The organism is Pseudomonas sp. RV120224-01b, assembly GCF_003208145.1.
GTDB classification, from domain to species: Bacteria; Pseudomonadota; Gammaproteobacteria; order Pseudomonadales; family Pseudomonadaceae; genus Aquipseudomonas; species Aquipseudomonas monteilii.
The window spans coordinates 1-55184 of record NZ_QKMQ01000025.1 but is presented as its reverse complement, the minus strand read 5'-3'; the positions used below and the strand labels follow the sequence as shown (position 1 = coordinate 55184).

Below are 55184 nucleotides of genomic sequence, written 5' to 3'. Positions count from 1 at the left end.
CCCTGAACAGATTGCCGTACTCAAGCGCGAAGGCTTTACCCCCACCGATGAAGGCTGGGCCTACGACCTGTCCGGCAAAGTGCTGTTCGGCAGCGACCTGGACAGCCTTAACGGCCAGAGCCAGGCGATTGTCGAGCGCATCGGCAAGGCGCTGCTGGGCGTTGGCATCCAGGGCGTGCGGGTGGACGGGCATGCCGACTCGTCGGGCAAGGCGGCGTATAACCAGCAACTGTCCGAGCGCCGTGCCCAAAGCGTGGCCAAAGCGCTGGTCGGGGTGGGCATGCAGGCCCAGAACATTCAGCGCCGTGGCCTGGGCAGCACCCAGCCAGTGGCAGACAACCGCACCAGCGCCGGGCGTACCGAGAACCGGCGGGTGTCTATCGTGGTCGCGTCTTACTAACCCTGGCTCACAGGCTGTCACATTTTCCCTGTGGGAGCGGGCGCGCCCGCGAAACAGGCAGCGCGGTGTCTGGCACCGGCTTCGCCGGTGTTCGCGGGCACGCCCGCTCCCACAGGATTTGTGCTGCCCTTGGGAATGCGCAATCCCGTCATTCCTGAGCAAACCGCATCTCCCGCGTTTCCCCCATCAGCAACGGTGCATTCGCCTCCGTCACCCCCCGGATGTAATCCCACAACAGGGTAATCCGCTTCAATTTGCGCAAATCCTCCCGGCAGTACATCCAGAACGACAAAGAGGGAAAGGGTTAATCCAATAGATTCAAGGGGTTAACCATCATGAGCGTCAACCTACAGAGCCACCCTGTTACAAGTGTTGTCACAACCCGCACGTTGCCCTTGAGGCCACATTGCCGACTAGCCAGCCCCTACCACTACCGGCGACACGGGGTGTACTACCTGCGTCTTCGTATGACAGGTAGCGTGAGCAGGATGGTGTCTGTCTCTCTGAAGACCACTGATCGGAGACGGGCAATGGACACCTCCGCTAATCTCATAGCATCACTCCAAACCTTCCACATTGAGCGGCCTGAAGCCTTGTGGAACGATCTACGAGAGTATCTGCTGACATTGGTGAGTCGCACCGTGGTGTCTGCTGATGACAGTCATCCCTTTCATCATTGGGGGGAGTTGTACCGGAGCGTCACCGTTCCCCCAAGCCCAGTGGAAACACCGAACAGAGAAGTGATGATCACAGTGCCAGCAGAGTCACCGATGACCTTTGATGCACTCGCTCAGTTGTACATGGCTGATCGTGCTGGAGAGCAGAAACCTTCGACCCTGAAGGAAACGACTTTGTGTCACAAGGTGATCAGTGAGCATCTGGAGGGATTGGACTTCAGGAACCACTCAAGAGAAGACCTTGTAGCGTTCAGGGGGCGACTAGCCCAAGGACGGATGCCCTCAACGGTAAACAAGTTGATTGTGAAGATGTCGGCTGTGCTCGCATGGGCTGTGGAGAATGGGCACCTGAGCAGGACATACGACAAAAAGCTGAAGCTTACAAAGGGGGTTGAATCGACCCGTAAGGCGTTCTCCCAACCGCAGGTGCGCAAGCTAATGGACTATGCGAACTGCCTTCCAGAAGCATCATGGAAACGATGGCTGCTCAGCTTGGGAATCATCACTGGCGGGCGGCTGAAGGAGATATGCCAGTTGACTCCGGGTGACGTTGTAGCCATGAAATCTGGCCTTGTTGCCATTCACATCAATGAGGCAGGTGAGGGGAAGTCAATCAAGAACAAGCAGAGCGAGCGACTGGTGCCGCTTACTGACGGTGCCTATGGCTTCGAGTTAGCAGCGTTCCTAAGGTACGTCGATGTTATCCGCCGCAGTGGGAGCGAATCGCTAGCCCAGATTGGTTACAGGCCGTCGGGTGAGTGGGTCAACCAGCACGCTATCCCTGCCGCTTTGGGAGAAGCTTACGAACGCGGCTTAGTATTTCACTCACTGCGCCATTCTCTGGCTTCGTTGATGCAAGCGAAGGGGGTTCCTGTTACTCACGCTCAGGCTGTAATGGGTCACGCTTCAGGAACGATCACCTTTGATACCTATGGAGCTGGGGTTCCTGTGGAAGTGATTGAGAAGATGTTGAAGGCTGTGTTTACCCAAGCTGATCTGGAGTATGTGTCGAAAAAATAGTTGACTAAAAGTGCAGATGACGCATGTAACGTATTGACAAATGATAATCATTCGTGTCATAATGTGTGTATGTTAAGAGATTAAAGCTTAGTGCTTTTCAGGGTTGCACAACCTCCCTCTTAATATTCTCTTACACCGCTCACCGGTGTTGCTGAACAACTGTATTTCATGGCCTTTCCTTTCTGATCTACGGTTGTTCCTGCCACTGTGGTTCTCACCATGGTGGCACACATTTCTCCTTTTTCCTCTCGTTCACTTCACTGTGGCGAAAGGTTTTATATGTCTTCAATAATTCAATTCGTCGTAAAACTACTATCCAATCACATGGAGGATATCTTATGTCTGAAGAGCGTACATGTTTAAATTGCAATACACCACTAATCAATCGCCGTAGTCACGCTAAGGTGTGCTCAGACGAATGTCGAGTAAAAAGGTGGCGAGCACTTAAGGAACAATCAGTGCTGATCCCCTTTCGTATGTCTATTGTTAACCATACTGATTTGTTCTTGAAGGCGTATGCTGCCAATCTGAGCTTGGATGTTTACCTTAATAAACTGGTGAGCAATCACCTTATTTGCAATCCATAAAAAGGAACCGACAATGACCAATCAAGAAATTCACCAGAAACTGAAATACTTTAAATCACTTCGTGCAGCAGCAGCCTGTACAGGTAACCGTGCAGAAGGCCAACGTTGTTCAGACATAATTGAACTGTTGTCTGGATACATCGTAGCAGGTGCATACAAACAATGAATGTGGATGCATTCATCAAAGGACTTCAGCGAGCTAACGCTAGTCGTAAGCAGCGACAAGCCAAGCAGCAAGATGCAAACGCTATGAGCAACAAACCAGTTCTAACTAAAAATACACCAGCACTTGCAGATGCTCCAGTGCTTGACCTAGAGCATTACAGGGTCGAGCTTATTGCCAAGGCAATTGCACACATTAAAAACAAACAACAAAGGAAATGAACAAATGACAGAGAAAATTAAAATCAGTGGTACACCGCCGCAGTGGAGTCAATCAGAATACGAGCGACGGGTAGAGGGATGGGTCAATGCATACCGTGGTACTGAGCGAAGTATGCAATTAGTAAGAGCCAGTCTTGAGCATGAGTTCCTTCAGGCTGTGATTGACAAAGCGAGTCAGGGTTATACGATCACGCCGATCAAGCGCGTGATGCACGCACCTTTAGATCATAGTGTCTATATGGTTAAACCGCTGGTAGTACAACAGGCTGACATTGAGGAAATCAAAGCCGAAGTGAAGGCTGAGTATATTGAATGGTTGGAGAAGGAATATACTAGGTATCAGGACCTGCTCCGCCAACAACTGATCCAGAGTCAGCAGGAAAAAGAGGCTAAGGCCGCAGAACAAGCAGCAGCAAAGAAATTGGCTGAGATCGAAAAGCAAGTCCAAGCTTGCTACAAGCCGCTAGAGATTCCAGCGTAACCATCAACGCGACATAGGGATCAGTAACAGTGAAGTTATCAGGACGCTCCACATTAGCTAATGCTGGTGTGGAGCTTTTTTGTACCCTCGGGGAAGTGGTTTTGATCCGATGAACATTGGTGATTACCAATCAAATGCTCGACCCATGTCCTGTTCGCACTGAAACATCGTCATTTTTAAACGGATAGGACGTTTGTTCTTATTTATTGAGGGAGAATATTGGTAATGCGGCAGGAAGGCGTCAACCGATTAATTCTGAGCATTTTAACTGGCCGGGCATGAAAGGGGCGGGTAGAGGCTATCGTTGCTCAAATCGAAGCAGGAAAGCTTAAAGAGGCTTGATGTGTAGTAGATGAGAATTGATTTTATCTAAATAAGAATGGCTTGCATTTGCGTCCGCTTTCATGTAGAATCTCACCCCTTAAAAGTCAGCATGCCAACCTCCACGCGACCACTTCATTTCAGAAATGGTGCCTCGCAGGAGGTGTTGTCGTGCCTGAGCTTTGAGAAGTTACACCACACTAAATCGGCACAACCCGAGAGGAATGCCTATGAATTGAACGAAAAAAGGAGAATAAGGAATGAAGATGTTGAAACCCCGTCATTTGAAACAAAGTAATGCGCGTGAATATGCTGAGTGGGTCGAACGAATCAAGAGCGACGAGGCCGAGTTGGTGCGTGCTGCTAATGCTGTATCGAATGCTCTGGCGCAAAAAACTTCCAGTAACAACGTTGTAGCGTTAAATCCTATTGCTGAAAAGGGTGCTAAAAAAGGCGTTGGTGGTCGCCCTGAAAGCATTGTTGTCAATGATCTTGCACCGTTAATCAAATCGGTGTTTGATGGAATGAATGAAGACAAAATTTCAAGCTTGGACGGTATCAGAATTAACCGCTTCGGTTGGTTCTATGATGTTTGCTATGGTGCGATGCACATTGATGGCGTTGGGAGGAGTAATAGTGGTGAGTTTAAGATTCGATTCAGTCACCTGAACAAGGCTCTGGTACTACCTACACTGTCAACAAGGATTGTCGAAGCACAATGCAAGGTTAAAGAACGTACTGCACAATGGGTGATGAAAGCTGCCCGGACTGCATTGGGTGGTATCCGACTGCACTTGGAACGTCATCCTGATACAGTGGACACCTTGAAAGAAATTGCAAGCTACACCAAGCCGGCACCAGTGCTTAACACTGTTGAAGTCGAACCAATCTACACTGACGAACAACTTGATCTGAAACGTCAGGGTCGATATGTCGAGTATGGTGAAAGCGTGAGGGCCATGCGGAAAGCTCAAATGGCTGAAGCTGAGCATCAAGTCATGCCTTTGGCTGCATGAGACAACAAGGACGATACCCCCGGAATCATTGGGTAAGGCCAGTTAACGAAATGTATATAAGGGAACCTTTCCAATTGGAAAGGAGACCGTTTGTTCTGTGGAGATTGTCCACAGGGTAGGCTTTCTTCAAGGTGAAGCCTTGGTTAGGTCACTAGAGAAGTTGAAAGGAGAAGGGACAAGCTCCCTTCAAAACCCAAGAGCGTGTAATGCTCTGTGCCATGCACAGAATAGTAATGATATCTTGAATAAGCATTCCTGAGCTTGGCTCAGAATACAATGCTCAAGATAATCAAGATCAAAAGCTGGTTGGACTATGGTCCATCCTTCTAAAAGCATTCGCCTTGCGGCTCACCTGCGGACACTGAATGTATGAGAGTGATAATGTTCTGATTGACAATCAGTGATCGCCAAGGAAACCGTAGGTTGACGTTCTTGAGGATTCATCCTTGATAATCATTCTTCAGCGTCTACGCTGAATAGGGTAATCCTAGATCATCCGAAAATGAGGGAGAGGAACGAACCCACAAACACCATGCCATCATCCTCACCCTCGAACGGTGTGAACTACCACTCCTTGCACGTGCAAGGAATTCGTCAGTAAGACGATGGGCGAATGTCCAACATTGGTTGGAATGCAATCCTGAATGTTTGGCTTTCACCAATTTGCACCCAAGTAGCAACCTCCCGCTTGTACCCACTGTTGCCTGAGCAGTTTCCAGCACCTTGAGGGTCTGAACCAACGCCAATCAGATGCCTACCCGGTTTGAGGTAGAAACTGGCCTTTTCGTTGTTGTCGAGCCTTGCAGCAAGCACGCCATCCACATATACGGCGAAAAAGCACTGGGCTGAAGGAATCGCGCTTTCTCTGAGTACTGTGACACTCGCGTCCTTACCGTGATCTTCAGCCTTGAAGGCCAGCAGTCGATTGCTAGCAACTGGTGTCGCCTCTCCTAAGGTAGGCGGTGCGGCACAACCACCCAGCATGACAGTAACGGCGGCGGCAATCAGTGTGCGCATGAATCCTTTCCTTGCTTGAGTAAAGGCACAAAGCTATCACTGCGATATCCCAATGCCAACCACTCGCATTCCACTATCAAAGAACTCTACTCAAATGGGAATGGCGGTCCTATCTGATAGTAACTATCAAAATACCTCTTGATGATAGCTATATGATTTATTATCATAGGTCCATAAAATAGATAGCTAAAGGATAGTGATCATGAAAGCCCATCTGTATCTCCGTGCTTCCACCAAGGATCAGGACGCCAACCGTGCACGCCAGATGCTTGAAGCTTTCGCCAGTGACCACAACCTCACCATCGCAGGCGTATACGCTGAGAACATCTCAGGAACCAAGCTGGAGCGTCCAGAGCTTTCCCGTCTACTTGATGCTGCTCAAGCTGGCGACTCCATCGTATGCGAATCGGTTGACCGCCTGTCTCGCTTGTCCAGTGCTGAATGGGACGTACTGAAATCGACAATCAAGGCTAAGGGCTTACGTCTGGTAGTGGTTGACCTGCCCACCTCTCACCAGTTGGTCAGCGATACAGGTATCACTGGTGCAATCATGGAAGTCATCAACAACATGCTCCTTGATCTGATGGCAACCATGGCTCGCTTGGATCAAGAGAAGCGTGTGGAGCGGATCAGACAAGGTATCGAAAACAAGAAGGCCGCTGATCCCGCTTGGAAACCAGCGGGCAAAGGTAAGAACACTGCCATGTGGGAGAAGGTGACCACCATCATGACCAAGCACCCAACCATGACAGCCGACGATGTAGCCAAGTTGGCAGAGTGTGGAGTTGCCACGGTCTACAGGATCAAGAAGGAAATGAAAGCAGCTATTTAAAGCTCGCCTCATACAGCTGTTTACAGCCTTACTCTGTAGGGTCGGGTAGACATGCACTCAATTGCCTTGCTATGAGCCTCCTGTGAGCTTGTGGCAAGGCTTTCTTGTTTATGTCTGTAGGGATTTTGAAAACATAAAGCTTTTCGACCCTTTCTGTGATCTGGCCGTACTGAGCATGGGTGCTGTCTCTACGGATTTCCCCTCAGAAACCTGCCGGACAGGTAGCGAAATCCCATTTCTGATCTGGGGGGGATGGATTAGCGGCAGAGGGGTACGCTGTATGCAAACCATCCCACTGAGCACTACACATGGAAAAAACACCATCACCGCAGACCAGACGCATTTGAATTGCTCCATCTCAACCAGATAGCCATACGGGCGGCGATAGAAGAGCTAAGTACATGGGTTCGCCAACGCGGCTCGATCACCGTTCACGACAACGTGATGACGGCCTTGCAAGCTCTGGATGCCAATGCCAATGCCAATGCCATCGGCTCAGCGATTGAGCAGTTGCGAGAATTAATACTCGTTGATGGTTAGCCGATTAAATCTTTAATGCCTCCTTAATCTTGTCCCACTCCTTGGAAAGCGGTGGGTTAAGTCTGTCAAATATCTTGGAGGACAAAGTCACTGCAGCGTTAGCCTTGGCTGTTTCATACATTGAAAGTGAGGCTAAGGTCATCGCATTAAACTCCGCGTCTGCTGGCTTGGACTGGAATAGTGCAAAGACATCATCAAACACCTTTTCAGAACGCATGCGTAACCATTCAAGCCGAAACCATTTTGCTAAAACCTGCTCGCTGAACACTGCTTGCGATGCAACAAGTATAACTCCTAGGTCGTTTTTCCTGAACATCAAGCAAGTCACCCATAAAACAGCATAAATGGATATTCTTAGACGCTCTGTTTTCGCCATTTCTAGAGCAATGGATTTAGTGAAGTGACTGTTTTCCAGTACTTGTGCTGCGATCCTTTTTGTTGGTTCGGCAAAGTTGTTATTGTAGTATCCATCGGTTTTTTGGTGAGTCAGATTTATACCGCAGGAGCTGCTGAAAAAATCCTGCCGTCGCTTGTCCTCTGCTCGCGGTATCAAGTAAAGTCGCAATACCAATCCAATGATGCAAAGTGCCAGAACCGATAAGCCTAGGCCAATCGAAATAATAGGATAGAGGTCAGGATATTTCTGTTGGTCTAATAGCAGTGCAACAAAGGATAGGGCCGCACTCACATAAAATAATCGATCTGAGGCTTTGTCGGCTGACTCAACTGAGTCGTAGTAATTTTTGCGGATTGGATCATAGCGAGACATTGTTATCAGCCATAGTTTGGAAAAGAATTTCCGAAAATTTGTTGCCACGCTTCGATGGCACCCTTGTGGTTGTTGTTATCTCCGTACGTATTATGCCAAGCGGTTAGACTTTTTGCTATTGCTTTATCGAATCGCTTGAGCACTTCTTGACGGTCAGTCCAAGATAGATAGTCATCTGCATACCCTTTATCGTACCAGAGCGACTGCTGAAGCAGCTTACGTGCGTCATCAAAAAATTTGTGAACGTGCCATGATGTGTCGTCTAAATTCCCATTGAAAACTTTTAAAGCCAGAACTTCAATATGGTAGCTGCGAAGAAAATCACCATGAATACGATTCCAGTGCTTGATCATTTTTATGATGCGTCTAAAGTTTTTTCCGCACTCGCTAGATTTGGCCTCTATTTGTGATGCGAAGAATTTTGGTCGTGACTCGATCCATGTATCTGTGTTGGAGTCTGGCACATTGTAATGTGATACCGTGCCGTCTGAGTTAGTTGTTCTGCTTACAGGAACAATGTCAACGTTCGGCCAAGTTTTGTAGTGTAGGGTTACAGCTTGCCCATTGCGTCGCGCACCGGTTCTCCATTCGGCCAAGGCGTTGCGAATTTCCTGTAGCACTTGGGTCGGGGTTTTGTCCTTTATGTGCTTTCCATAATGTAGAGCAACCATTACGTCTAAGTCTGCATGGTCTTTCAGTGCAGTGAATTTTGGAATCGAGCCCGTACTGAAGCTTTCGATAATTTCGAATGATTTGCTCAGCGTCTTAACAATATCGTCCCGCCGCCGATTTGCAGTGTCGCGGTGATCACCTGCCAGATTTATTTTTTCGTAGAACTGATCGAAGGAAACAGCAACTGTGTATGGCATTCATGCCTCGATTTTTCTCGGTCATCAAAGATGTAATCTCTTGCTGGACTCCTGCATAAACCAGCAATTTCCAACTGTCCCAGAGAGCTCGCTTACCATGCACCATCTGTCTCATCGGCACCTAGGCAGTACAAACTGCATGCAAGGTGGCTTTAAGGAGATACGAGGGGTAAAAAGCTAAAAAGTGGCAAAAGGGCATCACCTAGAAGATAGCAAACCTAAGCTGCTTTTGGCATGGATTGCCGCCTTGTCACAACCACTGTCACAAGTCGTTGCCACAGGGTCCTTGCGATGGGTACGATGAAGCACCCTTACTCCTTGTCGATCTACCCCTGAGCAAACCGCATCTCCCGCGTTTCGCCCATCAACAACGGCGCATTCGCCTCGGTCACCCCGCGAATGTAATCCCACAACAGGGTAATCCGCTTCAATTTGCGCAAATCCTCCCGGCAGTACATCCAGAACTGCCGCGTCACCTCGATCTCCTCCGGCAACACCGTCACCAAGCGCGGGTCCTGGGCAGCCAGGAAACACGGCAATATCGCCAACCCACGCCCCTGCAACGCCGCCGTGTACTGCGCAATCACACTGGTGCTGCGTAGGTGCGCAGTGGCACCGGGAATCAGGTTGGCCAGGTACAAAAGCTCCGAACTGAACGCCAAATCATCCACGTAACTGATAAAGGGATGTTTGGCCAAGTCTGCCACCTGACGAATCGGCGCGTGGCTGTCCAGGTAATCCTGCGTCGCATACAGCCGCAAGCGGTAATCACACAGCTTGCAGCACACATAAGGCCCATGCTCCGGCCGCTCCAGCGCGATGACGATGTCCGCCTCGCGCTTGGACAGGCTGATGAAGTGTGGCAGCGGCAGGATATCCACCGAAATCGCCGGGTAGGCATCAACGAAGTGGCTCAGCTGCGGGGTAATGAAGAAGCTGCCGAAGCCCTCCGTGCAACCCATGCGTACATGCCCCGACAGCGCCACGCCCGACCCGGACACCTGCTCGCAGGCCATGTGCAGCGTGCTTTCGATCGACTCGGCATAGCCCAGCAGGCGCTGACCTTCGGCGGTTAGCACAAAGCCGTTGGTCCGCGATTTTTCGAACAGCAACGTACCCAGCGCCCCCTCCAGCGAGCTGATGCGCCGCGACACCGTGGTGTAGTCCACGCTCAGCCGTTTGGCGGCACTGCTGGCCTTGCGGGTGCGGGCCACTTCAAGGAAAAACTTCAGGTCGTCCCAGTTGAGGGCACTCAGGGATGTGAGGTCTTTTTGCATGATGATCCGGTTTTTTTGTGCGTTCTTGTTGGATGTTTGCACATCTATACTCGAAACAAGCCTCAGGACGCCACCTTGCGTTTGCTTGGCGCTGGCGATCTCGTCCCGACAATAATTCCAAGGAGAACGCAGATGAACGCACCGCAATCCCCGAACCCGACCAAGGTCGAGCAGGTCAAGCTGCTGATCGACGGCCAATGGGTCGAGTCGAAGACCACCGAATGGCGCGACATCGTCAACCCTGCCACCCAGGAAGTACTGGCGCACGTGCCGTTTGCCACTGTCGAAGAAGTCGACGCTGCCGTGGCTGCTGCCCATCGCGCTTTCCAGACCTGGCGCGACACCCCGATTGGCGCACGCATGCGCATCATGCTCAAGCTGCAGGCGCTGATCCGCGAACACACCAAACGCATTGCCCAGGTGCTCAGCGCCGAGCAGGGCAAAACCCTGGCTGATGCCGAAGGCGATATCTTCCGTGGGCTGGAAGTGGTCGAGCACGCGGCGTCCATTGGCACCCTGCAGATGGGCGAATTCGCCGAGAACGTCGCAGGCGGTGTCGATACCTACACCCTGCGCCAGCCGATTGGTGTATGCGCCGGCATCACCCCGTTCAACTTCCCGGCGATGATCCCGCTGTGGATGTTCCCCATGGCCATCGTCTGCGGCAACACGTTCGTGCTCAAGCCGTCCGAACAGGACCCTCTCTCGACCATGCTGCTGGTCGAGCTGGCGCTGGAAGCCGGCGTACCGGCCGGTGTGCTTAACGTGGTGCACGGTGGCAAGCAAGTGGTGGATGCCATTTGCACCCATCAAGACATCAAAGCCATTTCCTTCGTTGGCTCTACCGAAGTCGGCACCCACGTGTACAACCTGGGCAGCCAGCACGGCAAGCGCGTGCAGTCGATGATGGGCGCCAAGAACCACGCCGTTGTGCTGCCCGATGCCAACCGCACGCAAACCATCAACGCCCTGGTCGGTGCTGCTTTCGGCGCGGCGGGCCAGCGTTGCATGGCCACCTCGGTGGCGGTGCTGGTGGGCAAGGCTCGCGAATGGCTGCCGGATATCAAGGAAGCGGCCAGCAAGCTCAAGGTCAATGCCGGCTGTGAGCCTGGCACCGATGTCGGCCCGGTAGTGTCCAAGCGCGCCAAGGAGCGTGTGCTGGGCCTGATCGAAAGTGGCATCAAGGAAGGCGCCAAGCTGGAGCTCGACGGCCGTGACGTCAAGGTGCCGGGCTACGAGCAAGGCAACTTCGTCGGCCCAACCCTGTTCTCGGGCGTGAAGACCGACATGCAGGTGTACACCCAGGAAATCTTCGGCCCGGTGCTGGTGACCCTGGAGGTCGATACCCTCGACGAAGCCATCGCCCTGGTCAACGCCAACCCGTTCGGCAACGGCACCGGCCTGTTCACCCAAAGCGGCGCGGCAGCGCGCAAGTTCCAGAGCGAAATCGACATCGGCCAGGTCGGCATCAACATCCCGATCCCGGTACCGGTACCGTTCTTCAGCTTCACCGGTTCGCGTGGTTCCAAGCTCGGTGACCTCGGCCCGTACGGCAAGCAGGTGGTGCAGTTCTACACTCAGACCAAGACCGTCACCGCCCGCTGGTTCGATGACGACAGTGTCAATGACGGTGTGAACACCACCATCAGCCTGCGCTAAGGAGACGTCATGCGTATTGCATTCATTGGCCTCGGCAACATGGGCGCGCCCATGGCCCGTAACCTGATCAAGGCCGGGCATCAGCTGAACCTGTTTGACCTGAACAAAACCGTGCTGGCCGAGCTGGCAGAACTGGGCGGGCAGATCAGCCCGTCGCCCAAGGACGCGGCGGCCAACAGCGAGCTGGTCATCACCATGCTGCCCGCGGCGGCCCATGTGCGCAGCGTATACCTGAACGACGACGGCGTGCTGGCCGGCATTCGCCCCGGCACACCAACCGTGGACTGCAGCACCATCGACCCGCAGACCGCACGCGATGTGTCCAAGGCCGCAGCGGCCAAGGGTGTGGACATGGGCGACGCGCCAGTGTCCGGTGGCACCGGCGGCGCGGCAGCGGGCACCCTGACCTTCATGGTCGGTGCCAGCGCCGAGCTGTTCGCCAGCCTCAAGCCGGTGCTGGAGCAGATGGGCCGTAACATCGTGCACTGCGGTGAAGTCGGCACCGGGCAGATCGCCAAGATCTGCAACAACCTGCTGTTGGGCATCTCCATGATCGGTGTGTCCGAGGCCATGGCCCTGGGTAACGCACTGGGCATCGACACCAAGGTGCTGGCCGGCATCATCAACAGCTCGACCGGGCGTTGCTGGAGTTCGGACACCTACAACCCGTGGCCGGGCATCATCGAAACGGCGCCGGCATCGCGTGGCTATACCGGTGGCTTTGGCGCCGAACTGATGCTCAAGGACCTGGGGCTGGCCACCGAAGCGGCACGCCAGGCACACCAGCCGGTGATCCTCGGGGCCGTGGCCCAGCAGCTGTATCAGGCCATGAGCCTGCGCGGCGAAGGGGGCAAGGACTTCTCGGCCATCGTCGAGGGGTATCGCAAGAAGGATTGACGAGCGAGGTGGACTTCTTCGCGGGCCAGGTGGCCTTCCCTCTGTAACTGCGCACCAGAGGGAAGGGCGCCTGCCCCGCGATTTTTTTATCAGGCGAAAACGAAATACTTGCGCACGGTTTCGACCACTTCCCAGGTGCCTTTCATCCCTGGTTCGATCACGAACACATCACCCGCCTTCAGGTGCTTCGGTTCTTCGCCTTCCGGGGTGATGATGCAGTAGCCATCGAGGAAGTGGCAGAACTCCCACTTCTCGTAGTTGACCTCGAACTTGCCCGGGGTGCAGATCCAGGTGCCCATGATCTTGCTGCCGTCGGCCGACAGGTAGGCATTGAGGTTGACGGTGTGCGGATCGCCGCCGATGCGCTTCCACTTGGTGGCGTCCACGACCGGCGTCGGGCAGGTTTCGCGCAGGACGGTGATGAAATCGGACATGGCACAACTCCTGGTGACTGGCTGAATGACTCGTCACCATAGGGCTATCGACCGAGCCGCAGTTGCCTGGGCTCGACGTCCAGCTGTCTGGTCGCGCTATGCCAGGCGGTTTACCTCGACGGTGATGTGCGCCAGTTCTTCATGCACAGCCAAGGCCTGGCGCACGCTGTCGGCGCTGAGGGAACCTTGAGTGGCCAAGCCGAGAATGCAGGCGTACTGGTCCTTGCCCACCCGCCATACATGCAGGTCGGTGATGCTGGCCGGTACTGGCAGTTGCGCCACCACTTCGCGGATCTCTGCCACCACCGGCGCGTCCATCTCCGCATCCAGCAGCACCCGCCCGGTATCACGCAGCAGGCCACGGGCCCACAGCGCCACCAGCAGCGCACCCACCAGGCCCATGACCGGGTCGAGCCAGCTGGCGCCCCAGAACTTGCCGGCCAGCAGGGCAACGATGGCCAGCACCGAAGTGGCGGCATCGGCGACCACATGCAAGTAGGCCGAGCGCAGATTCAGGTCGTGGTGGTGATGGCCGTGGTCATGGTGATGGTCGTGCCCATGATGATCATGATGGTGATGGTCATCGCGCAGTAGCCAGGCACAAATCAGGTTGACGGCAAGGCCTATCACGGCGATGAAGATGGCCTCGTCATAATGGATCGGCCCCGGTGCCAGCAGCCGCTCCACCGACTGGAACACCATCAGTCCGGCCACGCCCAGCAACAGCAGCGCGCTGGAATAACCACCGAGAATCTCGATTTTCCAGGTACCGAAGGCAAAGCGTCGATCAGCGGCATAGCGCCGTGCGGCGGCGTAGGCCAGTAGCGACAGGCCAAGGGCCAGCGCGTGGGAGCTCATGTGCCAGCCGTCGGCCAGCAGTGCCATGGAGTTGAAGAACCAGCCACCGGCAATCTCCGCCACCATCATCACGGCGGTCAGCCACACCGCCAGGCGGGTCTTGCGCTCGGCGCCCAGGTTGCTGGTGTGGAACTGATGGCTGTGCTGCCAACGGTCTGAGGTTTGTGTCGCCATGGTTTATCATGCTCCCGGAAGATCGAGAAATATACTATACCCCAGTATACCTAGCATGGTGTGGAATCCAATGGCACATACCCTGAAGAGCAAGAAGCAACTGCTGACCCGGGTGCGCAAGATCAAGGGCCAGGCCGCTGCGCTTGAGACGGCGCTGGAGCAGGACAAGGACTGCCTGGCGATCCTGCAGCAGATCGCCGCCGTGCGCGGCGCGGTGAACGGGCTGATGGCTGAAGTGATGGAAGGGCACATCCGCGAACATCTGGTGGCGGACGGGCTGAGCGCCGAGGAGCGGCAGGATGAGGCGGACAAGGTGGCGGCGTTGTTGCGGTCTTACCTCAAGTAGCCTGTTGTCATGATCGTGGATACCCCAGGGGGGTATCGGTTTTCGGGTGAGGGGGCATATTTCCTACATTTCGGCAGGTACTCCCTTACATAGCGGTCCAAATCGTCCGCTAGTCTGGTCAGGTGTGGATAGTGTGTAGTGTGCTTCGTTTTGGTTCACGAGTGACAACGGAGGTAATCAATGAAATTTCCGGTCGTATTGCACAAAGACGCCGGTTCGGATTACGGCGTGACCGTTCCCGATGTTCCCGGTTGTTTCTCCGCCGGTGCCACTGTCGCACTGGCGTTGGAGAACGTGCTGGAGGCGTTGGCGCTGCATTTCGAAGGGTTGGTAGCCGATAACGAGGCGTTGCCGCAAGCACAGGAAATCGATGTCCATGTGGCGAATCCTGATTTTGAAGGCGGGGTCTGGGCCGTGGTGGATTTTGATGTCACCCCCTACCTGGGTAAGGCGGTTCGCTTCAATGCAACGCTGCCAGAAAACCTGCTTCAGCGGATCGATGAAAAAGTGAAGCGTGACCACCGTTATGCATCCCGCTCCGGTTTTCTGGCCACGGCTGCTTTACGAGAGTTGGCGCTTTCACACTGATCATCGTTGTGCACGCATGCGTTACGCCCACCAATACCGCACAAAGTGGAAGAACACCGGCGCCGCAAAGCACACCGAGTCCATACGGTCGAGCATGCCGCCATGGCCTTCGATCATGTGTCCCCAGTCCTTCACCCCTCGGTCGCGCTTGATTGCCGACATTACCAGCCCGCCGAAAAAGCCCATGGTGTTCACGGTCAGGGCCATCAGTGCGGCCTGCCAGAAGGTGAACGGGGTGATCCAGCACAGCAGGGCGCCGATCAGGGTAGCCAGTGCCACGCCGCCGGCCAGGCCTTCGACGGTTTTGGACGGCGACAGGTTGGGTGCCACCTTGTGTTTGCCGAACAGCTTGCCGCATACGTACTGCAGCACGTCGCTGATCTGCACCACCAGGATCAGCCAGGCGATCAGCAACAGGTTGCGGCCCTCGTAACCCGGGATGTCCAGTGTCATCAAGGCCGGCACCGATGACACGCAGTACACCGCGATCATCAACCCCCACTGTACCTTTGACGCACGTTCAAGGAAGCGTGTGGTATCGCCGCCGAAGCTGGCCAGGATTGGCAGCAGCAGGAACAGGTACACCGGGATGAAGATGCTGAACAGGCCGTACCAGTCCATGGCGATGAGCACGTACTGCACCGGCAGCGCCACATAGAACGCCGCCACCAGCGCCGGGTAGTCGCTGCGCCGGGTCGGGGTAAGGGTCATGAACTCGCGCAGGGCGTAGAACGACACGCCGTAGAACAGCACGATCACACCGTACTTGCCGAACAGGAAAGCGATGCCGATGACCAGCACCATCACCCACCAGGCGTTGATGCGGGCGTTGAGGTTGTCGATTACCGCGTGTGGCGCTGGGCCTGCGCGCCACTTGAGCAGGCGGCCGATCATGCTGGCGAGCAGCAGCAGGGCGCCGATGCCGGCGAACAGGGAAAGGGTATTGTCGTCCATGTCAGGCATCCTTCGGGGCCAGGGTCAGCAGGGCCTGGCTGGCCCGCTCGAGAAAGGCCTGCTTGCTTTCATCAGCGTGCAGGTGCAACGGTTCGCCAAAGCTCAGTGTGCAAAGTAGGGGCAACGGAAGGGCACGGCCCTTGGGCATCACCCGGTTGAGGTTGGCGATCCAGACCGGTACCAGCTCGACGTCGGGGTTGGCTGCCGCCAGGTGGTACAAGCCGCTTCTGAACGGCATCAGCGGCTCGTCACCCAGGTTGCGCGTACCTTCCGGGAAGAAGATCAGCGAGTCGCCCTGGGCCACGGCTTCGAGGATCGGTTGCAGCGGGCTGCCCTGGCCTTCACTGCGTTGCCGATCAATCAGCACGCCGTTGAACACCTTGCGAATGAGAAAGTCGCGAATGCCCGGTTTGGCCCAGTAGTCCGCGCCAGCGACCGGGCGGGTGCGCTTGCGCAGAGGTTGCGGCAGTGAGGCCCACAGCAGTACGAAGTCACCGTGGCTGCTGTGGTTGGCGAAGTACAGGCGCTGTACCGGCAGCGGCGTGCAACCCAGCCAAAGGGCGCGGGCGCCTGTGATCAGGCGGGCGGCGGAGGTGATGACATAGGCGGTCAGGTTGGCGAGCATGGGGCGTTCGTTATCCCTTCAAAGGCAGTGTCAGCAGGGTAGCCAAGGCTAGCGAGAGCTGCAGGCCCAGGCATACGGCCTGACGGCGCAACAGGCCTAGTGCGGCCTGGCTGCGGGCAGGCCAGGCGCGACCGTCGGTGGCCTGTGGTTTGAGTTTCAGTTCGAACAGGGCATGGTCCAGGGCCTGGGTGTCTGCCACCAGGTCTTCGCTATTGGCGAGGTGGGCAAACAGTTCGGCATCTAGCGCCACGCGGATGGCCCAGTACTTGTGCAGCATGCCGAGCGCCAGCAGCACGCTGCACAGCACGCTGGCCAGCGGTTGCAGTGGGGCTCCCAGCAAAGGTGCAAGGCCGTAGGCCAGGGCCAGCAGGGTGAGGCCGTCAGACAGGCGCTCCAGCTGTTTGCCCCGGCCCAGCAGGCTGGCGACCACGCGCAGGTTCATGGTTGTGCTCCAAGCTGTTGCAGGGCCTGGCGATGCGCGCTGTGCAGGACGATGCCGGGGCGGGCTTTGCGGATAAGCGATTCTGCCTGTTGGGCATCGTTGCAGCGGCCGGTAACGATCAGCCAGGCGGCCACGGCGGTGGCGCTGCGTGAGTAGCCCAGGGCACAACAGACCAACACGGGGCTTTGGGTGCGCAGGTGTTCGATAGCGCTGGCGGCTTGTTGTAGCAGCGTAACGTCTGGCGCTATCAGATCCAGGGTTGGGAAACACTTATAGCCAACAGCTGACACGACCGTTGTGGGAGCGGCCTTGTGTCGCGAAAGGGGCGCGAAGCGGCCCCGGGTTTTCAGCTTCGCAGCTGAAACTGTCGGGGCTGCTCCGCAGCCCTTTCGCGACACAAGGCCGCTCCCACAACGGTTTGCGATACACGGTAGCTCGGCGCACAAATCAATAATCGCAGCGAACTGTGTGCCCCGCATCGGGATTCTCCCTAGATACACTCCGTCGCATACTTCATCCGCTTGCGGATGGCGCCGGGTCCACAGTCTCGAATTGAGCCACGCGCCCGCCAGATAGGGGGCCAACAGCCACTGGGTCGCAATCGACAAGCGCCCGTCGACACCCTTCTGAAAACCACCCGCCCCGAACACGGCATAGTTCAGTGCCACCAGCCCCAGCGACACGGCCGGCCAACTTAACCACAACCAAGCCCCGCCCATCGTAGCGGCAGGAAGTGCACACAGCAGCGCACCCACGGCATAACAACCGGCGACCTTCCAACGCTTGGCATCCTGAGCAAGGTGGGCGGCTTGAAAAGGCAGGCGCCCCTGACATGGCCACAGCCACAGGCAGGCAAACCCGGCCAGCGCCCCCGTGGGTACATCGATGAAATGATGCTGCCAGGTGGTCAGCACCGACACCCCGATCAGCGCCATCCAGCCATGCATCAGCCAACGCCAGGGCTGGCGTTGCACATGCCGGGCGAACATCGTCCAGATGACCACCAGCAAAGCGATGTGCAGCGAAGGCGCCTGGTTGAAGGGTTTGTCGAAGCCCATCAACACATCGAACAGCCAGCCGAACAGCCCGTCCAGGTCCGGTCGCTCGAAGGTGAAACGCAGCGGCCACAGCAGGAAGCAACTGACGCTGATCACCTGTGCGGTAAGCAGCGCCAGCGCGTGGCGGTCCATTTCCTGGCGTGTGCGCGGCAGCAGGAAGGACAGCCCGTAGAGCAGGTCGATCGACCAGTACGGGATGATCGTCCAGGGCCACAGCGGCATGCCGTGCTCCCAGCCGAACACCAGGCTGCCGACATCACTGCGCCCGGCCGTGTAATGGTTCGCCAGCCCATAGCTGAGGAAAAACAACGGCCCCAGCAGCAGAAGCCAGAACACGCCCCGGCGAATCAGCCCAGGCTCGCGTGGCGGGCTCACTCAGCGTACCCGCTGTGCCAGGCTGACGCTGAAAATGCCCCATTCATCGATACGTTGGGCCAGCTTGCGGAAGCCCGCTGCCTCGACCAGCTGGTCCATCTCGGCCTGGCTGCGGCGGCGCATCACCCAGGCCTCGCCACCCCGATGGCTGGTGAGGGCGCGGGCAATCATCTCCAGTTGCGGGTGCCACGGCTGGCCGGTGTAGACCAGGTAGCCGCCATCCTCTACGGCGTCGGCCAGCCCCGCCAACGAGTTGCCCACCAGTTGGTTACTGGGGAAGAGTTCGTACAGCCCTGAAACCACGGCCAGCGTTGGGGGTTGTTCAAGTGTGGCCAGGCTCTGGCGATCGAAAGCATCGCCCTGGACGAAGCGGGCAATGTCGGCCAGGCCCTTTTCGCTGATCAGCGCGCTGCCTTGCTGAACATTCAGTTCGCTGTAGTCGCGCAGCAGGATCGAATCCGGCAGCTGCTCAAGGTCTTGCAGGGCTTCGAGGATGTAGCGGCCATGGCCGGCGGCAATATCGACAACGTGCACGGGCCGTTGTTGTTCACGCAGGCGGGCGATGGCCAGGCGCAGCAATTCTTCGACGTGCAGCTTGCGCTGGCGAATGCCACGCCAGCCGATGGCGTCGAGGTAGTTCTGGTCGATCAGGCGGCCCAGTTTGCCCTTGCCGGTCGGCTGGTTGCGGTACACGTAGTCGAGGGTGCTGCCCGAGTCGAAGCCGGTGTCGAAGCCCAGCTTCACGCCTTCGGACAGCCCCTTGCCCAGCTGCAGGCCCGCGCGGGTGGCGCGCCAGTAAAGGTCGCGGGGCGAATTGCGTGGCAAGGGTGCGGCCAGGCTCTCGGCCTCGGCGCAGCTGGCGCCGGTCTTGTCGGCATCCAGCAATGACGGCTGTGCGGCGGGGTGGGTGAAGCAGTGTTCGACAAACCGTTCGATACGCCTCAGCGCATGGGCCCGATCACGTTCACCCAAGGTGTCGTGGAAGAACCCGGGCAGTATGTGCATTTCCTTGCGGGCACTGCCCAGCCGTTCGAAAAAGCGCTCCTGTGGCTGGCGCTCGACCACGAAGTCGGCCCCCGAGACCAGCAATTGGGTCGGTACCTGAATGGCCTGGGCGTCTGCCACTACCCGGTCGGCGGCTTCGTACAGGCCTAGCAGCATGGTCACTGAAATCGGCCGGCTGATCAGCGGGTCGGCCACGTACGACATCACCCGCTCTGGGTCATGGGTAAGCAGGCGCGGCTTGACGTAGCTGTTGACGAAGAAGTTGCCGCGCAAGGCCTTGAGCAGTTTCAGGCCGGGGCGGGCGAACGGCACGTACAGCTTGACCTTGAATGCCGGCGAGGCCAGCACCAGGCAGCGCACCTTGGGCGCGTAGTCGTGGGCCCAGGTGGCAATCAGCACGGCGCCGACGCTTTGCGCCAGCACCACCACGTCCTGCTCGGCGATACCGTGGTGGGCCTGGATATGTTCGATGAAGGTTTGCACGTCGCGCACGCTGGTGGCGAACCCTGGGCTGTCGCCGCGCGCACCTGGCGACTGGCCGTGGCCGCGTGCATCCCAGGCGAAGAAGTCGTAGCCCGGCATGTCCAGTTCATCGGCCAGGTGGGCCATACGCCCGCCGTGTTCATGGCCTCGGTGGAACATCACCACCGCCCGGCGTGGCTGGTGTTCGTTGCGGGTGGCAGGCCAATGACGGTAGTGCAGCTCGACACCGTCATGGGTGGAGAAGTGCAGCGCTTGCGCTTGGCGCATGGTCAACGTCCTTTTGCGACGATTTTAGGCTCTGCGGGTTTCGGCCAGCCCCTGGCGAACCCGGTTGTAGAGGGTATAGAGCGAGAGCACGAGGATGACCAGCAGCAAACCATTGATCCAGCTGCCGTTCAGCAGGCCAAAGGCGACGCCGGTGCCCAGCACGCCGAAGGCAAAGGCGCGGTCGCTTTTGCCCATGGGGCCGTCATAACGCCGCGATGCGCCGGCCAGCGGGCCCATGACCCCGGCGTACTCGCTGAAGGTGGCGCACAGCACCACCAGCACCACCAGCGTAGGTGACACGCCAGCCAGCAGGGCGAAGGGCAGGTACAGGGCGGCGTCGGCGATCACGTCGCAGAGTTCGTTGAGGTAGGCGCCGAGTGTGGATTGCTGGCCGAACTCCCGGGCCAGCATGCCGTCGACGGCATTCAGCGCCATGCGCAGCAGCATCCACACTGGCACCAGGATGAACAGCCAAGTGGCATGGGGCAGGGCGGCCAGCAGCAGGCCCAGCAGGATCGATACCACGGCGGCGGTGACGGTGACCTGGTTGGCGGTGACGCCCCGGTCATGCAGGCGCTGGACGGTTGGGCGCAGCAGGGCCTGGAAGCGTGGTTTGAGCTGGTAGATCGATGCCACTGGAAAGTCCTTTTTAGTGGGGCGTCATGGCGCCATTGTGTGTGAGCCTTCTTCGCGGGTAAACCCGCGAATGCGGCATCACAGGCACCGTCACAATCTCAGGCTTCCACCAACCGATCCACCAAGCCCGACGCATACCCTGGCAACGCCGCAAAGTCCCGTGTACACACCAGCAACCGGCGGTTCGCCCAGGGCTCTGCCAAGGCCGCCCAGTGCAGTGGCAGCATCCCTTGCCAGCGTTTCACCGCTGCCAGTGGCACCACTCCGACCCCAGCCCCGCCTGCAACCATGCGGATCACGCCATCAAACCCTTCGGCCCGCACTCTCACCTGCATCCGCCGCCCCTCGCGCAGCGCCTGTTCCTCCAGGTACAACGCCAATGCACTACCTGCTCCAAGCCCGACATAGCCATACACCAGGCTGTCGATGAAGCAGGGGGCAGTCTCGTTGGCTAGCGGATGGTTTTGCGGCGTTACCAGCACCAGTGGGTCGTCACGAAATGGCCGGGTTTGCAGGTGCTCGCTGGGCGCAGCAGTAGAAACGATGCCCAAGTCCGCCATGCCCTGGGTAATCGCCTGCACGATGCGCAGGCTTGGCAGCTCCTGCACATCAACGCTGACCCCAGGGTTTTCAGCCAGGTAATGGGCCAGCAACTCAGGCAGGTACTCCGTGAGCGCAGCGGTGTTGCACAGCAGGCGCACTTGACCCTGCTTGCCCTGAGCGTACTGGCCCAGGTCGAATTGCAGGCGTTCCACCTGCTGTGCAATCAGCCTGGCATGCTGCAATAGCGCCTGGCCGGCTGGGGTCGGCTGCACGCCACGGCGGTTGCGTTCGAGCAACGGGATACCCAGCGATGCCTCCATGGCGCGGATGCGCGCACTGGCTGCAGGCAGCGACAGATGGCTACGGCCGGCACCGGCGGTGATGTTGCCGCACTCCAGGGTGTGCTGGAACAGCTTGAGGTCGATCAGGTCGAAATGCATGTGCCTCTGTCTTTGCAAGAGTCTGGCTAATGGTATGGCAGATTTTCACCCTGCCCGCTACCGGCCATTATCGGCCCATGACTACCTTGCTTGCTTTCTACCAGAACATTGGCCCAGCGCTCTCGCTGCTGGTGGTGCTGACCTTCCTGCTGGCCGGCGCAGTGAAGGGCGTGATCGGCCTGGGGCTACCCACCATCGCAATGGGTCTGCTGGGCCTGGCTATGCCACCGGCGCAGGCTGCTGCAATGCTGATCGTGCCTTCGACCCTCACCAACCTTTGGCAATTGGCAAGTGGCGGGCACCTTCAGGCCTTGCTGGTGCGGCTAGGCCCGATGCTGGCATTTATCTTCATTGGCACCTTGCTGGGCAGCGTCTGGTTGGGCATCAACAGCGGCCCATGGGCCGTCCACGCACTGGGTGCGGCCTTGCTGGTGTATGCGGTGTACGGGCTGATTGGCCCAGGTTTGCAAGTGGCGGCGGCGCACGAGCGCTGGCTGGGGCCGGTTTGTGGGCTGGTGACGGGTGTGGTCACGGCGGCAACCGGGGTGTTCGTGATACCGGCTGTGCCCTACCTGCAGAGCCTGGGCCTGGGCCGCGAGCAACTGATCCAGGCCTTGGGCCTGTCGTTCACGGTTTCGACCCTGGCCCTGGCCGTTGGCCTGGCCGGGCAGGATGCCCTCGGTGGCCAGGCGTTGGGAGCTTCGCTGCTGATGCTGGCGCCAGCCCTGCTCGGCATGCTGGTCGGCCAGTGGTTGCGTCAGCGCATCAGCGCGCGGGTGTTCAAACGTTGCTTTTTCATCGGCCTGGCCGCACTGGGCGGCCATTTGCTGATCAACGGCTAGCGCTTGAGGCGCTGAGCATGTCGACCCGCTGGATATCGAAATCGCGCTCCAGGTAATCCATGCGCTTTTCGAAGAACGCGGCCATGTGCGGCAGGGCCGAATGCACATCCAGCGCGGCCTGGTCGGCCCACACTTCGAAGAACACGAACAGGCTCGGGTCCTGCTGGTCACGCAGCATGTGGTACTCGATGCAGCCCGGCTCCTGGCGGCTTGGCTCGACGTAAGGGCGGAACAGGTTTTCGAAGGCGTCAGCCATTTCCGGGCGGGTCTTGGCTTTGAGGATGAAGGCGAACTGCTCGCTCATGGGGTGCTACTCGGTGATGGGAAGGTGAACCGATTCTACGGCAATAATATGGTGCGCATTCGTGACTTCTGGTCAATTGTATTTTGCCCCGTTACCGCTGTATCCCACCCTCATGAGTCTCTAACCTGCCGGCATGAATTCTGACCCGGCCGGGGAGGCCAGCATGAAAAAGATCCTTCTGCTCAATGGTGGTAAACAGTTCGCTCACTCCGATGGTCGCCTCAACGCGACCTTGCACGAAGCGGCCATCGCTCACCTGGACCGCGCCGGTTTCGATGTGCAGGAGACGTTCATCGACGGCGGCTACGACGTGCAGGCTGAAGTGGAGAAGTTCCTCTGGGCCGATGTCATCATCTATCAAATGCCGGGCTGGTGGATGGGCGCGCCCTGGACCGTGAAGAAGTACATCGATGAAGTCTTCACCGCTGGCCATGGCAGCCTTTACGCCAACGATGGCCGCACCCGTTCGGACCACTCGCAAAAGTACGGCAGCGGTGGTTTGGTGCATGGCAAGCAGTACATGCTGTCGCTGACCTGGAACGCGCCGCAGCAGGCATTCGATGACCCTGCCGACTTCTTCGAAGGCAAGGGTGTGGATGCCGTGTACTTCCCGTTCCACAAGGCCAACCAGTTCCTTGGCATGACCGGCCTGCCGACCTTCCTGGCAGTGGATGTGATGAAACGCCCGGATGTACCGGCGGCACTGGCGGCTTATGAGGCACATCTGGACAAGGTGTTCGGCAAGGCGATCTAATCCAGACAAGTAGCTGCCGCAGGCCAGAATGTGAAAACCCGATCCGAAGAGCTCCAGGTGTTCGTCGCTGTCATCGACTGCGGCTCGATCTCTGCCGCTGCCGAGCAGATGGGCCAGACCCCGTCCGCCGTCAGCCGTACCTTGTCGCGCCTGGAGGGCAAGCTCGGCACTACCTTGGTCAACCGCACCACCCGGCGTATGGACCTGACCGAGGAAGGGCGCTTTTTCCTTGAGCGTTCGCGGCAGGTACTGGAGCAGATGGACGAGATGGAAGAGCGCCTGTCGATGAACCGCCAGACCGCTACCGGGCGCCTGCGCATCAATGCGGCCGCGCCGTTCATGCTGCATGCCATCTTGCCGTGGATCGGCGAGTTTCGCCGCCAGTACCCGGGTATCGAGCTGGAGCTGAACACCGACGACCTGATCATCGACCTGCTGGAGCAGAGCACCGACGTGGCCATCCGCATCGGTGAGCTGGCCGACTCCAGCCTGCACGCACGCAACCTCGGTTGCAGCCCGGTGCAGGTGCTGGCCAGCCCGGCTTACCTTGAGCAGCACGGTACACCGCAGCAGGTCGAGGACCTGGCCAATCATTGCCTGCTGGGTTTCAGCCAGCCCGAATCGCTCAACCAGTGGCCACTGCGCCATGCCCAGGGTGACCGTTGGAGCATTCGCCCGGCGCTGATCGCCTCCAGTGGCGAGACCCTGCGCCAGCTGGCGCTGGCCGGCGAGGGCATCGTCAGTCTGTCGCACTTCATGACCCACGAGGACATTCGCACCGGGCGCCTGCAGGTGCTGCTGAGCGAGGCCAACAATGGCTATCGCCAGCCGATTCACGCGGTGTACTACCGCAACACCCAGCTGGCATTGCGTATCCAGTGCTTCCTTGATTTCATCCAGCGCAAGCTGGCGATGTACGCCTGCTGAGTTGCCTGAACGCGACAGATCCTGTCCGCAGGCGGCGAAACTTCCTACGTGTTATTGCGCAGTCGAACCGCTTCGGCCTTACTGACTGCTCAACAAAAACAACACCAAGGAAGTGTCATGCGTATTGTTCCGTTCCAGTACCTGGCTCTCGCAGCCGCGATCCTGAGCTGTTCCTCGGTTTACGCCGCCACGCTGGAGGGTGGCGCGGTGGCTGCCCCCGATCAATATGGTGCACAGGTGGCTGCCGATATTCTGAAAAAGGGTGGTAACGCGGTGGATGCCGCGGTGGCCACTGCCTTCACCTTGGCGGTGACGTACCCTGAAGCCGGCAACATTGGTGGTGGCGGGTTCATGACCCTGTTCGTCGACGGCAAGCCTTACTTCCTCGATTACCGCGAAGTCGCGCCAAAGGCCGCCACGCGCAACATGTACCTGGATGACAAGGGCGAAGTCATCGAGAACCTCAGCCTGGTCGGGGTGCGTGCAGCAGGTGTGCCCGGCACCGTGATGGGCCTGTGGGAGGCACACAAGAAGTTCGGCAAGCTGCCCTGGAGCGAGCTGCTGACCCCGGCCATCGGCTATGCGAAAAACGGCTTCAAGGTGGCGGAAAAGCAATACCAGTACCGCAACGATGCCCAAGGCATGTTCAAGACGGCGACCAACTTCAACGACTACTTCGGCAACATGAAGGTCGGTGAACTGTTCAAACAGCCAGAAATGGCCCAGACACTGGAGCGCATCGCCGACAAGGGCGTGAGCGAGTTCTACCAAGGCAAGACCGCCGACCTGCTGGTGGCGCAGATGAAGGCCGACAAGGGCCTGATCACCAAAGAAGACCTGAAGGACTACAAGGCCGTATGGCGTGAGCCGATGGCCGTGAGCTGGCGTGGCAACGTAGTCTACACCGCGCCACCGCCAAGCTCTGGCGGTGTGGCCCTGGCCCAGCTGCTGGGCATCAAGGAAGACCGCGCGGCGGACTTCAAAGGGGTAGCGCACAACTCGGCGCAGTACATCCACCTGTTGGCCGAGATCGAGAAGCGCGTGTTCGCCGACCGCGCCGACTACCTCGGTGACCCGGCGTTCACCAAGGTACCTGTGGATAAACTGGTGGCCAAGGACTACCTGGCCAAGCGTGCCGCGCAGGTCAACCCGAAGGCCATTTCCGACACCGACAAGGTCAAGCCTGGCCTTGAGCCGCACCAGACCACGCACTTCTCCATCGTCGACAAGCAGGGCAACGCGGTCAGCAACACCTACACCCTCAATCTCGACTACGGCAGTGGCGTGGTGGTGAAGGGGGCAGGCTTCCTGCTCAACGACGAGATGGATGACTTCAGCGCCAAGCCGGGGGCGGCGAATGCCTTTGGTGTGGTGGGGGGCGATGCCAATGCCATCGAACCGGGCAAGCGCATGCTGTCGTCGATGAGCCCTAGCCTGATGACCCGCGATGGCAAGGTGGCGCTGGTGATCGGCACGCCGGGTGGCTCGCGGATCTTTACCTCGATCTTCCAGGTGATGAACAACCTGTACGACTACGGCATGCCGCTGGACAAGGCGGTGGCGGCGCAGCGCGTGCACCATCAGTTGCTGCCCAAGGACACCATTTACTTTGATGCCTATGCGCCGTTGACCGGACCGGAGGCTGATAAGTTGAAGAAGATGGGTTATGTGCTGGAGGATCAGGGCTGGGAGATGGGGGATATCCAGGCGATCCGGGTGGACGGGACGAAGCTTGAGACCGCCTCCGATCCGCGTGGGCGTGGGGTGGGGATGATCGTCAAGTAAGTCGTTGCCTGTGACGGCCCTATCGCCGGCAAGCCAGCTCCCACAGGTACGCCGCAGCCCTTGAGGCTTGTGCTGTCTCTGTGGGAGCCTGGCTTGCCGGCGATGGGCCGCAAAGCGGCCCCAGGTTCTTGAGGTCAGACGCGGAACTGGCTGACCAGCGTCTGCAACTGCCCACCCAGCCGCGCCAGCTCCACGCTGGACGCCGCCGTCTCGTCACTGGCCGCTGCCGTCTGCTCCGACACATCGCGCACATTCAGAATGCTGCGGCTGATCTCTTCAGCCACCGCGCTCTGCTGCTCTGCCGCCGCCGCAATCTGCTGGTTCATCGACTGGATGCTCGACACCGTGCTGGTGATGCTCTCCAGCGAAGCCCCGGCCTTGCGTGCCAGCTCGACGCTGCTGTCGGTGAGGGTACGGCTGCCCTGCATGGCGTTCGCCACTTGCTGGGTGCCATGTTGCAGGCTGGCAATCAGCTCTTCGATTTCTTCGGTGGACTTCTGCGTGCGCTGCGCCAGGCCGCGCACTTCGTCGGCAACCACGGCAAATCCACGCCCGGCTTCGCCAGCACGCGCCGCTTCGATCGCTGCGTTCAGCGCCAGCAGGTTGGTCTGTTCGGCCACCGACTTGATCACGTCCATCACGCTGCCGATCTTCTGGCTTTCCTGCTGCAGCAGGTTCATGGCTTCGGTGGAGCGGTGCATGTCTTCGGCCAGGCGCTCGATCTGGCCAATCGCCTCGCCCACCACGCGATCGCCGGCACGGGCTTCGTCGTCGGCACCGGTGGCGGCATGCGAGGCCTGCTCGGCGTTGCGTGCCACTTCCTGAACGGTGGCGGCCATTTCGTGCATGGCGGTGGCCACCTGGTCGGTCTCGACCTTCTGGCTGTTGGCGCCCGCGCTGGTCTGTTCGGTGACTGCCGACAGCTCTTCGGCGGCGCTGGCGATCTGGGTGACGCCATCGCGAATGCCGGTGATCAGCTCGCGCAGGGTGGTGCCCATGCGTGCGATGCCTTGCTGCAACACGCCCAACTCATCGCGGCGGGTGACGCGCAGGTGCTGGGTAAGGTCGCCGCTGGCGATCTTTTCCACCGCGCCCAGGGTTTCACGCAGCGGGCCGGTGATCTGGCGGGTGATCAGCACCGCTGCCAGCACGCCAACCAACAGCGCCAGCAACGTGGCGATGGCTTGCAGGCTGCGGGCCTGGGTGCTTTCGATGTCGCGGCGCTCCAGCTGGATCTGGTACAGCGCATCACTGCGCTTGACGATGTCGGCACCCTGTACGGTCATTTCGGCGCGTGAGGTGGTGATGTCGGCGACTGCGTCGCGGAATTGGCGGACGGCGTCGCGGTAGGCCAGCACCGAGCGCTCGAACTGTTGCAGGCGAGCATCTTCGGCGGGTAGCTGGCGCTTGAGGTTGTCGATATCGGCCAGCGCCGCATCCAGCTGGCGCAGGGCGGCCTGCTCGTTGGCGGCAGTGTTGTCGGCAATGTAGCCGCGCACATCGATGCGCACCTGCAGCAGTTGCTGACGGGCTTTGCTGATCAGCTGGTACTGGGCCAGGCGTACGCTGTCGGCCTCGGGGCGTGCCATCACTTCCTGGCTGAGCACATCCATGGCCTGGTCGGCGCGGGTTGCCGAGCTGTCCATCGCCGTGCGCGCGGTACGGGTGGCGTCGTAGCCCTGGCGCATCTTGTTCAGCGACAGCTTGTAGGCGCTGATGGTTTCGCCCAGTTCATTCAGCAGCTTGATGTTTTCCGGGCTCTTGAAGGTGCTGGCCAGGTAGGCCTGTTGCTTGCTGAATGCGTCCAGTTTGGTCTGGGTGTTGGCGGCGGCGGCATCGTCGCCGTTGGCGATCATGTACTGCAGGCGCGCAATGCGCAGGTCGGTGAGATCCTTGTTCAGCTGGCCGATGTCGCCCATCCAGTTGCTGCGGTCGATCAGGCTGCCCAGGCTGGTCCAGCCGGTGAGGGCCAGCAGGCCGGTGAGGACCAGCACCAGGCCGAAGCCCAGGCCGAGTTTGAGGTTGACGCTGATGTTGGCGAACCAGCTGTTCATGCACGCTCTCCAGAAGTAGTTTTCGCTCTCTTGATCTTCGATCGCCAGGCGTTGTTGTTCTGGATGCCCGCTGATTCGTGCAGGGGTTATCGGCAATGATTGCGGAAGCTGAAACGCTTTTTCAGCAGATTTGTAACTGGATAAATTGGGGCTGCAAAGCGGCCCCAATCAGTCTCAAAGGTTACGCGCACTGAAGGTATCGCAGCTGTTCACCTCGCCCTGGGCAAACCCGGCCTTGAACCAGCGCACCCGCTGCGCCGAAGTGCCATGGGTGAACGAGTCCGGCACCACGCGCCCGCGGCCTTGCTGCTGCAACCGGTCATCACCGATGGCGTTGGCAGCATTCAGCGCTTCTTCAACGTCACCCGGCTCCAGCCAGTTCAGGCGCTTCTGCGCCTGGTAGGCCCACACACCGGCCAGGCAGTCGGCTTGCAGTTCCTGGCGCACCAGCAAGCCGTTGTCGCCCTCCATGCGCTGGCCGTTGCGGCGCGCGGCATCCACCTTGGCCGAAACGCCCAGCAGGGTCTGCACATGATGGCCGATTTCGTGAGCGATCACGTAGGCCTGGGCGAAGTCGCCAGCGGCAGCAAAGCGGGTTTCCATTTCGCGGAAGAACGACATGTCCAGGTACACCCGCTGGTCTGCCGGGCAATAGAACGGCCCCACTGCCGCCGAGGCGAAACCACAGGCTGAATTGACCTGGCCACTGAACAGCACCAGCTTGGGGTCGCGGTACTGTTTGCCGGCTTCGGCAAACAAGGCTTTCCAGGTGTCTTCGGTGTCGCCCAGGATCGAGGCAACGAATTCGGCCTGCTGGTCATTGGCCGGTGGCGCCTTGCCACCCGCACCACTCGGTGCAACCTGCGTCTGTTGCTGCTCCATCTGGCCGGCGAGCTGGCCAAGAATCTGCAGCGGGTCCTGCCCGGTGAGCCAGCCGATGCCGACGATCAGCAGGATCGCCCCAAGCCCCAGCCCCTTGCCGCCGCCGAAACGCATGCCGCCGCCACCGCCACCTTCGCCTCGGGCATCGACCACGTTGTCGCTGCGTCGGCCTTTTCGCCATTCCATGAGTGCTCTCCCGAGCGTGAAACAAGAAGACAAAGATTAGTTCACGACAGCGGCAGGTGTCAGGCCAAGGTGTTAATCCATAACCATATGGTTATGTTTAAGGTGCCTGATTTCAATATTCATCGCGCGCGACTTGTCAGAAACTGCAAGTCCGCCTGCCACGCCCAGGCCTTCACATAATTCCAAGAGAGGAAACCGGCATGCCCGCACAGGACAACAGCCGCTTCGTGATCCGTGATCGCAACTGGCACCCCAAAGCCCTTACGCCTGACTACAAGACGTCCATTGCCCGCTCGCCGCGCCAGGCACTGGTCAGCATCCCACAGTCGATCAGCGAAACCACGGGGCCAGACTTTTCCCACCTGGGCTTTGGTGCCCACGACCATGACCTGCTGCTGAACTTCAACAACGGTGGCCTGCCAATCGGCGAGCGCATCATCGTTGCCGGCCGCGTCGTCGACCAGTACGGCAAGCCTGTGCCGAATACTCTGGTGGAGATGTGGCAAGCCAACGCTGGCGGCCGCTACCGCCACAAGAACGACCGTTACCTGGCTCCGCTGGACCCGAACTTCGGTGGTGTCGGCCGTTGCCTGACCGACCGTGACGGCTACTACAGCTTCCGCACCATCAAGCCGGGCCCGTACCCATGGCGCAACGGCCCTAACGACTGGCGCCCGGCGCACATCCACTTCGCCATCAGCGGCCCGTCGATTGCGACCAAGCTGATCACCCAGCTGTACTTCGAGGGTGACCCGCTGATCCCGATGTGCCCGATCGTCAAGTCGATCGCCAACCCGCAAGCCGTGCAGCAGTTGATCGCCAAGCTCGACATGAGCAACGCCAACCCGATGGACTGCCTGGCCTACCGCTTCGACATCGTGCTGCGCGGCCAGCGCAAGACCCACTTCGAAAACTGCTGAGGACCCCGCCATGCCAATCGAACTGCTGCCGGAAACCCCTTCGCAGACCGCCGGCCCCTACGTGCACATCGGCCTGGCCTTGGAAGCGGCCGGCAACCCGACCCGCGACCAGGAAATCTGGAACCGCCTGGCCAAGCCAGACGCGCCGGGCGAGCACATTCTGCTGATCGGCCAGGTGTATGACGGCAACGGCCACCTGGTGCGCGACTCGTTCCTGGAAGTGTGGCAAGCCGACGCCAACGGCGAATACCAGGATGCCTACAACCTGGAAAACGCCTTCAACAGCTTTGGTCGCACCGCCACCACCTTCGATGCCGGCGAGTGGACGCTGCACACGGTCAAGCCGGGCGTGGTGAACAACGCGGCTGGCGTGCCGATGGCGCCGCACATCAACATCAGCCTGTTTGCCCGGGGCATCAACATTCACCTGCACACGCGCCTGTACTTCGATGACGAAGCCCAGGCCAACGCCAAGTGCCCGGTGCTGAACCTGATCGAGCAGCCACAGCGGCGTGAGACGTTGATTGCCAAGCGTTGCGAAGTGGACGGGAAGACGGCGTATCGCTTCGATATCCGTATTCAGGGGGAAGGGGAGACGGTCTTCTTCGACTTCTGATTAAAGCTTGGGGCCGCTTCGCGCCCCATCGCCGGCAAGCCAGCTCCCACACCGTTCGATGTGGGGCGGCTTTCTTGGCTTGCCTGTCGGGCCCCATTGCTGGCAAGACAGTTCTCACAGTTACTGCACAGGCCTTGAGGGCAGCGCGGTCGGTGTGGGAGCTGGCTTGCCTGCGATGGGCTGCAAAGCAGCCCCGGCGATCTGAAGGCTACCGCCGAACCAGCAGAACCCCACTCTCCATATGGTGGGTGTAGGGGAACTGGTCAAACAACGCACACCGCTCGATGCGGTGGGTGTCCTGCAACTGGGCAATGTTCGCCGCCAGCGTTTCCGGGTTGCACGAGATGTACAGAATCCGCTCGAAACGCCGGGTCAGCTCGCAGGTGTCCGGGTCCATCCCCGCGCGCGGCGGGTCGACGAACACGGTGCCGAAGTCGTAGCTTTTCAGGTCGATGCCTTCCAGGCGACGGAACGGCCGCACCTCATTCAGCGCCTGGGTCAGCTCTTCTGCCGACAAACGCACCAAACGCACGTTATCCACAGCGTTCTCGTCGAGGTTGCTCAGCGCGGCATTGACCGAAGTCTTGCTGATTTCGGTCGCCAGCACCTGGCGCACGCGGGTAGCCAGCGGCAGGGTGAAGTTGCCGTTGCCGCAGTACAGCTCCAGCAAATCGTCTTCACGCTCGCCGATGGCGTCGAACGCCCAGCTCAGCATCTTCTGGTTTACCGCGCCGTTAGGCTGGGTGAACGCGCCTTCCGGTTGGCGATAGCTGAACACACGGCCAGCCACGTCGAGCTTTTCCACCGCATAGTCGCGGCCGATCACCAGGCGCTTGCCTTTGGAGCGGCCAATCACGCTAACACCCAGCGCTTCAGCCAGTTGCCGCGCTTCCACTTCCCACGCCTCGTCCAGCGGGCGGTGGTAGCACATGGTGATCATCGCATCGCCGGCCAGGGTGGTCAGGAACTCCACCTGGAACAGGCGGTTGCCCAGTTCTTCACTGGCCTGCCAGGCCGCCCTCAGGCGCGGCATCAGCGCATTGATGCGCTGGCTGGCAATGGGGAAATCCTCGATCAGGATTGCCTTGTGCTTCTCGCCCGGGGCAAACATGGCGTAGTGGCGCTGGCCATCCTCGCGCCACAGACGGAACTCGGCGCGCAGGCGGTAGTGCTCGCGCGGCGAGTCGAAAACAGCCGGCTCCGGCGCGCCGAAGGGCGCCAGCAGCTCGCGCAGCCGGGCCACCTTGGCTTCCAGCTGGGTGGTGTAGGAGGAGGGGTCGAAAGCAGCACTCATGCGTTGAACCAGCCCAGCTTGATGACGAACAGGATGGAGAGGATCACCAGGGCCGGGTTCAGGTCGCGGTGGCGGCCGGAGATCAGCTTGACGGCGGTCCAGGAAATGAAGCCGAAGGCGATACCGTTGGCGATCGAGTAGGTCAGCGGCATGGCCAGGGCGGTCACCACCACCGGTGCGGCTTCGGTGACGTCGTCCCAGTTTATTTCTGCCAGGCCCGAAGCCATCAGCACCGCGACGAACAGCAACGCCGGGGCGGTGGCAAAGGCCGGCACGCTACCGGCCAGCGGGGCGAAGAACAGCGCCAGCAGGAATAACGCGGCAACCACGATGGCGGTCAGGCCAGTGCGGCCACCGGCGCTCACGCCGGCAGCGGACTCGATGTAGCTGGTGGTGGTCGAGGTGCCCAGCAGCGAACCGGCCATGGCGGCGGTGCTGTCGGCGATCAGGGCGCGGCCCATTTTCGGCATGTGGCCGTCCTTGCCCATCAAACCGGCGCGCTTGGCCACGCCGATCAGGGTGCCGGAGTTGTCGAACAGGTCGACGAACAGGAAGGCGAAGATCACGCTGACCAGGCCTACGTCCAGCGCACCGGCAATGTCCAGTTGCAGGAAGGTTGGCGCCAGCGACGGCGGCATGGAGACGATACCGCCGAACGGCGTCACGCCCATCACGATCGAGGCGATGGTCACCGCCAGGATGCCGATCAGCACGGCGCCGCGCACTTTCAGCGACTCCAGGCCCACGATCAGGAAGAAGCCCAGGGTGGCGAGGATCGGAGCCGGCTGCTTGAGGTCGCCCAGGCCCACCAGGGTAGCCGGGTTATCGACGACGATGCCGGCGTTATGCAGCGCGATCAGCGCCAGGAACAGGCCGATACCGGCGGCAATCGCCGAGCGCAGCGGCAGCGGGATGCTGTTCACGATCCATTCGCGGATGCGGAAGATCGACAACAGGAAGAACATCACCGCCGACAGGAACACCGCACCCAGCGCCACTTGCCAGGTGTGGCCCATGTGCAGCACCACGGTGTAGGTGAAGAATGCGTTCAGGCCCATGCCCGGCGCCAGGGCGATCGGGTAGTTGGCGATCAGGCCCATGGTCACCGAGCCGATGGCTGCGGCCAGGCAGGTGGCGACGAAGATCGCGCCTTTGTCCATGCCGGTCTCGCCGAGGATGCTCGGGTTGACGAACAGGATGTAGGCCATGGCCAGGAAGGTGGTGACGCCCGCGAGAATCTCGGTGCGCACATTGGTGTTGTGTGCTTTTAGTTGAAACAGCCTTTCCAGCATGCCCGCTCCCCAAGGCGCCCCCGGCGCCATGAATGTATCGACCCCATCAGCAAAGCACAGACCGTACCGGTTGCCGTGGTTTTGTGTGGGGAGGAAAAAAGCCGCGCATCATACCAGCATGCTTGGCGGGGGCCTATGGCCGTTGGGAATGGGATTTTCTATCGCCTGTACCGGCCCTATCGCCGGCAAGCCAGCTCCCACAGGTACTGCACAGCATTCGGAAACTGTGGTGTACCTGTGGGAGCTGGCTTGCCGGCGATAGGGCCAGTACAGGTCACCGCTCAACCGTTATGCAACCGATCCCGCTTGGCCAGTGTCGGGAACAGTTTTATCCACACCCCGGTCACCACCAACGTGCCCACTCCGCCCATCACTACCGCTGGCACTGTGCCAAACCAGTGCGCCGTCACCCCCGATTCGAACTCACCGAGCTGGTTCGAGGCACCAATGAACAACCCGTTCACCGCGCTCACCCGCCCGCGCATTTCATCCGGCGTTTCCAGTTGCACGAAAGCCCCGCGAATCACCATGCTGATCATGTCCGCCGCGCCCAGCACCACCAGCACCGCCAGTGAGAACCAGAACGAGGTCGACAGGCCGAAGGCGATGGTCGCCACGCCGAACACGCCGACTGCCGTGAACATGGTGCGCCCCACGTTGCGCTCGAACGGGAAGCGCGCCAGCCATACCGACATCAGCAATGCGCCCACTGCCGGCGCCGAACGCAAAAGGCCAAGGCCCAGCGGGCCGGTCAGCAGGATGTCCTTGGCGAACACCGGCAGCAGCGCGGTGGCGCCGCCCAGCAGAACGGCGAACAGGTCCAGCGAGATAGCGCCGAGGATGTCAGGCCGGCTGCGGATGAAGCGAATGCCGGCCAGCAGCGATTCGATGCTGGCCCGCCCGCGCTGCACGACCTGGCCGCGTGCCTGCAGGCTCAGGGTGAGCACGCAGGCGATGGCGTACAGGGCCACGGTGGGGCCATACACCCAGATGCTGCCAAAGGCATACAGGAAGCCGCCCACCGCTGGCGCCACGATAGTCGCCGATTGGGTGGCTGACGCCGACGCCGCCACCGCCCTCGGGAACAGCCCAGGCGGCACCACGTTGGGCAACAGCGCCTGAGTCGCCGGCATTTCGAACGAGCGTGTAGCGCCCAGCAGGAATGCCAGGGCGAAAATCAGTTCGCGGGTGACGTTGTCAGTGGCGCTGCCCACCGCCAGCGCCAGGGCGATCAACCCCTGCAGGCTCTGGCACAGGGCGGCGACTTTGCGCCGGTCATAGCGGTCGGCCACATGCCCGGTGTGCAGCATGAACAGCACCCGTGGTGCAAATTCCACCAGGCCGACCAGGCCCAGGTCCAGCACGTTGCCGGTCAATTGATAGAGGTGCCAGCCAATGGCCACGGTGAGCATCTGGAAGCCGCTGGCGGTAAACACGCGGGCCAGCCAGAACGCCAGGAAAGGGCGGTGGTGACGTAACAACTGCGGTGCGGAATCAGACATCGGAAACCAGGGGCCTCGGCGCAGTAGAGGGGTTGCGCAGCGTATCATCTGTTTGTAACAAACGGTTACTGTTTGCCCGAATCGGCACTTTTTCACACGTAATGAAAGAGGGTGGGGCAACCGGTCACGCGGCAATCAACCACACGGCTTGCCGGGCCATTCGGGACTATGCTTCCTAGCATTCGTTGATCTGGATCAATCGTTCCAGATTCAACGAATAGGCCCTTTGGGCCGGAATCCCTGCGATCGAACAGAACAATTCCAACACGCCGTACTCGACCCAGTGGGGGCAGTGGGCGACTGGGGCCACAAGCCCGGACGCCGGATTATCTGAAGAGGAAGCACCATGTTCGGAATAGAGGCCCTAGAGCTCGCCCGAATGCAGTTTGCCTTTACCGTGTCGTTCCACATCCTGTTCCCGGCCATCACCATTGGCCTGGCGAGCTACCTGGCAGTCCTCGAAGGCCTCTGGCTGCGGACCCACAACCAGGTCTACCGTGACCTCTATCACTTCTGGTCGAAAATTTTCGCCGTCAACTTCGGCATGGGCGTGGTCTCGGGCCTGGTCATGGCCTACCAGTTCGGTACCAACTGGAGCCGCTTCTCCGAGTTCGCCGGCGCCGTGACCGGGCCATTGCTGACCTACGAGGTGCTGACCGCCTTCTTCCTCGAAGCGGGCTTCCTCGGCGTCATGCTGTTCGGCTGGAACCGTGTTGGCCGCGGCTTGCACTTTTTCTCCACCTGCATGGTGGCACTGGGCACGCTGGTATCCACCTTCTGGATTCTCGCCTCCAACAGCTGGATGCAAACCCCGCAAGGCCACGAGATCATCGATGGCCGGGTGGTACCGGTGGACTGGTTTGCGGTGGTGTTCAACCCCTCCTTCCCCTACCGCCTGATGCACATGGCCACCGCTGCGTTCGTCTCCACGGCGTTCTTCGTCGGCGCCTCGGCGGCTTGGCACCTGCTGCGCGGGCGTGACAACCCGGCGGTGCGCAAGATGCTGTCGATGGCCATGTGGATGGCGCTGATCGTTGCCCCGATCCAGGCGGTGATCGGCGACTTCCATGGCCTGAACACGCTCAAGCACCAGCCGGTGAAAATCGCTGCCATCGAAGGCCACTGGGAGAACGTGCCCGGCGAGCCGACCCCGTTGATCCTGTTCGGTATCCCCGACATGAAGGCCGAAACCACGCACTTCAAACTGGAAATCCCGGCGCTCGGTAGCCTGATCCTCACCCACAGCCTGGACAAGCAGGTGCCGGCGATGAAGGAATTCCCGCCTGAGGACCGGCCCAACTCGACCATCGTCTTCTGGTCGTTCCGCATCATGGTCGGGCTTGGTTTCCTGATGATCTTCGTCGGCCTGTGGAGCCTGTGGCTGCGCAAGCGCGGCACGCTCTACACCTCGCGCCCGTTCCTGTACCTGGCGCTATGGATGGGGCCTTCCGGGCTGATCGCGTTGCTGGCCGGCTGGTTCACCACCGAAATTGGGCGCCAGCCCTGGGTGGTATATGGCCTGATGCGCACGGCGGATGGCGTGTCCAACCACAGTTATGCACAGCTTGGCTTCACCCTGGTGGCGTTCGTGGTGGTGTACTTCGCCCTGTTCGGTACCGGCCTTGGCTACATGATGCGCCTGGTGCGCAAAGGGCCGCAGACCGGCGAAGGTGACGAACACACACCGGGCGGCCCTGGCCAGAAACGTACGCCGGCGCGGCCGCTGTCTGCCGCCGATGATGGCCATGAGGCCAAGACTGCCAGCCTGAGCAAGGAGGACTGAGCCATGGGTATCGACCTTCCGCTGATCTGGGCGGTGATCATCATCTTCGGCGTCATGATGTACGTGGTGATGGACGGCTTCGACCTGGGTATCGGCATGCTCTTCCCCTTCGTCAAGGGCGAGCAGGACCGCGATGTAATGATGAACACTGTCGCCCCGGTGTGGGACGGCAACGAAACCTGGCTGATCCTGGGTGGTGCGGGGCTGTTCGGGGCGTTCCCGATGGCCTATGCCGTGGTGCTCGAAGCCCTGTACCTGCCGTTGATCCTGATGCTGATCGGGCTGATCTTCCGCGGCGTGGCCTTCGAGTTCCGTTTCAAGGCCAAAGCCGACAAGCGGCACATCTGGGACAAGGCGTTCATCTGGGGTTCGCTGGTCGCCACCTTCTTCCAGGGGGTGGCACTGGGTGCCTTCCTTGAAGGCTTCAAGGTGGTCGACCGCCATTTTGCCGGTGGCACCCTCGATTGGCTTACCCCGTTCAGCCTGTTCTGTGGCTTGGGGCTGATCGTGGCCTACACGCTGCTGGGCTGCACCTGGCTGATCATGAAGACCGAAGGGCCACTGCAACAGAAGATGCACGACATGGCCCGGCCGCTGGCGCTGGTGCTGCTGGTGGTGATCGGTATCGTCAGCCTGTGGACCCCCATCGCTTATCCACAGATCGCCGACCGCTGGTTCAGCATGCCTAACCTGATCTGGTTCATGCCGGTACCGCTGCTGGTGCTGGTGACCTTCTACGGGTTGCTCAAGGCGGTGGCGCGCAACGCGCACTACACGCCGTTCCTGCTCACCCTGGTGCTGATCTTCCTTGGCTACAGCGGCCTGGGCATCAGCCTGTGGCCGAACATCATCCCGCCGTCGATCTCGATCTGGGATGCTGCGGCGCCACCGCAAAGCCAGGGCTTCATGCTGGTGGGCACGTTATTCATCCTGCCGTTCATCCTCATGTACACCTTCTGGAGCTACTACGTGTTCCGCGGCAAGGTGACCCATGAAGACGGCTATCACTAGGAGGACCGCATGATGACCGGCAAACATGGCTTGGAAGAGAAGAAACCGCTGTGGCAGCGGCTGGGTTGGCTGCTGCTGATCTGGGCGATGAGCGTGGCGGCGTTGGGTGTGGCGGCGTGGGTGATGCGCTTGTTCATGGGGGCTGCGGGCCTTACCACCCATTGAACCGATGGGGGCGCTTTGCGCCCCTTTCGCGACACAAGGCCGCTCCCACACGGATCGGCATACGCAGGACCTTGTGGGAGCGGCCTTGTGTCGCGATGGGCTGCAAAGCAGCCCCAAAAGCCTATTTGCGGGCTTTCAGGATGACGAACTTGGGCGTCGCTGCCACCTGTTCCACCCCCCGGAACAACCGCGCCAGCTTGCTGTGATACCCCAGGTGCCGGTTACCCACGATGTAGAGCGCCCCACCCACCACCAGCGCCTCACGCGCCTGCTGGAACATGCGCCAGGCCAGGAAATCCCCCACCACCTGCTGCTGGTGGAACGGCGGGTTGCACAGCACCACGTCCAGCGACTGCTTCTCCACCCCGGCCAACCCATCAGCTGCGACAAAGGTTGCCGGGCGTTCGCCCAGTGCAGCTTGCCAGTTCTCCCGTGCCGATTGCACCGCCATGTACGACTCGTCGACCAGCGTGTACTCGGCATCGGGGTTCGCCAGTGCACTGGCAATCGCCAGTACGCCATTACCGCAGCCCAGGTCTGCCACCCTCGCGTTGCCCAGGTCACGTGGCAGATGCGGCAGGAATGCCCGGGTGCCGATATCCAGCCCTTCACGGCAGAACACGTTGGCGTGGTTCACCAGCTCCAGCGCAGGCGCTTCAAGGCGATAACGGCTAGGGTAGGGCGAGCGGGCGGCCGGTAGTCGGGCCACCGTTGCCGTCAGCAGGCGCGCCTTTTTCTGCGCGAGCGAGGCCTGCACCGGGCCGATGTACTTTTCCATCAGGTCACCGGCTGCGCGCGGCAAGTGCTTGATCATCGCCCCGGCAATCACCTGCGCCCCTGGCGCCAAGTGGCCTTGCAGGCGAATCAATTGCTCTTCGAGCAGTGCCAGGGTTTTTGGCACGCGCACCAGCACCCGGTCGAACGGGCCTTGCCAGTGTTCACTGGCCGGTACGAACGGCACGCTGTCGAACGGCAAGCCATTGCGCGCCAGGTTTTTTTCCAGGGCCAGATGCGCCAGGTGCGAATCGCCACTGCTGACTACCTGCAACCGGCCCGCCAGGCTGGCGGCCAGGGCACCGAAGCTGTCATTGAGCACCAGCACGCGGCAGTTGGCGTCGGGTGCCTGTTCGTGCAGCTGCGCAAGCAGGTACTCGTCGGCGGCGTCGAAAGCCTGCAGCGGGTCGTTGGCCTGCTCCGGCTGGCGGATCAGGTCGAGTTCGGCGTAGGGGGTGGTCAACAGGGGCATGGCGTCTGGCTCGGGTATGAAACTGCCCGTTGCGGTTCGCCCCGGGCTTTGCCGGGCGATTCTACAGGGCTTTGCCCAAGGTCGCAGGTTTGTAGGTCAGATCCAGCCACGCAGGGCGGCGATGGCGATGGCACCGGCTTTGTTTGCTGCGTTGGTCTTGGTGATCACGCTGCGGATATGAAAGTTAACCGTGCTTTGCGACAGCGACAGAATGCAGGCCACGTCGGCAGCGGTCTTGCCGGCGGCTGACCATTTCAGCACTTCCAGTTCCCGATCGCTCATTTTGGGTTGGGGTGGGCACAGTGCGTTCAGGTGGTGCTCGCCCAGTACGGCGTGAAGGGTGTGGCACAGCCACTGCACGCTGCCGGCTTTGTCGTAGAGTTCGGTAATGTCGATGTTGCCGGCGGGTCTGGCTACGCTGATCTGGCTCTCGTTGTGCTGTAAGTCGTGCAGCGACTGTGTCCAGCCATGACGCAGGCCATATTGGCAAGCCTCTTCGCGAAACCGAGGGGCTTCGCGATACAGCTCGTCTGTCCACAGCACTGGCATCGTCGAGCTGTGGCTCACGTTTGCGGCGGGGTCCTGTTTGTAGAACTCGTCACGCTGATAGCGCTCGATCCATTCGTTCGGGTAATTGCTGTAGAGGTAAACCCTGGGGGTCTGCGTGGCGATCTGGATGCGAATATTCAGCCCGAGGTATTCCATGCCCAAGTCCTGAGCCAAGTGCACTGCGATGTCGAACAACTTCCTTGGGCATCGCTCGCTAACGAACACATGCAGGTGTTCGGGTCTCCAATGAAGCATTTGAAGCACTCCTTGGGGGGCAGGATCCAATCCGTTTGAGTACCCGGATGATTGTAGGAAAAGTCCTACCACCTTGTTGGGATTTTTTTGTTATAGCGATCAGGATTATCTGAGGGTTCGGCACGATCGCCCTTGATGAGGCCTTACAAAGCGGTGGTTTTTATCCGGGCCACTTTAAGCGACACTGTGCACTCGCCAACCCTGGAGCCCGATATGACCGCAAGCGCCGAAAAATTCACCCGCCAGACCCTGCTCGATGTTCAGCCGTTGACGCCGAACCTCTTCAGCCTGCGGGTTACGCGCGATGCGGGGTTCCGCTTCCGTTCCGGCCAGTTTGCCCGCCTGGGCGTGACCAAGGCCGATGGCAGTGTGGTGTGGCGCGCCTATTCCATGGTCAGCGCACCGCATGACGAGCACCTCGACTTCTTCTCCATCGTGGTGCCGGGCGGCGAGTTCACCAGCGAGCTGAGCCGGTTGGGCGCAGGCGACACCCTGCTGATCGACCGCCAGGCGTTTGGTTTCCTCACCCTCGACCGCTTTGTCGGGGGGCGTGACTTGTGGCTGTTGGCCACGGGCACGGGTATTGCACCATTCATGTCGATTCTGCAGGACTTCGAGGCCTGGGAGCGTTTCGACAGCATCAAGTTGGTGTACTCGGTGCGCGAAGCGAAAGAGCTGGCTTATGTGGATGAAATCGCCGGGCTGGAGCAGCGCGACTACCTGGCCGAGTTTGCTGGCAAGTTGCAGTTCATCCCGGTGGTGACACGTGAGCAGCATCCGGGTGCATTGAATCAGCGGATTACCACGCTGATCGAGAATGGCGAACTGGAGAAGGCCGCAGGGCTGGAGCTGTCACCGGAGCATTCGCGGGTGATGCTGTGCGGCAATCCGGAGATGATCGACGAGACGCGCAAGGTGCTGAAGGCGCGTGACCTGCAACTGAGCCTGAGCAAACGGCCAGGGCAGGTGGCGGTCGAAAATTATTGGTAATTGGGGCCGCTTTGCGGCCCATCGCTGGCAAGCCAGCTCCCACAAGTACTGTGCAGGGCTTGAGCATTGCGCGGTCCCTGTGGGAGCTGGCTTGCCGGCGATGGGCTGCAAAGCAGCCCCCGGCTATCTCAAGGCAAGCGGTTCTGGTTCTGCGTCTTGAGCAAATCGCGAATCTCGGTCAGCAGCGTTTCCTCGGCAGTCGGCACAGGCGGCGCAGTCGGTGCCACGGCTTCTTCACGCTTGAGCCGGTTGATTGCCTTCACCCCCATGAAGATGGCAAAGGCCACGATCAGGAAGTCGATCACGGTCTGGATGAACTTGCCATACGCCAGCACCACCGCTGGTACATCACCTTCGGCAGCCTTCAGGGTAATGGCCAGGTCGCTGAAGTCCACGCCCCCGATCAACAGGCCCAGTGGCGGCATGACCACGTCTCCGACGAAGGACGAGACGATCTTGCCGAAGGCCGCGCCGATGATGATACCCACCGCCATGTCGACGACATTGCCTTTGACCGCGAAGGCCTTGAACTCACTGATCATGCCCATGTTTGGTTCCTTGTAACAAAAGGTAAGGTTAACGCAGTGTAAGCCACTAAAACGCTTCATGCGTGGTGTTCAGGGCTACTGACTGCAGTTGGAACGAATAGTTTTGTCGCATCCCGAAGCGTTCGAGACACGTTCGGCTCGGCTATCATGGCGGTTTTTTCCAGGAGACCCCACCCATGGCCAAGGCCAAGCGCTTGTATGGCTGCACCGAGTGCGGCGCGACCTTCCCCAAATGGGCAGGCCAGTGTGGCGAATGCGGGGCCTGGAACACCCTGGTCGAAACCATGATCGAGAGCGGCGGCGCGGCGGCGCCCAGCAGCGGCCGCGCCGGCTGGACCGGGCAGCAGGCACAGATCAAGACCTTGGCCGAAGTCAGCGTCGAGGAGATCCCGCGCTTCACCACCAGCAGCACTGAACTGGACCGCGTGCTGGGTGGAGGCCTGGTGGATGGTTCGGTGGTGCTGATTGGTGGCGACCCCGGCATCGGCAAGTCGACCATCCTGCTGCAGACGTTGTGCAACATCGCCGTGGGCATGCCGGCACTGTATGTGACGGGTGAGGAATCGCAGCAGCAGGTGGCCATGCGTTCGCGGCGCCTGGGCTTGCCCCAGGACCAGCTCAAGGTGATGACCGAAACCTGCATCGAGACCATCATCGCCACAGCCCGCGTCGAGAAGCCACGGGTGATGGTGATCGACTCGATCCAGACCATCTTCACCGAGCAGCTGCAATCAGCGCCCGGTGGCGTGGCCCAGGTGCGTGAGAGCACGGCGCTGCTGGTGCGTTACGCGAAACAAAGCGGCACGGCCATCTTCCTGGTCGGCCATGTGACCAAGGAAGGCTCGCTGGCCGGCCCGCGGGTACTGGAGCACATGGTCGACACCGTGCTGTATTTCGAGGGTGAGTCCGATGGCCGCCTGCGCTTGCTGCGGGCGGTGAAGAACCGCTTTGGCGCGGTCAACGAACTGGGTGTGTTCGGCATGACCGACCGCGGCCTGAAAGAGGTGTCCAACCCGTCGGCGATCTTCCTCAACCGTACCCAGGAAGAAGTGCCGGGCAGTGTGGTGATGGCGACCTGGGAGGGCACCCGGCCGATGCTGGTCGAGGTGCAGGCACTGGTCGACGACAGCCACCTGGCCAACCCTCGGCGGGTGACCCTGGGCCTGGACCAGAACCGCCTGGCCATGTTGTTGGCGGTGTTGCACCGCCACGGCGGGATTCCGACCCACGATCAGGACGTGTTCCTCAACGTGGTGGGCGGGGTGAAGGTGTTGGAAACAGCCTCGGACCTGGCGTTGCTGGCGGCGGTGATGTCCAGCTTGCGTAACCGGCCACTCGCCCATGGGCTGCTGGTGTTTGGCGAGATTGGTTTGTCGGGCGAGGTGCGGCCTGTGCCCAGTGGCCAGGAGCGGTTGAAGGAGGCGGCCAAGCACGGTTTCAAGCGTGCCATCGTGCCCAAGGGCAATGCGCCGAAAGAACCGCCGGCGGGGTTGCAGGTGATTGCCGTGACCCGGCTGGAGCAGGCTCTGGATGCACTGTTCGAGTAATTTATAGCCTGTACCGGCCCTATCGCTGGCAAGCCAGCTCCCACAAGTACAGCACAGCCTTCAAGGGCAGTGAAAATCCTGTGGGAGCTGGCTTGCCGGCGATAGGGCCAGTGCAGGAAAACGAAAAAGGGGCCGACGATGCGCGTCGGCCCCTCCACTTCACCGCTCAGTCAGCAGTCAATGCTCAGCAACCGCCGCCCGCCTGACTGTTTCATTGCCATGCTCGTCCACCTCCAGCATCGGCACCTCATTGCCTTCAGCGTCGAACAGCTTGCCATCCTTGAAGTAGTCGCCATCACGCAATGCAGAAATGTCCGAGTACTGGATGGTGCGCTCGTAGGCTGCAGCGAACACCGACTGGTTTTCCGAGTTGCCGGTGGTGAAGTGGTTGAAGATCAGGTTCAGCAGGATGGCCATGATCGCCGCCGAGCTGATACCCGAGTGGAAGATGGTCTCGAACCAGTTCGGGAAGTGGTGGTAGAAGGTCGGCGCGGCAATCGGGATCATGCCGAAGCCCAGCGAGGCCGCGACGATGATCAGGTTGACGTTGTTCTTGTAGCTGACCTTCGACAGGGTGCGGATACCACTGGCTGCCACGGTGCCGAACAGCACGATGCCCGCGCCGCCCAATACCGGGGTAGGTACGGCGGCAATCACCCGGCCCATGATCGGCAGCAGGCCGAGCACCACTAGGATCACGCCACCGGTAGCCACCACATAGCGGCTCTTGACCCCGGTCACGGCCACCAGGCCAACGTTCTGGGCGAACGCGCTCTGGGTGAACGAGCCGAAGATCGGCGCCAGGATGCTCGATGCCATGTCGGCGCGCAGGCCATTGCCCAGCCGCTTGGAGTCGACCTTGGTATCGATGATCTCGCCTACGGCGAGGATGTCGGCCGAGGTTTCCACCAGGGTCACCATGATCACGATGCACATCGACAGGATCGCGGCGATGTGGAATTCCGGCATGCCGAAATGGAACGGCGTCGGGAAGGCAAACATCGGGCCTTCGGTGACCTTGCTGAAGTCGGTCATGCCCAGCGCCCAGGCGATCAGCGTGCCGACCACCATGGCCAGCAGGATCGACAGGCGCGAGATGGTCGCGCTGCCCAGCTTGCTCAGCAGCAGCACGATGGCGAAGGTGAGCCCGGCCAGGCCGATGTTGGCCACGCTGCCGAATTCTGGCGAGGCGCTGTTGCCGCCCATTACCCAGCGTGCGGCCACCGGCATCAGGGTCAGGCCGATGGTGGTGATGACGATACCGGTCACCAGTGGCGGGAAGAACTTGGTGATGCGCGAGAACACCGGCGTGATCAGAAAGCCGATCAGCGATGCCGCCATGACCGCGCCAAGCACGCCCGGCAAGCCACCGCCGCCCTCGCTGCTGAGGATCGCGCCCATGGTCGCCACACCGGCGAACGACACGCCCTGCACCAGCGGCAACTGGCAACCGAAGAACGGCAGCCCCAAGGTCTGTAGCAGGGTGGCCAGGCCACCGGCAAACAGCGAGGCCGCGATCAGCATGCCGATTTCGGCACCGTTCAGGCCAGCGGCCTGCCCCAGGATCAGGGGTACCGCGACGATCCCCCCGTACATGGTCAACACATGCTGCAGACCATAGGCCAGGTTGGCACCAAGCCCGAGGTTTTCATCCTCGGGGCGCTTGGTGGGAGACGTGCTAGGGGACGTAGTCATGGAGCAGGCTCTCTGTTTATTGTTGTGTCGCTACTGTAGACATTTCCTACAAATGATTGCCACAAGAATTGTATACAATATTTTGATCGGAGCGCGTACACGGGCGACCGCTGGGTGTGCAAAAACCCAATGCAGAAGGCGTACCAACTCATCGAAAGCGGTGCTAGAGGGGTGTGTACAAAGTGCTGCTACCCAGGCTTAAAGCTGTCTGGGTAGACAGGAAACGTCAGGCGGGAGAGCTATTAGCTAGCTAAGAGATTTCATTATTCGATGAGTTCGCGCAGCTCACGCATCATTTCGGTGCTGTCAGCCACGTTCAATTCCACAAGACGGTGCAAATGGGTCATCGAATCGACGTCGATGTAGAGGCAGATGAAGCCCAGGCGATCGGGTTCTTCGTGGCGCAGCTCGACCTGCATCTGCACCTCGGTCACTTCATCGTTGAGCAGGATGTACGCTTCGAAGTCCTGGGTCAGGTCGGCATCCCACGGTTGTGGGCATTCGACCAGCAGCCCTTTGAGGGACAGGTCGAGCAATTTCACCTCCCAGCAGCGTTCGCCCTGGCACAGCCGGGTGGGGGCGTCGAACTGGATACGCTGGAAGCGGCGGCGTTCGTCGTGATCGCTCATGGCATGGGTCCTCGGGTAGGTCCTAAGGTGACATCCTGACTATAGTTAGAGTGGTATGTGCATCAGGTACCGCAATCTGGCCGCAGAGGCTCTAGACCAAAGCAAGTGTGGCAATGCGCGATGACTGGCCCTAGACTCGGTGGGCGGTCTTTCCAATCCACCAGCTGGAAGCAAACCATGAACAACAATAATAGCCTGCTACGCCACATTCCGTGGCTGGCGCTGGCAGTCATAGGGGCCTGCGCGCTGGGTGTGGTAGCCCTGCGGCGCGGTGAGGCGATCAACGCCTTGTGGATCGTGGTCGCGGCAGTGGCCATCTACCTGGTTGCCTACCGTTACTACAGCCTGTTCATCGCCACCAAGGTGATGCAACTCGACCCGCGGCGCGCCACGCCGGCGGTGCTCAACAACGACGGCCTGGACTACGTCCCGACCAACAAACACATTCTTTTCGGCCACCACTTCGCCGCTATCGCTGGCGCAGGCCCCCTGGTCGGCCCGGTGCTTGCCGCGCAAATGGGCTACCTGCCCGGCACGCTGTGGCTGATTGCCGGTGTGGTGCTGGCCGGTGCGGTGCAGGACTTCATGGTCCTGTTCCTGTCTACCCGCCGCAACGGCCGCTCGCTGGGCGACATGGTGCGCGAGGAGATGGGCCGCATTCCGGGCACCATTGCCCTGTTTGGCTGCTTCCTGATCATGATCATCATCCTGGCGGTGCTGGCGCTGATCGTGGTCAAGGCCCTGGCCGAAAGCCCGTGGGGCATGTTCACGGTGATGGCGACCATCCCGATCGCGATGTTCATGGGCATCTACATGCGCTACATCCGCCCGGGCCGCATCGGCGAAATCTCGGTCGTTGGCGTGGTATTGCTGCTGGCTTCGATCTGGCTGGGCGGTGTAATCGCTGCAGACCCGGTGTGGGGCCCGGCGTTCACCTTCACTGGCGTGCAGATCACCTGGATGCTGGTGGGCTACGGCTTTGTTGCCGCCGTGCTGCCGGTATGGCTGGTGCTGGCGCCGCGTGACTACCTGTCCACCTTCCTCAAGATCGGCACTATCGTTGGCCTGGCCATCGGTATCCTGATCATCGCGCCCGAGCTGAAAATGCCGGCGCTGACCCAGTTCACCGACGGCACCGGCCCGGTGTGGAAGGGCACCCTGTTCCCGTTCCTGTTCATCACCATTGCCTGTGGTGCGGTGTCCGGCTTCCATGCGCTGATCTCCTCGGGAACAACGCCCAAGCTGCTGGACAACGAAACCAACGCCCGCTACATCGGCTACGGCGGCATGCTGATGGAGTCGTTCGTCGCCATCATGGCCATGGTCGCCGCTTCGGTGATCGAGCCGGGTGTGTACTTCGCCATGAACAGCCCGGCCGCCGTGGTCGGTGCAGACGTGGCATCGGTGGCGCAGACGGTCAGCAGCTGGGGCTTCCTGATTACGCCTGAGCAGCTTGAAGCCGTCGCCCGTGACATCGGTGAGCACACCATCCTGGCCCGTGCCGGCGGTGCGCCGACCCTGGCGGTCGGTATCGCGCAGATCCTGCACCAGGTGTTGCCAGGTGAAAACACCATGGCCTTCTGGTACCACTTCGCGATTCTGTTCGAGGCGCTGTTCATCCTCACCGCGGTGGACGCCGGTACCCGTGCCGGGCGCTTCATGCTGCAAGACCTGCTGGGCAGCTTCGTGCCGGCCCTCAAACGCACCGAGTCGTGGGGGGCCAACCTGCTCGCTACCGCGGGTTGCGTGGCACTCTGGGGCTACCTGCTGTACCAGGGCGTGATCGACCCGCTGGGCGGCATCAACACCCTGTGGCCGCTGTTCGGCATCTCCAACCAGATGCTGGCCGGTATCGCCCTGATGCTCGGTACCGTGGTGCTGATCAAGATGAAGCGTCAGCGTTACATCTGGGTCACCCTGGTGCCGGCCGTCTGGCTGCTGATCTGCACCACGGCTGCAGGCCTGATCAAGCTGTTCGACCCGAACCCGGCCGTTGGCTTCCTGGCCCTGGCCAAGAAATACAGCACCGCGCTGGACGCCGGCCAGGTACTGGCCCCGGCCAAGGACATCGGGCAGATGCAGCATGTGATCTTCAACGCCTACACCAACGCGGGCCTGACGATTCTGTTCCTGCTGGTGGTGTTCAGCATCCTGTTCTTCGCCATCAAGGTTGGCTATGCCGCCCTGGGCCGCAAGGAACGTACCGACAAGGAAACCCCGTTCCAGGCACTGCCTGACGCGTAATCGAGAGGACTGCAGTCATGTTCAACGACCTGGGTCGACTGGGTAAATACCTGGGGCAGGCAGCCCGCCTGATGGTCGGCATGCCCGACTACGACAACTATGTCGAGCACATGCAGAAGACGCACCCGGACAAGCCGGTGATGACGTACGAGGAATTTTTCCGCGAACGTCAGGAAGCGCGTTACGGTGGCAAGTCCGGGCCCAAGTGCTGTTGAGCCTGCGACACGTGTGAACCTGTGGGAGCCTGGGTAACCGGCTCCCACAGTCATTTCAGATTCAGGAGATTTACTGCGTGCAGACGCCCATTCCCGTAACCGTGCTCACTGGCTTCCTCGGTGCCGGCAAGACCACCTTGCTCAAGCACATGCTCAAGGCCGAGCACGGCCTGAAACTCGCCGTGATCGAAAACGAGTTCAGCGAGGCTGGCATTGACAGCCAACTGCTGGGCGACGAACCGGTGCAGGTGATGACCCTGGCCAACGGCTGTGTATGCTGCAGCATCCACGGCGACCTCACCCGCGCGCTGTACCTGCTGCTTGAACGCCTGGACGCTGGCGAAATCGCCTTCGACCGCCTGGTAATCGAATGCACAGGCCTGGCCGATCCGGCGCCGGTGGCGCAAACCTTTTTCATCGACGAGGAACTGCGTGAGCGCTACATCCTCGACGGCATCATCACCCTGGTAGACGCGGCTCATGCCGAACTGCACCTGACCCAAACCATTGCCCAGGCCCAGGTCGGCTTTGCCGATCGCTTGCTGTTGAGCAAGACCGACCTGGTCGACGCGGCTGCGGTAGAAGCCCTGCGCGAGCGGCTGGCGCGAATCAATGGCCGGGCGGCTATCCGCGTCGTCGAACATGGCCGCATCGACTTGGCTGAGCTGCTTGATGTACGTGGCTTCAACCTCAACCCCGACTTGGGTGCGAACCTGAAGCCGACGTTACGCCCTGTACTCAAACCGGCTACCCCGGACCGCATTTCCACGCTGGTGTTGCGTACGGAAACTGCGCTGGACATCGACCGCCTCAGCGACTTCATGAACGAACTGCTGGAAACCCACGGCAAACAGCTGTTGCGTTACAAGGGCGTGCTGAACATTGCCGGAGAGGACCGCAAGCTGGTGTTCCAGGGTGTGCTCAAGCTTTACGGCTTCGACTGGGACGCCGAGTGGGCTGAAGGTGAAACCCGCGAAAGCGTGATGGTGTTCATCGCCGATGAACTGCCAGAGGCTACGATTCGGGCTGGCTTCGAGGCGTTGGCTGCGGGCTGAGCCGGCGCGGCGTTTGCGGTGCGAACCACTGCGGCCATGAGCTGCGGTGGCGGGTTTCGACCTCGATGCAGGGGATCAGACGCTCGGTGAGCACCGCCGTTTGCCGAACGGCCTTGGCCGTACGGTACTTGATGCTGTGTATGCATTCACGGTCGCCGAACTCGCAGCGGTTCAGTGCGGTACCGCCGCAGGGGCCGTTGGCCAGGCCCTTGGGGCAGGTTTCCGGGCAGATGTACAACGTGTCTTCCAGGCGGCAGCGGCCACAGGTGTCGCAGCCCACCAATGGCCGTTTCACTGCGCGCTCCACCTTGTGCAGCACCTGTGCGCCAACGGGCGTGGACCACAGCGGCTGGCGCACCGCCCAGCCAAATGCCTTGCTCAGGCTATTGCGACGGCTGAACAGCAATGAATGCATGCCGTGCATCAGGTGATAGCGCGCTTTTTCTGTGAGCGAAGCATCGACCCGTGATTCGCCTTGACGCCAACCCGCCTGCGGTGGATGGAAGGTGACTGCCGGCAGGCCGGGCATCTGCCAGCTGGCGCGCCACGCAGGCGCCCATTGATCCAGGGTGTGGATCCGGGCTTGCCAGTGTTCGATGCGGGCCTCAAGGGCCAGCAGTTGTTTGAGTTCGTGAACCCCTGACAGATGCACGCCGGCGTAACCCATCAGCTTCACGCCGATGATCTGCAAGGCCAGGCGGTCAACGCTGCGTGCCTGGGCAAAGGCCTTGGACTGCACGGTCTCCGCTTCGAGCATGTCGCGCATGGACGGTGTGACGGTAACGCCAGCCACGTGGTCGAGCATCGCAGCGCGCCCGTGGGTAAGGCTCATCAGGCACGCCAGCATGGGCTTGGGCGTGGCCTGGCGGCGCATCCAGTGCATGGCTTCCTGGTGTTTATCCCCATCGAATCCCAGTTGCAGGGTGAGGAAGTCGGCACCTGCCGCCAGCTTTTTCTCGGCCTTGAAATACTGGGCGCCGCCTTCTTCCTCGTGGTACTTGAACGGGTTCAGTGCAGCGCCCAGCAGCCAGTGTGGGCAAGCCTGGCGAGCGATCTGCAGGGCGGCGACCGACTCCAGATAACGCACCGGGCGCTGGCCAGGCTCGTGGCCGGGCAGGCGGTCGCCGGTCAGCAGCAACAGCTGGTCGAGGCCGGCGGCGTCCATGCGTTGCAACTGGGCGAGCAGGTGGTGGCGCTCGCGGTCCTTGCCGGAAAAGTGCGGCAGGGCAGGCACCGGGTTGCTGAACGAGGCGAGGGCGTCCAGCGGCGACATGTCCAGCGGGCTGCCGACACGGTCGCCGATGGCAATGGTCATTGGCCAGCCACACAGGTGTGCACGGGCCATGATCGCTTCCATGGCGGCGAAGCGTTCTGCGGAAGGCTTGGGGACGAATTCCATCACGCAGACGAAATTCTGTTCGCGCAGCGCGGTTTTCAGCAGGCTCATGTGGCCGGGTACCTGGTGTGGTCAGGGTGGCATTGTGCGGCACAAGGCGGACAGGGTCATGTCCGGATGCGCAGGATGGTGCTCTGATTGAGACATGATCATGATCATGAAGAAATCTTGAGTTCATCTCAAATTTAATGAGTTTGTCTCAACGGTCCGCGAGCCGGAAAATCCCCTCATTCATTTATGCATGCTGAAGGGACAAGACATGGCACTGGCACACAACCTGGGCTTTCCACGCGCCGGCCGCGATCACGAGCTGTGGCAGGTGCAGAAAGACGCCGGCATTGAACTGCTGCCAGTCGGCGACATTGCCTGGTACGGCCAGGTGTTGGCCGGTGACCACCAGCAGTTTGCCCTGAACTGGGAACAGCTTTTCGAGGAAGTAGCGCAAGCCACAGCCCTGGGCCATGCGGTCAAGCCGGTGTTGCTGGGCCCGTTGAGCTACCTGTGGCAGGCCAAAGCCAAGGTCGGTGATGTCGACAAGCTGGAGCTGCTCGACAGCCTGCTGCCGCTGTATGACCAAACCCTCAACCGCCTGGCTGCCCTGGGTGTCGAGTGGGTGCAGATCGATGAACCGATCCTCGCCCTTGAGTTGCCGCAAGATTGGAAAAACGCCTACGAACGCGTCTACAACATTCTTCAGCGCGCACCTTTGAAGAAGTTGATCGCCACTTACGCGGGTGGCCTTGAAGGCAACCTTGGCCTGGCCGCGAACCTGCCGGTCGATGGCTTGCACATCGACCTGGTGCAGGCGCCCGACCAGTACACCGCCATGCTCGACCGCCTGCCGGCCTACAAGGTGCTGTCGCTGGGCCTGGTCGACGGCCGCAACGCTTCGCCTTGCGACCAGGAAAAGACCCTGGACCTGCTGCGCGATGCCCACGAGCGTCTGGGTGAGCGGCTGTGGGTGGCGCCATCTTGCGCGTTGCTGCACAGCCCATTGGACCTGGCGGTGCAGAAGTGCCAGGAAGTGGCTGTACTGGTCAAGGCCCTGAATAACGCGCTGAAACAGATCGCTATCGCCGCTTGATCCTCAAACACCCTAGAATGCCGACTCCGATTCAAATCGACAGGGAGTGATGCGATGAGAGTTCTGGTAGTCGGCGCCAGCAAGGGCCTGGGCAAGGCCTTCATGGAAGGGTTGGGCAAGCCGGGTGACACATTGGTCGGTGTCTCTCGCACCCGGCCAGCAGATGTGAGCTTGGGCAAGGGGGTTGAAACCCAGTGGATCGAGGCCGACCTCGGCCAGCCCGCTGCCGCCGTCGAGGCCATTGCCGAAGCAGTGGCCGAGGGCGGGGTGGATACGCTGATCTACAACCTCGGCTTGTGGGAGGCCGAAGCGTTCGAGGCGCACTACAGCTTCCTCGACGACCGTGATGTGGAATTGCAGCGCATGGTCGACTGCAACATCACGGCAACCATCCTGCTGATCAAGCGCCTGCTGCCGTTGCTGCTTGAAAGCGAAAAACCACGGATCATTCTGACCGGCTCCACCTCGGGCTTGCCTCAGAACGGCCGCCCGGAAGTGACTTTCGCCGCCTCAAAATTCGCCCTTCGCGGTATCGCCGAGGCGTTGCGCGAAGGTTATCGGGGGCAGGGCCTTGGGGTGACGTGCCTGAACCTGGGATACCTGAATACCGAGGACGGTCTGGACGTGCCGGTGGCCGAGGCTGCGGTGCGTGGGGAAGGGGGGCTGATACCGCTGCATGATGTGGTGCTGATGGTGCGTACATTACTGGAGCTTTCGGCGGCCAGCTATGTTCGTGAGCTGACTTTGCCGGCGATTGCTGATGAGCGGTTCTGAAGGCTGAGGTTGCTTTGTAGGCAGGCTCGGCCTCTTCGCGGGCAAGCCTGCTCCCATAGGGACCGCACAATTTCGTGGTTTGTGCTTTACCTGAGGGAGCGGGCTTGCCCGCGAAGAGGCCGGGCCTGTTCAACTCAGGCTGTGATCAACGTTCGATCGCCAGCGCCACCCCTTGCCCGCCACCGATGCACAAGGTGGCCAGGCCTTTCTTCGCATCTCGCTTGATCATCTCGTGCAGCAGGGTCACCAGCACACGGCAGCCGGATGCACCAATCGGGTGGCCCAACGCAATCGCACCGCCATTCACGTTGACCCGTGCCGCATCCCATTCCAGTGCCTTGCCCACCGCCAGCGCTTGCGCGGCGAACGCTTCGTTGGCTTCGATCAGATCCAGTTCGGCCAGCTGCCAGCCGGCCTTGTCCAGGCAACGCTGGGTCGCGGAAACCGGACCGATGCCCATGATTGCCGGGTCTACGCCGGCACTGGCATAGGCTGCGATCTTCGCCAGTACCGGCAGGCCAAGGGCCTTGGCCTTGGCGGCGCTCATCAGCAGCACGGCAGCTGCGCCGTCATTCAGGCTGGAGGCGTTGCCCGCGGTAACGCTGCCATCTTTCTTGAACGCAGGGCGCAGTTTGGCCAAGGATTGCGCGGTGGTGTCCGGGCGTGGCTGTTCGTCACGCGCAAACACTTTGGGCTCACCCTTTTTCTGCGGCATCACGATTGGCGTGATTTCGTCATCGAAACGCCCGGCCTCGATAGCCGCCACCGCCTTGCGCTGCGACTCGGCGGCAAAGGCGTCCTGCTGCTCTCGGCTAAGGCTGTACGTGTCCACCAGGTTCTCGGCGGTGATCCCCATGTGGTAGTCGTTGAAGGCATCCCACAAGCCGTCGGTGATCATGCTGTCGATCAGCTGGCCATGGCCCATGCGCTGGCCGGTACGCGCCGAAGGCATCACGTAAGGGGCAAGGCTCATGTTTTCCTGGCCGCCGGCAATCACTACCTCGGCGTCACCGCAGCGAATGGCCTGGGCGGCCAGGTGAAGGGCCTTGAGGCCCGAGCCGCAGACCTTGTTCAGGGTCAGTGCCGGAACACTGTAGGGCAGGCCGGCCTTGATCGCGGCCTGGCGCGCCGGGTTCTGCCCGGCACCTGCGGTGAGTACCTGGCCGAGGATCACTTCGTCGACCTGCGCCGGGTCCAGCCCGGTCTGTTCCAGCAGGCGCTTGATCACGGCGGCACCGAGGTCGACCGCAGGCACCGTAGCCAGGGCGCCCTGGAAGCTGCCGATGGCGGTACGGGTTGCGGCGACAATGACCACGTCGTTCATGTTGTTGTTCTCCGTGCGATGGGCGTAATGCCCAAGCATCGGTGGCTTTGGCTTATTTGTTAAGTTTGTTTTTCTTTCTGATTGATGTGAAAAGCAAATCAATGAGCACCAATCGCGCTATCCAACTAAGCTGATTCTCGTGCTGTCTTCACCCAACTGAATGGAGCTCATTCCCATGCGCATCCTGATAGCCCTGTTTATCCTGATCGGCAGCAGCACAGCATTCGCCGCCACCCAATGCACCACCGCGGACAAAAGCACCTGGCAAGACCAGGAAAAATTCCAGGCGCAGCTCAAGGAACAGGGCTACAAGATCAACAAGTTCAAGGTGACCAAGGGCAACTGCTACGAGATCTACGGTTTCGACAAGGATGGCCGCAAGGTCGAGATCTACCATGACCCGGTGACCGGCAAGGCGGTCAAGTCCGAGTACCACGATTGAACAGCAACGGCACGGTGCAGCTGTGGGACCCGCTCCTGCGGCTGTGCCATCTCTCGATCGCCGGCGTGTTCTTCGCTGATTACTTTTTCAACGAAGAAGGTGACGACTGGCACCAGTGGCTGGGCTACTACGCACTGGCCTGCGTGATGTTGCGCCTGGTGTGGGGCTTTGTCGGGCCACGTAGCGCGCGCTGGGCCGACTTCTGGCCAACCCCCTCGCGCCTGGCGGGGCATGCCCGCAAGCTGCTGCGGGGGGAGCCTTGTCATCGCCTGGGGCATTCGCCGATTGGCGCCTTGGTGATGTTGCTGATGCTGACCGGCATTGTCGGCCTGGTCCTGACCGGATGGGCATCGCAGGAGGTGGATGCCTTGTGGGGCGAGGACTGGCCGACAGATCTGCACAGCTGGTTGGCCGATGCCGTGCTGGTGCTGGTTTGCGTGCATGTGCTGGCGGCCGTTTACGAGAGCGTGCGCCTGCGGGAAAACCTGCCTTGGTCGATGATTACCGGGCGCCGTCGGCGCCGAGATTGAGGGAACCTGTACCGGCCTCTTCGCGGGCAAGCCCGCTCTCATCAAACAAAATGCAACCCACTGTTTTTTAAGCACTCAGGCAGCCACCAGTTGGTACCCCAGTTTCCGGGCTTTGCGAAGCAAAGCCCGGACCTGTCGGTCTTGGCTCCTGGCTTCGAATTCCTCAAGACCTTTTTCGACATAAGCCTGTTTCTTGGTTAGCAGGTTGTACACCAGTCGTGCCAACTGGTGGGCAGTGGCTTTGATGGCGCAGCTGGTATCCATTCGAGTCAGCCTGGCTCGGTGCGATGCACCAATGAAACCCTTGTCATTACGAGCATTGGATGCAGCCTGCTTGAGTGCTTGAGCTGCTCGATTGACTATTTTGGGC

At 60.3% G+C, this 55184-nt stretch carries 56 protein-coding genes and 2 pseudogenes (1 of these 58 running past the window's edge); 30 read left to right on the top strand and 28 right to left on the bottom strand.

What is annotated here, in order from left to right:
- On the top strand, positions 1-400 hold the 3' portion of the coding sequence (locus tag N436_RS27350) for an OmpA family protein (RefSeq protein WP_060500009.1). Its footprint begins 92 nt before the window's first position; the window shows 400 of its 492 coding nt (coding positions 93-492); the start codon falls outside the window, past its left edge; the stop codon is at positions 398-400.
- Between the two features lie 148 nt (positions 401-548).
- On the opposite strand, the pseudogene N436_RS27345 reads toward N436_RS27350, so the two are convergent.
- A pseudogene (locus tag N436_RS27345) lies at positions 549-686 on the bottom strand (LysR family transcriptional regulator); the annotation flags it as partial.
- Between the two features lie 244 nt (positions 687-930).
- Between N436_RS27345 and N436_RS27340 the strand changes: the two are divergent.
- From N436_RS27340 to N436_RS27330, 5 genes are all read left to right on the top strand, one after another.
- Positions 931-2097: a tyrosine-type recombinase/integrase gene (locus tag N436_RS27340; protein WP_110742418.1), complete on the top strand. Its 1167-nt coding sequence runs from the start codon at positions 931-933 to the stop codon at positions 2095-2097.
- Positions 2098-2697: 600 nt separating this feature from the next.
- Complete coding sequence (locus N436_RS28495; protein ID WP_158286276.1) at positions 2698-2850, top strand: hypothetical protein; 153 nt, start codon at positions 2698-2700, stop codon at positions 2848-2850.
- Positions 2847-3068 (top strand): hypothetical protein, encoded by a 222-nt coding sequence (locus tag N436_RS28455; protein WP_146232456.1) that lies wholly within the window; start codon positions 2847-2849, stop codon positions 3066-3068. The genes N436_RS28495 and N436_RS28455 overlap by 4 nt, the downstream gene beginning before the upstream one ends.
- Before the next feature lie 4 nt (positions 3069-3072).
- Entirely contained in the window at positions 3073-3549 is a 477-nt protein-coding gene (locus N436_RS27335) for a hypothetical protein (protein ID WP_146232457.1), read from the top strand.
- Positions 3550-4130: 581 nt separating this feature from the next.
- Entirely contained in the window at positions 4131-4886 is a 756-nt protein-coding gene (locus N436_RS27330; RefSeq protein WP_110742416.1) for a hypothetical protein, read from the top strand.
- A 594-nt stretch (positions 4887-5480) separates the two neighbouring features.
- Here N436_RS27330 and N436_RS27325 read toward each other — a convergent pair.
- Positions 5481-5903, bottom strand: a complete 423-nt coding sequence (locus N436_RS27325; protein ID WP_110742415.1) for a 3-isopropylmalate dehydratase — start codon at positions 5901-5903, stop codon at positions 5481-5483.
- 202 nt (positions 5904-6105) lie between these two features.
- Here N436_RS27325 and N436_RS27320 point away from each other — a divergent pair, with 202 nt between their 5' ends.
- Together N436_RS27320 and N436_RS27315 are read left to right on the top strand one after the other, a co-directional pair.
- Positions 6106-6735 (top strand): recombinase family protein, encoded by a 630-nt coding sequence (locus tag N436_RS27320; protein ID WP_110742414.1) that lies wholly within the window; start codon positions 6106-6108, stop codon positions 6733-6735.
- A gap of 348 nt (positions 6736-7083) precedes the next feature.
- Entirely contained in the window at positions 7084-7275 is a 192-nt protein-coding gene (locus N436_RS27315; RefSeq protein WP_110742413.1) for a hypothetical protein, read from the top strand.
- Positions 7276-7279: 4 nt separating this feature from the next.
- On the opposite strand, the gene N436_RS27310 is transcribed toward N436_RS27315, so the two are convergent.
- From N436_RS27310 to N436_RS27305, 3 genes are all read right to left on the bottom strand, one after another.
- Positions 7280-8044, bottom strand: coding sequence for a hypothetical protein (locus N436_RS27310; protein WP_110742412.1), 765 nt, complete (start codon positions 8042-8044; stop codon positions 7280-7282).
- A gap of 5 nt (positions 8045-8049) precedes the next feature.
- Positions 8050-8913, bottom strand: a complete 864-nt coding sequence (locus N436_RS28450) for a nucleotidyltransferase (RefSeq protein ID WP_146232458.1) — start codon at positions 8911-8913, stop codon at positions 8050-8052.
- Between the two features lie 326 nt (positions 8914-9239).
- Positions 9240-10190: a LysR family transcriptional regulator gene (locus tag N436_RS27305; RefSeq protein ID WP_110742424.1), complete on the bottom strand. Its 951-nt coding sequence runs from the start codon at positions 10188-10190 to the stop codon at positions 9240-9242.
- Between the two features lie 132 nt (positions 10191-10322).
- On the opposite strand from N436_RS27305, the gene N436_RS27300 reads away from it, so the two are divergent.
- Together N436_RS27300 and mmsB are read left to right on the top strand one after the other, a co-directional pair.
- The gene (locus N436_RS27300; protein WP_110742411.1) at positions 10323-11849 is read left to right on the top strand and encodes a CoA-acylating methylmalonate-semialdehyde dehydrogenase; all 1527 of its coding nucleotides are present in this window, start codon (positions 10323-10325) and stop codon (positions 11847-11849) included.
- 9 nt (positions 11850-11858) lie between these two features.
- Complete coding sequence (gene mmsB / locus N436_RS27295; protein WP_027609099.1) at positions 11859-12746, top strand: 3-hydroxyisobutyrate dehydrogenase; 888 nt, start codon at positions 11859-11861, stop codon at positions 12744-12746.
- Positions 12747-12835: 89 nt separating this feature from the next.
- Here the strand turns inward: mmsB and N436_RS27290 are convergent, their stop codons facing one another.
- Together N436_RS27290 and dmeF are read right to left on the bottom strand one after the other, a co-directional pair.
- Positions 12836-13180, bottom strand: a complete 345-nt coding sequence (locus tag N436_RS27290) for a cupin domain-containing protein (RefSeq protein WP_003258412.1) — start codon at positions 13178-13180, stop codon at positions 12836-12838.
- A gap of 96 nt (positions 13181-13276) precedes the next feature.
- Positions 13277-14212 (bottom strand): CDF family Co(II)/Ni(II) efflux transporter DmeF, encoded by a 936-nt coding sequence (dmeF, locus tag N436_RS27285; protein WP_110742410.1) that lies wholly within the window; start codon positions 14210-14212, stop codon positions 13277-13279.
- 70 nt (positions 14213-14282) lie between these two features.
- Here dmeF and N436_RS27280 point away from each other — a divergent pair, with 70 nt between their 5' ends.
- Both N436_RS27280 and N436_RS27275 read left to right on the top strand, forming a co-directional pair.
- Positions 14283-14558 carry a metal/formaldehyde-sensitive transcriptional repressor gene (locus tag N436_RS27280; RefSeq protein ID WP_060500006.1) on the top strand — a complete coding sequence of 92 codons (276 nt, stop codon included), beginning with the start codon at positions 14283-14285 and terminating at the stop codon, positions 14556-14558.
- Positions 14559-14738: 180 nt separating this feature from the next.
- Positions 14739-15146 carry a type II toxin-antitoxin system HicB family antitoxin gene (locus N436_RS27275; RefSeq protein WP_105947029.1) on the top strand — a complete coding sequence of 136 codons (408 nt, stop codon included), beginning with the start codon at positions 14739-14741 and terminating at the stop codon, positions 15144-15146.
- Between the two features lie 21 nt (positions 15147-15167).
- On the opposite strand, the gene N436_RS27270 is transcribed toward N436_RS27275, so the two are convergent.
- The 7 genes from N436_RS27270 to N436_RS27240 all read right to left on the bottom strand — a co-directional run bounded on the left by N436_RS27270 (position 15168) and on the right by N436_RS27240 (position 21974).
- Positions 15168-16100 (bottom strand): phosphatidate cytidylyltransferase, encoded by a 933-nt coding sequence (locus N436_RS27270; protein ID WP_110742409.1) that lies wholly within the window; start codon positions 16098-16100, stop codon positions 15168-15170.
- 1 nt (position 16101) lies between these two features.
- Positions 16102-16725 (bottom strand): lysophospholipid acyltransferase family protein, encoded by a 624-nt coding sequence (locus N436_RS27265; RefSeq protein WP_105947027.1) that lies wholly within the window; start codon positions 16723-16725, stop codon positions 16102-16104.
- 10 nt (positions 16726-16735) lie between these two features.
- Positions 16736-17167, bottom strand: a complete 432-nt coding sequence (locus N436_RS27260) for a hypothetical protein (protein WP_110742408.1) — start codon at positions 17165-17167, stop codon at positions 16736-16738.
- Positions 17164-18600 carry a phosphatase PAP2/dual specificity phosphatase family protein gene (locus N436_RS27255; RefSeq protein WP_110742407.1) on the bottom strand — a complete coding sequence of 479 codons (1437 nt, stop codon included), beginning with the start codon at positions 18598-18600 and terminating at the stop codon, positions 17164-17166. The genes N436_RS27260 and N436_RS27255 overlap by 4 nt, the downstream gene beginning before the upstream one ends.
- Positions 18601-20355, bottom strand: a complete 1755-nt coding sequence (locus N436_RS27250) for a bifunctional alpha/beta hydrolase/class I SAM-dependent methyltransferase (RefSeq protein WP_105947024.1) — start codon at positions 20353-20355, stop codon at positions 18601-18603.
- A 24-nt stretch (positions 20356-20379) separates the two neighbouring features.
- Positions 20380-20991, bottom strand: coding sequence for a CDP-alcohol phosphatidyltransferase family protein (locus N436_RS27245; RefSeq protein WP_105947023.1), 612 nt, complete (start codon positions 20989-20991; stop codon positions 20380-20382).
- 98 nt (positions 20992-21089) lie between these two features.
- Positions 21090-21974, bottom strand: coding sequence for a LysR substrate-binding domain-containing protein (locus N436_RS27240; RefSeq protein ID WP_110742406.1), 885 nt, complete (start codon positions 21972-21974; stop codon positions 21090-21092).
- A 77-nt stretch (positions 21975-22051) separates the two neighbouring features.
- Between N436_RS27240 and N436_RS27235 the strand changes: the two genes are divergently transcribed.
- A complete protein-coding gene (locus N436_RS27235) occupies positions 22052-22816 on the top strand; it encodes a sulfite exporter TauE/SafE family protein (RefSeq protein ID WP_110742423.1) in 765 nt (254 codons plus the stop codon).
- Here the strand turns inward: N436_RS27235 and N436_RS27230 are convergent.
- Entirely contained in the window at positions 22806-23120 is a 315-nt protein-coding gene (locus N436_RS27230; protein ID WP_016713437.1) for a putative quinol monooxygenase, read from the bottom strand. The two genes, N436_RS27235 and N436_RS27230, sit on opposite strands and share 11 nt — an antisense overlap.
- 163 nt (positions 23121-23283) lie before the next feature.
- Between N436_RS27230 and N436_RS27225 the strand changes: the two genes are divergently transcribed.
- The 3 genes from N436_RS27225 (at position 23284) to ggt (ending at position 26586) form a co-directional block, all read left to right on the top strand.
- Complete coding sequence (locus N436_RS27225) at positions 23284-23874, top strand: NAD(P)H-dependent oxidoreductase (RefSeq protein ID WP_060500016.1); 591 nt, start codon at positions 23284-23286, stop codon at positions 23872-23874.
- Positions 23875-23904: 30 nt separating this feature from the next.
- Entirely contained in the window at positions 23905-24801 is an 897-nt protein-coding gene (locus tag N436_RS27220) for a LysR family transcriptional regulator (RefSeq protein WP_028699858.1), read from the top strand.
- Positions 24802-24918: 117 nt separating this feature from the next.
- Positions 24919-26586 carry a gamma-glutamyltransferase gene (ggt, locus tag N436_RS27215; protein ID WP_105947021.1) on the top strand — a complete coding sequence of 556 codons (1668 nt, stop codon included), beginning with the start codon at positions 24919-24921 and terminating at the stop codon, positions 26584-26586.
- Between the two features lie 134 nt (positions 26587-26720).
- Here the strand turns inward: ggt and N436_RS27205 are convergent, their stop codons facing one another.
- The gene (locus N436_RS27205; RefSeq protein WP_110742405.1) at positions 26721-28640 is read right to left on the bottom strand and encodes a methyl-accepting chemotaxis protein; all 1920 of its coding nucleotides are present in this window, start codon (positions 28638-28640) and stop codon (positions 26721-26723) included.
- Positions 28641-28814: 174 nt separating this feature from the next.
- A complete protein-coding gene (locus N436_RS27200; protein WP_016713442.1) occupies positions 28815-29708 on the bottom strand; it encodes a neutral zinc metallopeptidase in 894 nt (297 codons plus the stop codon).
- 200 nt (positions 29709-29908) lie between these two features.
- Here N436_RS27200 and pcaH point away from each other — a divergent pair, with 200 nt between their 5' ends.
- Together pcaH and pcaG are read left to right on the top strand one after the other, a co-directional pair.
- Complete coding sequence (gene pcaH, locus N436_RS27195; RefSeq protein ID WP_003251597.1) at positions 29909-30628, top strand: protocatechuate 3,4-dioxygenase subunit beta; 720 nt, start codon at positions 29909-29911, stop codon at positions 30626-30628.
- Between the two features lie 10 nt (positions 30629-30638).
- Positions 30639-31244, top strand: coding sequence for a protocatechuate 3,4-dioxygenase subunit alpha (gene pcaG, locus N436_RS27190; protein WP_012274187.1), 606 nt, complete (start codon positions 30639-30641; stop codon positions 31242-31244).
- A gap of 208 nt (positions 31245-31452) precedes the next feature.
- Here pcaG and trmA read toward each other — a convergent pair whose 3' ends face one another.
- The 3 genes from trmA to N436_RS27175 all read right to left on the bottom strand — a co-directional run bounded on the left by trmA (position 31453) and on the right by N436_RS27175 (position 35332).
- Positions 31453-32538 carry a tRNA (uridine(54)-C5)-methyltransferase TrmA gene (gene trmA, locus N436_RS27185; protein WP_110742404.1) on the bottom strand — a complete coding sequence of 362 codons (1086 nt, stop codon included), beginning with the start codon at positions 32536-32538 and terminating at the stop codon, positions 31453-31455.
- Positions 32535-33830 carry an NCS2 family permease gene (locus N436_RS27180; protein WP_110742403.1) on the bottom strand — a complete coding sequence of 432 codons (1296 nt, stop codon included), beginning with the start codon at positions 33828-33830 and terminating at the stop codon, positions 32535-32537. The genes trmA and N436_RS27180 overlap by 4 nt, the downstream gene beginning before the upstream one ends.
- 281 nt (positions 33831-34111) lie before the next feature.
- Positions 34112-35332 carry an MFS transporter gene (locus N436_RS27175; protein WP_105947016.1) on the bottom strand — a complete coding sequence of 407 codons (1221 nt, stop codon included), beginning with the start codon at positions 35330-35332 and terminating at the stop codon, positions 34112-34114.
- A 346-nt stretch (positions 35333-35678) separates the two neighbouring features.
- On the opposite strand from N436_RS27175, the gene N436_RS27170 reads away from it, so the two are divergent.
- Genes N436_RS27170 through N436_RS27160 form a run of 3 tightly spaced genes read left to right on the top strand, consistent with a single transcriptional unit; the run spans position 35679 to position 38291 of the window.
- Entirely contained in the window at positions 35679-37115 is a 1437-nt protein-coding gene (locus tag N436_RS27170) for a cytochrome ubiquinol oxidase subunit I (RefSeq protein WP_025754001.1), read from the top strand.
- Between the two features lie 3 nt (positions 37116-37118).
- Complete coding sequence (cydB, locus tag N436_RS27165) at positions 37119-38126, top strand: cytochrome d ubiquinol oxidase subunit II (protein WP_016713450.1); 1008 nt, start codon at positions 37119-37121, stop codon at positions 38124-38126.
- A gap of 9 nt (positions 38127-38135) precedes the next feature.
- A complete protein-coding gene (locus N436_RS27160; RefSeq protein WP_016713451.1) occupies positions 38136-38291 on the top strand; it encodes a DUF2474 domain-containing protein in 156 nt (51 codons plus the stop codon).
- A gap of 121 nt (positions 38292-38412) precedes the next feature.
- Here the strand turns inward: N436_RS27160 and N436_RS27155 are convergent, their stop codons facing one another.
- On the bottom strand, positions 38413-39537 hold the full coding sequence (locus tag N436_RS27155; protein ID WP_110742402.1) for a methyltransferase: 1125 nt from the start codon (positions 39535-39537) through the stop codon (positions 38413-38415).
- A 96-nt stretch (positions 39538-39633) separates the two neighbouring features.
- Complete coding sequence (locus tag N436_RS27150; RefSeq protein ID WP_110742401.1) at positions 39634-40341, bottom strand: autoinducer binding domain-containing protein; 708 nt, start codon at positions 40339-40341, stop codon at positions 39634-39636.
- Positions 40342-40554: 213 nt separating this feature from the next.
- Here N436_RS27150 and N436_RS27145 point away from each other — a divergent pair, with 213 nt between their 5' ends.
- Entirely contained in the window at positions 40555-41331 is a 777-nt protein-coding gene (locus N436_RS27145; protein WP_028699862.1) for a ferredoxin--NADP reductase, read from the top strand.
- 128 nt (positions 41332-41459) lie between these two features.
- Here N436_RS27145 and mscL read toward each other — a convergent pair whose 3' ends face one another.
- The gene (gene mscL / locus N436_RS27140; protein ID WP_060499987.1) at positions 41460-41879 is read right to left on the bottom strand and encodes a large-conductance mechanosensitive channel protein MscL; all 420 of its coding nucleotides are present in this window, start codon (positions 41877-41879) and stop codon (positions 41460-41462) included.
- A 176-nt stretch (positions 41880-42055) separates the two neighbouring features.
- Between mscL and radA the strand changes: the two genes are divergently transcribed.
- Positions 42056-43426 carry a DNA repair protein RadA gene (gene radA, locus N436_RS27135; RefSeq protein WP_012274175.1) on the top strand — a complete coding sequence of 457 codons (1371 nt, stop codon included), beginning with the start codon at positions 42056-42058 and terminating at the stop codon, positions 43424-43426.
- Positions 43427-43603: 177 nt separating this feature from the next.
- On the opposite strand, the gene N436_RS27125 is transcribed toward radA, so the two are convergent.
- Complete coding sequence (locus N436_RS27125; protein ID WP_060499985.1) at positions 43604-45121, bottom strand: nucleobase:cation symporter-2 family protein; 1518 nt, start codon at positions 45119-45121, stop codon at positions 43604-43606.
- Between the two features lie 263 nt (positions 45122-45384).
- Positions 45385-45750: a PilZ domain-containing protein gene (locus tag N436_RS27120; protein ID WP_019098816.1), complete on the bottom strand. Its 366-nt coding sequence runs from the start codon at positions 45748-45750 to the stop codon at positions 45385-45387.
- A 177-nt stretch (positions 45751-45927) separates the two neighbouring features.
- On the opposite strand from N436_RS27120, the gene N436_RS27115 reads away from it, so the two are divergent.
- The 3 genes from N436_RS27115 (at position 45928) to yjiA (ending at position 49264) form a co-directional block, all read left to right on the top strand.
- On the top strand, positions 45928-47994 hold the full coding sequence (locus N436_RS27115) for a carbon starvation CstA family protein (protein ID WP_016713458.1): 2067 nt from the start codon (positions 45928-45930) through the stop codon (positions 47992-47994).
- A 17-nt stretch (positions 47995-48011) separates the two neighbouring features.
- On the top strand, positions 48012-48209 hold the full coding sequence (locus N436_RS27110; protein WP_016713459.1) for a YbdD/YjiX family protein: 198 nt from the start codon (positions 48012-48014) through the stop codon (positions 48207-48209).
- Positions 48210-48286: 77 nt separating this feature from the next.
- Entirely contained in the window at positions 48287-49264 is a 978-nt protein-coding gene (gene yjiA, locus N436_RS27105) for a GTPase (protein ID WP_105947011.1), read from the top strand.
- Here the strand turns inward: yjiA and N436_RS27100 are convergent.
- Positions 49224-50711 (bottom strand): methylenetetrahydrofolate reductase C-terminal domain-containing protein, encoded by a 1488-nt coding sequence (locus N436_RS27100; protein ID WP_110742400.1) that lies wholly within the window; start codon positions 50709-50711, stop codon positions 49224-49226. The two genes, yjiA and N436_RS27100, sit on opposite strands and share 41 nt — an antisense overlap.
- Positions 50712-50919: 208 nt before the next feature.
- Here N436_RS27100 and N436_RS27095 point away from each other — a divergent pair, with 208 nt between their 5' ends.
- Together N436_RS27095 and N436_RS27090 are read left to right on the top strand one after the other, a co-directional pair.
- Positions 50920-51744, top strand: a complete 825-nt coding sequence (locus N436_RS27095; RefSeq protein ID WP_105947009.1) for a 5-methyltetrahydropteroyltriglutamate--homocysteine methyltransferase — start codon at positions 50920-50922, stop codon at positions 51742-51744.
- A gap of 54 nt (positions 51745-51798) precedes the next feature.
- Positions 51799-52518: an SDR family oxidoreductase gene (locus N436_RS27090; protein ID WP_110742399.1), complete on the top strand. Its 720-nt coding sequence runs from the start codon at positions 51799-51801 to the stop codon at positions 52516-52518.
- Between the two features lie 145 nt (positions 52519-52663).
- Here the strand turns inward: N436_RS27090 and N436_RS27085 are convergent, their stop codons facing one another.
- A complete protein-coding gene (locus N436_RS27085) occupies positions 52664-53842 on the bottom strand; it encodes an acetyl-CoA C-acetyltransferase (RefSeq protein ID WP_110742422.1) in 1179 nt (392 codons plus the stop codon).
- Positions 53843-54017: 175 nt separating this feature from the next.
- On the opposite strand from N436_RS27085, the gene N436_RS27080 reads away from it, so the two are divergent.
- Both N436_RS27080 and N436_RS27075 read left to right on the top strand, forming a co-directional pair.
- The gene (locus N436_RS27080) at positions 54018-54284 is read left to right on the top strand and encodes a PepSY domain-containing protein (protein ID WP_105947006.1); all 267 of its coding nucleotides are present in this window, start codon (positions 54018-54020) and stop codon (positions 54282-54284) included.
- A complete protein-coding gene (locus tag N436_RS27075) occupies positions 54281-54814 on the top strand; it encodes a cytochrome b/b6 domain-containing protein (protein WP_110742398.1) in 534 nt (177 codons plus the stop codon). The genes N436_RS27080 and N436_RS27075 overlap by 4 nt, the downstream gene beginning before the upstream one ends.
- Positions 54815-54889: 75 nt before the next feature.
- Here N436_RS27075 and N436_RS27070 read toward each other — a convergent pair.
- Positions 54890-55184 (bottom strand): annotated as a pseudogene (locus tag N436_RS27070) (IS110 family transposase); the annotation flags it as partial.

What these genes read in the sequence shown, in the direction of transcription:
- N436_RS27230 (WP_016713437.1), bottom strand. Translation starts at nt 23,120, where the DNA reads ATGAGCGAGCAGTTCGCCTTCATCCTCAAAGCCAAGACCCGCCCGGAA.
- N436_RS27280 (WP_060500006.1), top strand. Translation starts at nt 14,283, where the DNA reads ATGGCACATACCCTGAAGAGCAAGAAGCAACTGCTGACCCGGGTGCGC.
- N436_RS27250 (WP_105947024.1), bottom strand. Translation starts at nt 20,355, where the DNA reads ATGCGCCAAGCGCAAGCGCTGCACTTCTCCACCCATGACGGTGTCGAG.
- pcaH (WP_003251597.1), top strand. Translation starts at nt 29,909, where the DNA reads ATGCCCGCACAGGACAACAGCCGCTTCGTGATCCGTGATCGCAACTGG.
- cydB (WP_016713450.1), top strand. Translation starts at nt 37,119, where the DNA reads ATGGGTATCGACCTTCCGCTGATCTGGGCGGTGATCATCATCTTCGGC.
- N436_RS28450 (WP_146232458.1), bottom strand. Translation starts at nt 8,913, where the DNA reads ATGCCATACACAGTTGCTGTTTCCTTCGATCAGTTCTACGAAAAAATA.
- trmA (WP_110742404.1), bottom strand. Translation starts at nt 32,538, where the DNA reads ATGAGTGCTGCTTTCGACCCCTCCTCCTACACCACCCAGCTGGAAGCC.
- N436_RS27265 (WP_105947027.1), bottom strand. Translation starts at nt 16,725, where the DNA reads ATGCTCGCCAACCTGACCGCCTATGTCATCACCTCCGCCGCCCGCCTG.
- N436_RS27180 (WP_110742403.1), bottom strand. Translation starts at nt 33,830, where the DNA reads ATGCTGGAAAGGCTGTTTCAACTAAAAGCACACAACACCAATGTGCGC.
- N436_RS27085 (WP_110742422.1), bottom strand. Translation starts at nt 53,842, where the DNA reads ATGAACGACGTGGTCATTGTCGCCGCAACCCGTACCGCCATCGGCAGC.
- mmsB (WP_027609099.1), top strand. Translation starts at nt 11,859, where the DNA reads ATGCGTATTGCATTCATTGGCCTCGGCAACATGGGCGCGCCCATGGCC.
- N436_RS27310 (WP_110742412.1), bottom strand. Translation starts at nt 8,044, where the DNA reads ATGTCTCGCTATGATCCAATCCGCAAAAATTACTACGACTCAGTTGAG.
- N436_RS27080 (WP_105947006.1), top strand. Translation starts at nt 54,018, where the DNA reads ATGCGCATCCTGATAGCCCTGTTTATCCTGATCGGCAGCAGCACAGCA.
- N436_RS27150 (WP_110742401.1), bottom strand. Translation starts at nt 40,341, where the DNA reads ATGCTTCATTGGAGACCCGAACACCTGCATGTGTTCGTTAGCGAGCGA.
- N436_RS27095 (WP_105947009.1), top strand. Translation starts at nt 50,920, where the DNA reads ATGGCACTGGCACACAACCTGGGCTTTCCACGCGCCGGCCGCGATCAC.
- N436_RS27115 (WP_016713458.1), top strand. Translation starts at nt 45,928, where the DNA reads ATGAACAACAATAATAGCCTGCTACGCCACATTCCGTGGCTGGCGCTG.
- N436_RS27110 (WP_016713459.1), top strand. Translation starts at nt 48,012, where the DNA reads ATGTTCAACGACCTGGGTCGACTGGGTAAATACCTGGGGCAGGCAGCC.
- N436_RS27340 (WP_110742418.1), top strand. Translation starts at nt 931, where the DNA reads ATGGACACCTCCGCTAATCTCATAGCATCACTCCAAACCTTCCACATT.
- radA (WP_012274175.1), top strand. Translation starts at nt 42,056, where the DNA reads ATGGCCAAGGCCAAGCGCTTGTATGGCTGCACCGAGTGCGGCGCGACC.
- N436_RS27200 (WP_016713442.1), bottom strand. Translation starts at nt 29,708, where the DNA reads ATGGAATGGCGAAAAGGCCGACGCAGCGACAACGTGGTCGATGCCCGA.
- mscL (WP_060499987.1), bottom strand. Translation starts at nt 41,879, where the DNA reads ATGGGCATGATCAGTGAGTTCAAGGCCTTCGCGGTCAAAGGCAATGTC.
- N436_RS27160 (WP_016713451.1), top strand. Translation starts at nt 38,136, where the DNA reads ATGATGACCGGCAAACATGGCTTGGAAGAGAAGAAACCGCTGTGGCAG.
- N436_RS27320 (WP_110742414.1), top strand. Translation starts at nt 6,106, where the DNA reads ATGAAAGCCCATCTGTATCTCCGTGCTTCCACCAAGGATCAGGACGCC.
- N436_RS27120 (WP_019098816.1), bottom strand. Translation starts at nt 45,750, where the DNA reads ATGAGCGATCACGACGAACGCCGCCGCTTCCAGCGTATCCAGTTCGAC.
- N436_RS27225 (WP_060500016.1), top strand. Translation starts at nt 23,284, where the DNA reads ATGAAAAAGATCCTTCTGCTCAATGGTGGTAAACAGTTCGCTCACTCC.
- pcaG (WP_012274187.1), top strand. Translation starts at nt 30,639, where the DNA reads ATGCCAATCGAACTGCTGCCGGAAACCCCTTCGCAGACCGCCGGCCCC.
- N436_RS27090 (WP_110742399.1), top strand. Translation starts at nt 51,799, where the DNA reads ATGAGAGTTCTGGTAGTCGGCGCCAGCAAGGGCCTGGGCAAGGCCTTC.
- N436_RS27335 (WP_146232457.1), top strand. Translation starts at nt 3,073, where the DNA reads ATGACAGAGAAAATTAAAATCAGTGGTACACCGCCGCAGTGGAGTCAA.
- N436_RS27260 (WP_110742408.1), bottom strand. Translation starts at nt 17,167, where the DNA reads ATGAACCTGCGCGTGGTCGCCAGCCTGCTGGGCCGGGGCAAACAGCTG.
- N436_RS27170 (WP_025754001.1), top strand. Translation starts at nt 35,679, where the DNA reads ATGTTCGGAATAGAGGCCCTAGAGCTCGCCCGAATGCAGTTTGCCTTT.
- N436_RS27275 (WP_105947029.1), top strand. Translation starts at nt 14,739, where the DNA reads ATGAAATTTCCGGTCGTATTGCACAAAGACGCCGGTTCGGATTACGGC.
- N436_RS27305 (WP_110742424.1), bottom strand. Translation starts at nt 10,190, where the DNA reads ATGCAAAAAGACCTCACATCCCTGAGTGCCCTCAACTGGGACGACCTG.
- N436_RS27145 (WP_028699862.1), top strand. Translation starts at nt 40,555, where the DNA reads ATGACCGCAAGCGCCGAAAAATTCACCCGCCAGACCCTGCTCGATGTT.
- N436_RS27100 (WP_110742400.1), bottom strand. Translation starts at nt 50,711, where the DNA reads ATGAGCCTGCTGAAAACCGCGCTGCGCGAACAGAATTTCGTCTGCGTG.
- N436_RS27175 (WP_105947016.1), bottom strand. Translation starts at nt 35,332, where the DNA reads ATGTCTGATTCCGCACCGCAGTTGTTACGTCACCACCGCCCTTTCCTG.
- N436_RS27205 (WP_110742405.1), bottom strand. Translation starts at nt 28,640, where the DNA reads ATGAACAGCTGGTTCGCCAACATCAGCGTCAACCTCAAACTCGGCCTG.
- N436_RS27270 (WP_110742409.1), bottom strand. Translation starts at nt 16,100, where the DNA reads ATGGACGACAATACCCTTTCCCTGTTCGCCGGCATCGGCGCCCTGCTG.
- N436_RS27300 (WP_110742411.1), top strand. Translation starts at nt 10,323, where the DNA reads ATGAACGCACCGCAATCCCCGAACCCGACCAAGGTCGAGCAGGTCAAG.
- ggt (WP_105947021.1), top strand. Translation starts at nt 24,919, where the DNA reads ATGCGTATTGTTCCGTTCCAGTACCTGGCTCTCGCAGCCGCGATCCTG.
- N436_RS27330 (WP_110742416.1), top strand. Translation starts at nt 4,131, where the DNA reads ATGAAGATGTTGAAACCCCGTCATTTGAAACAAAGTAATGCGCGTGAA.
- N436_RS27125 (WP_060499985.1), bottom strand. Translation starts at nt 45,121, where the DNA reads ATGACTACGTCCCCTAGCACGTCTCCCACCAAGCGCCCCGAGGATGAA.
- N436_RS27290 (WP_003258412.1), bottom strand. Translation starts at nt 13,180, where the DNA reads ATGTCCGATTTCATCACCGTCCTGCGCGAAACCTGCCCGACGCCGGTC.
- N436_RS27325 (WP_110742415.1), bottom strand. Translation starts at nt 5,903, where the DNA reads ATGCGCACACTGATTGCCGCCGCCGTTACTGTCATGCTGGGTGGTTGT.
- N436_RS27235 (WP_110742423.1), top strand. Translation starts at nt 22,052, where the DNA reads ATGACTACCTTGCTTGCTTTCTACCAGAACATTGGCCCAGCGCTCTCG.
- N436_RS27155 (WP_110742402.1), bottom strand. Translation starts at nt 39,537, where the DNA reads ATGCCCCTGTTGACCACCCCCTACGCCGAACTCGACCTGATCCGCCAG.
- N436_RS28495 (WP_158286276.1), top strand. Translation starts at nt 2,698, where the DNA reads ATGACCAATCAAGAAATTCACCAGAAACTGAAATACTTTAAATCACTT.
- dmeF (WP_110742410.1), bottom strand. Translation starts at nt 14,212, where the DNA reads ATGGCGACACAAACCTCAGACCGTTGGCAGCACAGCCATCAGTTCCAC.
- N436_RS28455 (WP_146232456.1), top strand. Translation starts at nt 2,847, where the DNA reads ATGAATGTGGATGCATTCATCAAAGGACTTCAGCGAGCTAACGCTAGT.
- N436_RS27240 (WP_110742406.1), bottom strand. Translation starts at nt 21,974, where the DNA reads ATGCATTTCGACCTGATCGACCTCAAGCTGTTCCAGCACACCCTGGAG.